Origin of the sequence: Salinivibrio sp. IB868 (genome assembly GCF_001995655.1) — a bacterium.
In the GTDB taxonomy this organism is placed as follows: domain Bacteria; phylum Pseudomonadota; class Gammaproteobacteria; order Enterobacterales; family Vibrionaceae; genus Salinivibrio; species Salinivibrio siamensis.
In genome coordinates, this window is sequence record NZ_MUEW01000001.1 from 1 (window position 1) to 57,671 (window position 57,671).

At 51.0% G+C, this 57,671-nt stretch carries 52 protein-coding genes (1 of these 52 running past the window's edge); 36 read left to right on the forward strand and 16 right to left on the reverse strand.

Annotated elements, in window-relative coordinates:
- Positions 1-128: 128 nt before the first annotated feature.
- From BZG20_RS00005 to BZG20_RS00050, 10 genes are all read left to right on the forward strand, one after another.
- Complete coding sequence (locus tag BZG20_RS00005; protein ID WP_077577714.1) at positions 129-1,184, forward strand: lipase family protein; 1,056 nt, start codon at positions 129-131, stop codon at positions 1,182-1,184.
- Positions 1,185-1,642: 458 nt separating this feature from the next.
- Positions 1,643-2,221 carry a hypothetical protein gene (locus tag BZG20_RS00010; protein ID WP_077577715.1) on the forward strand — a complete coding sequence of 193 codons (579 nt, stop codon included), beginning with the start codon at positions 1,643-1,645 and terminating at the stop codon, positions 2,219-2,221.
- A gap of 38 nt (positions 2,222-2,259) precedes the next feature.
- Complete coding sequence (locus BZG20_RS00015) at positions 2,260-2,493, forward strand: hypothetical protein (protein ID WP_077577716.1); 234 nt, start codon at positions 2,260-2,262, stop codon at positions 2,491-2,493.
- Between the two features lie 75 nt (positions 2,494-2,568).
- The gene (locus tag BZG20_RS00020) at positions 2,569-3,207 is read left to right on the forward strand and encodes an FMN-binding negative transcriptional regulator (RefSeq protein WP_198531438.1); all 639 of its coding nucleotides are present in this window, start codon (positions 2,569-2,571) and stop codon (positions 3,205-3,207) included.
- Between the two features lie 126 nt (positions 3,208-3,333).
- Positions 3,334-3,975: a LysE family translocator gene (locus BZG20_RS00025; RefSeq protein ID WP_077577718.1), complete on the forward strand. Its 642-nt coding sequence runs from the start codon at positions 3,334-3,336 to the stop codon at positions 3,973-3,975.
- Between the two features lie 120 nt (positions 3,976-4,095).
- Positions 4,096-4,584 carry a GNAT family N-acetyltransferase gene (locus BZG20_RS00030; RefSeq protein ID WP_077577719.1) on the forward strand — a complete coding sequence of 163 codons (489 nt, stop codon included), beginning with the start codon at positions 4,096-4,098 and terminating at the stop codon, positions 4,582-4,584.
- Positions 4,585-4,644: 60 nt separating this feature from the next.
- Positions 4,645-5,460: an arylamine N-acetyltransferase gene (locus BZG20_RS00035; protein WP_077577720.1), complete on the forward strand. Its 816-nt coding sequence runs from the start codon at positions 4,645-4,647 to the stop codon at positions 5,458-5,460.
- Positions 5,461-5,547: 87 nt separating this feature from the next.
- Entirely contained in the window at positions 5,548-5,790 is a 243-nt protein-coding gene (locus tag BZG20_RS00040; protein WP_077577721.1) for a type II toxin-antitoxin system Phd/YefM family antitoxin, read from the forward strand.
- On the forward strand, positions 5,787-6,050 hold the full coding sequence (locus BZG20_RS00045) for a Txe/YoeB family addiction module toxin (RefSeq protein WP_069587257.1): 264 nt from the start codon (positions 5,787-5,789) through the stop codon (positions 6,048-6,050). Before BZG20_RS00040 ends, BZG20_RS00045 begins: the two co-directional genes overlap by 4 nt.
- A 224-nt stretch (positions 6,051-6,274) precedes the next feature.
- On the forward strand, positions 6,275-6,802 hold the full coding sequence (locus BZG20_RS00050; RefSeq protein WP_077577722.1) for a hypothetical protein: 528 nt from the start codon (positions 6,275-6,277) through the stop codon (positions 6,800-6,802).
- Between the two features lie 141 nt (positions 6,803-6,943).
- Here the strand turns inward: BZG20_RS00050 and BZG20_RS00055 are convergent, their stop codons facing one another.
- The gene (locus BZG20_RS00055) at positions 6,944-7,756 is read right to left on the reverse strand and encodes a sulfite exporter TauE/SafE family protein (RefSeq protein WP_077577723.1); all 813 of its coding nucleotides are present in this window, start codon (positions 7,754-7,756) and stop codon (positions 6,944-6,946) included.
- A 115-nt stretch (positions 7,757-7,871) separates the two neighbouring features.
- On the opposite strand from BZG20_RS00055, the gene BZG20_RS00060 reads away from it, so the two are divergent.
- Positions 7,872-8,672: a helix-turn-helix transcriptional regulator gene (locus BZG20_RS00060; protein WP_077577724.1), complete on the forward strand. Its 801-nt coding sequence runs from the start codon at positions 7,872-7,874 to the stop codon at positions 8,670-8,672.
- Positions 8,669-9,691, forward strand: a complete 1,023-nt coding sequence (locus tag BZG20_RS00065; protein WP_077577725.1) for a hypothetical protein — start codon at positions 8,669-8,671, stop codon at positions 9,689-9,691. Before BZG20_RS00060 ends, BZG20_RS00065 begins: the two co-directional genes overlap by 4 nt.
- A 96-nt stretch (positions 9,692-9,787) precedes the next feature.
- Here the strand turns inward: BZG20_RS00065 and BZG20_RS00070 are convergent, their stop codons facing one another.
- Positions 9,788-10,054: a GrxA family glutaredoxin gene (locus BZG20_RS00070; protein ID WP_077577726.1), complete on the reverse strand. Its 267-nt coding sequence runs from the start codon at positions 10,052-10,054 to the stop codon at positions 9,788-9,790.
- A 247-nt stretch (positions 10,055-10,301) separates the two neighbouring features.
- On the opposite strand from BZG20_RS00070, the gene nfsA reads away from it, so the two are divergent.
- Positions 10,302-11,024 carry an oxygen-insensitive NADPH nitroreductase gene (nfsA, locus tag BZG20_RS00075; protein WP_077577727.1) on the forward strand — a complete coding sequence of 241 codons (723 nt, stop codon included), beginning with the start codon at positions 10,302-10,304 and terminating at the stop codon, positions 11,022-11,024.
- Positions 11,025-11,278: 254 nt separating this feature from the next.
- Positions 11,279-11,866 carry a GPR1/FUN34/YaaH family transporter gene (locus BZG20_RS00080; RefSeq protein ID WP_046073118.1) on the forward strand — a complete coding sequence of 196 codons (588 nt, stop codon included), beginning with the start codon at positions 11,279-11,281 and terminating at the stop codon, positions 11,864-11,866.
- 101 nt (positions 11,867-11,967) lie between these two features.
- Here BZG20_RS00080 and BZG20_RS00085 read toward each other — a convergent pair whose 3' ends face one another.
- From BZG20_RS00085 to pabB, 4 genes are all read right to left on the reverse strand, one after another.
- Positions 11,968-13,329, reverse strand: a complete 1,362-nt coding sequence (locus BZG20_RS00085) for an L-serine ammonia-lyase (protein ID WP_077577728.1) — start codon at positions 13,327-13,329, stop codon at positions 11,968-11,970.
- A 244-nt stretch (positions 13,330-13,573) separates the two neighbouring features.
- On the reverse strand, positions 13,574-14,842 hold the full coding sequence (locus BZG20_RS00090) for a serine/threonine transporter (protein WP_077577729.1): 1,269 nt from the start codon (positions 14,840-14,842) through the stop codon (positions 13,574-13,576).
- A 237-nt stretch (positions 14,843-15,079) separates the two neighbouring features.
- On the reverse strand, positions 15,080-15,844 hold the full coding sequence (locus BZG20_RS00095) for a CoA pyrophosphatase (protein ID WP_077577730.1): 765 nt from the start codon (positions 15,842-15,844) through the stop codon (positions 15,080-15,082).
- Positions 15,841-17,238 (reverse strand): aminodeoxychorismate synthase component 1, encoded by a 1,398-nt coding sequence (gene pabB / locus BZG20_RS00100; protein WP_077577966.1) that lies wholly within the window; start codon positions 17,236-17,238, stop codon positions 15,841-15,843. Before pabB ends, BZG20_RS00095 begins: the two co-directional genes overlap by 4 nt.
- 256 nt (positions 17,239-17,494) lie before the next feature.
- On the opposite strand from pabB, the gene BZG20_RS00105 reads away from it, so the two are divergent.
- Complete coding sequence (locus tag BZG20_RS00105) at positions 17,495-19,012, forward strand: fumarate hydratase (protein WP_077577967.1); 1,518 nt, start codon at positions 17,495-17,497, stop codon at positions 19,010-19,012.
- A gap of 156 nt (positions 19,013-19,168) precedes the next feature.
- Here the strand turns inward: BZG20_RS00105 and BZG20_RS00110 are convergent, their stop codons facing one another.
- The gene (locus tag BZG20_RS00110; RefSeq protein WP_046073121.1) at positions 19,169-20,800 is read right to left on the reverse strand and encodes an ABC transporter ATP-binding protein; all 1,632 of its coding nucleotides are present in this window, start codon (positions 20,798-20,800) and stop codon (positions 19,169-19,171) included.
- Between the two features lie 540 nt (positions 20,801-21,340).
- The gene (locus tag BZG20_RS00115; protein ID WP_077577731.1) at positions 21,341-22,696 is read right to left on the reverse strand and encodes a dihydroorotase; all 1,356 of its coding nucleotides are present in this window, start codon (positions 22,694-22,696) and stop codon (positions 21,341-21,343) included.
- Between the two features lie 203 nt (positions 22,697-22,899).
- Here BZG20_RS00115 and hinT point away from each other — a divergent pair, with 203 nt between their 5' ends.
- From hinT to BZG20_RS00160, 9 genes are all read left to right on the forward strand, one after another.
- Positions 22,900-23,250 (forward strand): purine nucleoside phosphoramidase, encoded by a 351-nt coding sequence (gene hinT, locus BZG20_RS00120; RefSeq protein WP_046073123.1) that lies wholly within the window; start codon positions 22,900-22,902, stop codon positions 23,248-23,250.
- A gap of 28 nt (positions 23,251-23,278) precedes the next feature.
- On the forward strand, positions 23,279-23,656 hold the full coding sequence (locus BZG20_RS00125; protein WP_077577732.1) for a YcfL family protein: 378 nt from the start codon (positions 23,279-23,281) through the stop codon (positions 23,654-23,656).
- 59 nt (positions 23,657-23,715) lie between these two features.
- The gene (locus BZG20_RS00130) at positions 23,716-24,336 is read left to right on the forward strand and encodes a hypothetical protein (RefSeq protein WP_046073125.1); all 621 of its coding nucleotides are present in this window, start codon (positions 23,716-23,718) and stop codon (positions 24,334-24,336) included.
- Positions 24,329-25,192: a phosphotransferase gene (locus tag BZG20_RS00135; protein ID WP_158010004.1), complete on the forward strand. Its 864-nt coding sequence runs from the start codon at positions 24,329-24,331 to the stop codon at positions 25,190-25,192. Before BZG20_RS00130 ends, BZG20_RS00135 begins: the two co-directional genes overlap by 8 nt.
- Positions 25,193-25,210: 18 nt before the next feature.
- The gene (locus BZG20_RS00140) at positions 25,211-26,056 is read left to right on the forward strand and encodes a DUF6279 family lipoprotein (protein WP_077577734.1); all 846 of its coding nucleotides are present in this window, start codon (positions 25,211-25,213) and stop codon (positions 26,054-26,056) included.
- Positions 26,057-26,237: 181 nt separating this feature from the next.
- Positions 26,238-26,780 carry an alpha/beta hydrolase YcfP gene (ycfP, locus tag BZG20_RS00145; RefSeq protein WP_046073128.1) on the forward strand — a complete coding sequence of 181 codons (543 nt, stop codon included), beginning with the start codon at positions 26,238-26,240 and terminating at the stop codon, positions 26,778-26,780.
- A 263-nt stretch (positions 26,781-27,043) separates the two neighbouring features.
- A complete protein-coding gene (locus BZG20_RS00150; RefSeq protein WP_046073129.1) occupies positions 27,044-28,333 on the forward strand; it encodes an NAD(P)/FAD-dependent oxidoreductase in 1,290 nt (429 codons plus the stop codon).
- A gap of 167 nt (positions 28,334-28,500) precedes the next feature.
- Positions 28,501-29,502, forward strand: a complete 1,002-nt coding sequence (locus BZG20_RS00155) for a cytochrome-c peroxidase (RefSeq protein WP_046073130.1) — start codon at positions 28,501-28,503, stop codon at positions 29,500-29,502.
- A gap of 236 nt (positions 29,503-29,738) precedes the next feature.
- On the forward strand, positions 29,739-31,127 hold the full coding sequence (locus BZG20_RS00160; protein ID WP_077577735.1) for a DEAD/DEAH box helicase: 1,389 nt from the start codon (positions 29,739-29,741) through the stop codon (positions 31,125-31,127).
- A 58-nt stretch (positions 31,128-31,185) separates the two neighbouring features.
- Here BZG20_RS00160 and BZG20_RS00165 read toward each other — a convergent pair whose 3' ends face one another.
- From BZG20_RS00165 to BZG20_RS00185, 5 genes are all read right to left on the reverse strand, one after another.
- Entirely contained in the window at positions 31,186-31,515 is a 330-nt protein-coding gene (locus BZG20_RS00165; RefSeq protein WP_077577736.1) for a hypothetical protein, read from the reverse strand.
- Between the two features lie 2 nt (positions 31,516-31,517).
- Entirely contained in the window at positions 31,518-32,459 is a 942-nt protein-coding gene (locus tag BZG20_RS00170; RefSeq protein WP_077577737.1) for a hypothetical protein, read from the reverse strand.
- A 211-nt stretch (positions 32,460-32,670) separates the two neighbouring features.
- Positions 32,671-33,537 (reverse strand): peptidoglycan binding protein CsiV, encoded by an 867-nt coding sequence (locus tag BZG20_RS00175; RefSeq protein ID WP_077577738.1) that lies wholly within the window; start codon positions 33,535-33,537, stop codon positions 32,671-32,673.
- Between the two features lie 28 nt (positions 33,538-33,565).
- Entirely contained in the window at positions 33,566-37,030 is a 3,465-nt protein-coding gene (mfd, locus tag BZG20_RS00180; RefSeq protein WP_077577739.1) for a transcription-repair coupling factor, read from the reverse strand.
- Positions 37,031-37,034: 4 nt separating this feature from the next.
- Entirely contained in the window at positions 37,035-37,628 is a 594-nt protein-coding gene (locus BZG20_RS00185) for a hypothetical protein (RefSeq protein WP_077577740.1), read from the reverse strand.
- 194 nt (positions 37,629-37,822) lie between these two features.
- Here BZG20_RS00185 and BZG20_RS00190 point away from each other — a divergent pair, with 194 nt between their 5' ends.
- From BZG20_RS00190 to lolE, 3 genes are read left to right on the forward strand one after another with little or no spacing between them, the layout of a single operon-like run.
- Positions 37,823-39,010 (forward strand): lipoprotein-releasing ABC transporter permease subunit, encoded by a 1,188-nt coding sequence (locus BZG20_RS00190; protein WP_077577741.1) that lies wholly within the window; start codon positions 37,823-37,825, stop codon positions 39,008-39,010.
- Entirely contained in the window at positions 39,003-39,692 is a 690-nt protein-coding gene (gene lolD, locus BZG20_RS00195; protein WP_046073138.1) for a lipoprotein-releasing ABC transporter ATP-binding protein LolD, read from the forward strand. The genes BZG20_RS00190 and lolD overlap by 8 nt, the downstream gene beginning before the upstream one ends.
- Complete coding sequence (gene lolE / locus BZG20_RS00200) at positions 39,689-40,927, forward strand: lipoprotein-releasing ABC transporter permease subunit LolE (protein ID WP_077577742.1); 1,239 nt, start codon at positions 39,689-39,691, stop codon at positions 40,925-40,927. The genes lolD and lolE overlap by 4 nt, the downstream gene beginning before the upstream one ends.
- Positions 40,928-41,131: 204 nt before the next feature.
- Here the strand turns inward: lolE and BZG20_RS00205 are convergent, their stop codons facing one another.
- Positions 41,132-41,689, reverse strand: coding sequence for a DUF2062 domain-containing protein (locus BZG20_RS00205; protein ID WP_046073140.1), 558 nt, complete (start codon positions 41,687-41,689; stop codon positions 41,132-41,134).
- Positions 41,690-41,805: 116 nt separating this feature from the next.
- On the opposite strand from BZG20_RS00205, the gene BZG20_RS00210 reads away from it, so the two are divergent.
- Genes BZG20_RS00210 through kdsB form a run of 5 tightly spaced genes read left to right on the forward strand, consistent with a single transcriptional unit; the run spans position 41,806 to position 47,768 of the window.
- The gene (locus tag BZG20_RS00210; protein ID WP_158010005.1) at positions 41,806-44,016 is read left to right on the forward strand and encodes a DNA internalization-related competence protein ComEC/Rec2; all 2,211 of its coding nucleotides are present in this window, start codon (positions 41,806-41,808) and stop codon (positions 44,014-44,016) included.
- Between the two features lie 43 nt (positions 44,017-44,059).
- Positions 44,060-45,814: a lipid A ABC transporter ATP-binding protein/permease MsbA gene (msbA, locus tag BZG20_RS00215; protein WP_046073142.1), complete on the forward strand. Its 1,755-nt coding sequence runs from the start codon at positions 44,060-44,062 to the stop codon at positions 45,812-45,814.
- Between the two features lie 2 nt (positions 45,815-45,816).
- The gene (gene lpxK, locus BZG20_RS00220) at positions 45,817-46,812 is read left to right on the forward strand and encodes a tetraacyldisaccharide 4'-kinase (protein ID WP_077577744.1); all 996 of its coding nucleotides are present in this window, start codon (positions 45,817-45,819) and stop codon (positions 46,810-46,812) included.
- 9 nt (positions 46,813-46,821) lie between these two features.
- Positions 46,822-47,004 (forward strand): Trm112 family protein, encoded by a 183-nt coding sequence (locus tag BZG20_RS00225; RefSeq protein ID WP_046073143.1) that lies wholly within the window; start codon positions 46,822-46,824, stop codon positions 47,002-47,004.
- Positions 47,001-47,768 (forward strand): 3-deoxy-manno-octulosonate cytidylyltransferase, encoded by a 768-nt coding sequence (gene kdsB / locus BZG20_RS00230; RefSeq protein ID WP_077577745.1) that lies wholly within the window; start codon positions 47,001-47,003, stop codon positions 47,766-47,768. Before BZG20_RS00225 ends, kdsB begins: the two co-directional genes overlap by 4 nt.
- Before the next feature lie 86 nt (positions 47,769-47,854).
- On the opposite strand, the gene elyC is transcribed toward kdsB, so the two are convergent.
- Positions 47,855-48,628, reverse strand: coding sequence for an envelope biogenesis factor ElyC (elyC, locus tag BZG20_RS00235; RefSeq protein WP_046073145.1), 774 nt, complete (start codon positions 48,626-48,628; stop codon positions 47,855-47,857).
- A gap of 115 nt (positions 48,629-48,743) precedes the next feature.
- On the opposite strand from elyC, the gene cmoM reads away from it, so the two are divergent.
- Genes cmoM through mukB form a run of 4 tightly spaced genes read left to right on the forward strand, consistent with a single transcriptional unit; the run spans position 48,744 to position 56,074 of the window.
- Positions 48,744-49,553: a tRNA uridine 5-oxyacetic acid(34) methyltransferase CmoM gene (gene cmoM, locus BZG20_RS00240; protein ID WP_046073796.1), complete on the forward strand. Its 810-nt coding sequence runs from the start codon at positions 48,744-48,746 to the stop codon at positions 49,551-49,553.
- Positions 49,550-50,914 carry a chromosome partition protein MukF gene (gene mukF / locus BZG20_RS00245; protein WP_046073146.1) on the forward strand — a complete coding sequence of 455 codons (1,365 nt, stop codon included), beginning with the start codon at positions 49,550-49,552 and terminating at the stop codon, positions 50,912-50,914. Before cmoM ends, mukF begins: the two co-directional genes overlap by 4 nt.
- The gene (gene mukE / locus BZG20_RS00250) at positions 50,895-51,626 is read left to right on the forward strand and encodes a chromosome partition protein MukE (RefSeq protein WP_046073147.1); all 732 of its coding nucleotides are present in this window, start codon (positions 50,895-50,897) and stop codon (positions 51,624-51,626) included. Before mukF ends, mukE begins: the two co-directional genes overlap by 20 nt.
- Positions 51,623-56,074, forward strand: a complete 4,452-nt coding sequence (mukB, locus tag BZG20_RS00255) for a chromosome partition protein MukB (RefSeq protein WP_077577747.1) — start codon at positions 51,623-51,625, stop codon at positions 56,072-56,074. The genes mukE and mukB overlap by 4 nt, the downstream gene beginning before the upstream one ends.
- A gap of 55 nt (positions 56,075-56,129) precedes the next feature.
- Here the strand turns inward: mukB and BZG20_RS00260 are convergent, their stop codons facing one another.
- Positions 56,130-57,671 carry the 3' portion of a methyl-accepting chemotaxis protein gene (locus BZG20_RS00260; RefSeq protein WP_077577748.1) on the reverse strand. It continues 774 nt past the right edge of the window, so the window shows 1,542 of its 2,316 coding nt (coding positions 775-2,316); its start codon lies beyond the right edge, outside the window; the stop codon is at positions 56,130-56,132.

A 57,671-nucleotide genomic window follows, 5' to 3' on the forward strand; every position in this document is an offset into this window, starting at 1 on the left:
GCCTTATATACTTGCATGATATTAATAATTCTTCCTATAAATAATTGCTTGGTGGGTGATAGTTTTAAAATAGTGCGTGGTTATTTATAGGGATATTTTTTAATTTTCAGTACTGACAAGGATTGGTTATGTCGAAATTAGTTATAGAAACAAGTGATGATATTAAACAAGCCAAAGAACTGTTGGGAAAAAGCATCCCAATGTATCGAGAGGCATATAGTGATAGAACGGCTTGGTTAATGGCATGCTTTGCTGAGCTTGCTTACTTTAAATTCAATCGGCCTGTTATTACAGAAGATGTTGGTAAAAGAATTGAGAATATGCTCTTGGTGGGGAAAGAAAACAGCCATATACTAAAGGAGGCAATTCTATTAGCTATAGAAAAATTTTCTTATGATCATGAAGAGGAAAAGCGGCTTCTTGAAAAGCAAATTGAAATTCTCAATGCTGAGTTAGTCGCTACTTTCAACGCAAATGGCAGCCAGGCAATACTGATTAAAACTAATGGTTTTCTCGTCTTATCATTTCGTGGTACTGAGCCACTCGAGTTAAAAGATATAAAGTCAGACGCTCGTGCCACTCTAACTAAATGTGTGACTGAGGGGAGAGTTCACTCTGGATTTCATGATGCATACAACTCAATAGAGATAGAAGTCAATCAGGCACTAGAACAGTATCGAGAACTACCATTATTTATCACAGGGCACTCTCTTGGAGGAGCACTGGCAACAATAGCTGCGAAGAGGATAACTCATAGCGGCGGTAATGCAGCATGTTATACATTTGGCGCACCTAGAGTGTCAGACGATCATTGGCTTATGACAATGAAAACACCAATTTACCGAGTAGTGAATTCGTCTGATGGCGTAACTATGGTACCACCACCCAATATGTTCATAGAGCCTCTTTCTTGGATTTTAGGTTTTATACCTGCAGTAGGAGATAAATTAAAATCTTTTCTTCGAGACAAGCTCGGAGGTTATATTCACGGTGGTGATATGCGTTTTCTCACAAATGTTAAAACTGGTGAGTACGATAAGGCTAGATTACTCACTCATGTTGATATTTGGTATCGGCTTAAAGGATGGATGAGGAAGCAGTTTACCTGGAAAAAGTTTGGAACAGACCATAGCATGTCAGTCTACCGTTCGAAGCTAGCATTTATCGCTTTGCGCAAGAATTGAAACAGTAACAGCTTTGATTTCTCGTTCCCACGCTCCTGCGTGGGAATGCATATCTAGCTCTTGCTATTATTCAAACACAAACCGCACCATGAACAGTGTAACATTATGCTGCCTAGGGCATTGAACTGGCTTGTTCCCCAAAAGTGACGCTGTCCGCTAGTGTTAGAAAAGGGGGCAGTGCAGTTCGGTGATCTTGTGGCGAACTCTGCCTATGATTCAAATCCATATACATTCCCACGCAAGAGCGTGGGAACGATTTATCCGGTTGGTGTATTGGTCCTTACGCCATCGTCCAGTCAGACAGCGTAGTCTTAATAGTCCGTTTGACGGTGCAACAATGTCGATCAACACTACAAAAAAATTTAGTCGACATGGTTTCCTCCAATATTAAAGGTCGCACCTAACTGTGTTAATATTTATAGGAAATAATATGGAGTTTTAGTAATGCAGGATAGGTTGTGAATTACGAGTGTGAAAATAATAAAATTGATCTAACATCAAAGATTATAAGGCTTATTTTTCAGTTCTTTGTTAGTGCTGGAGTGTTAGTTGTTCTATTCTATTGCGGGAGAATCGGGTATTATCCTACAGGACTTACCGTAGGTGATGGATTGATTTTTGTTGCTGTAGCATTGAGCTTTGGTTTTACTTACTCAATGGTAGTGTTTATGCTTTACTGTACGAGTATAGCACTTACTCCACTATGGCGCTTCTTATCAAAAATATTTATCGCATTAGAAAAGGCCAGAAGGAGATTCGCTAATAATCCAGATGAAGTAACTATTAATAAATTTAGGGAGTTGAAAGGTGACCGTATAAGCATGGCGGTGCTTGGAACTCTAGGCTTGTTAATAATGACTAGGACTGCATTCATTGATTTAGATCTATTTTATGGTTTGTTTTTTTCTGTTTTTTTTATCGCGCACATAAGTTTGATGTATGAAAATCTAGACTCGCTAGAAAATCGCTCAAGGATCTCTGGAAATATAAAAGTGATAAAAGTGTTATTGCTTTTAACTTTATACTTTCTCCGTTAATTGTTGGTGAGTTTAAAGGTGGTATTCTAGAGCAAACTATGCGGCTTATTGGAATAAGAAATGATCATGCTATAGTTAAGTTTGTTGATGGTTATGCTCATTTTGTCGAGTCTAATGTTGAAAAAAGAGAGAGTGGGTTATACCCAAGTAAGGTAATATTTAGTGGTTTAGGGACGACTTCAGTTATAGAAATTGATGGTGTGAGGTTTGTGGTTCCAAATGAAAAATACAACATGATTATTGATAGAAATATATTAAAGTTATCAGATTAGCGATTTTTGATTTTTATTGAGGGTGTTCAATATTTGGTGAGTTGGACGTCTCACAACTTACGTTAGGCTTTAATTATGCTCAACCAGAGAGGATGCATGCACATACCCAAGAATATGGAAATGACTGGCGAGGGCGCAATTAAGGCGTTCATTTCCGATTATGGCTTTGGCGTTCTCGTTTCTAATGATTTGAATGCAACACACTTACCCTTAGTCTATGAAGCAGAGGAAGGGGCGTTAGGCTGTCTTTATGGGCATTTTGGAAAAGCGAATGCACATTGGAAAGTAGCAGAGAATCAGCGTGTTATGGTTATCTTCAATGGGCCGCATTCGTATATATCACCATCGTGGTATAAGACAAAGCCCGCTGTGCCGACATGGAATTATGCGGCTGTGCATTGTTACGGTCTCTTGAAGTCTTTGAGTGACAAAGAAAACGAATGGGCAATGAAGCAGCTTGTGGCGAAGTATGAACCTGGTCTGCTTGATGCACCGGAAACGATGCCAAGCGATTATCAAGCGAAACTGCGCCAGTCAGTCGTGGGCTTTAAAATTGTTGTTGACGACATTCATGCAAAGGAAAAGCTGGGCCAACACCGAAAATCGGACGATCAAACAGGCGTGTTCGCCGCACTCAGTGACAGCACGCATCCAAACGATATCGCCTTGGCGGCGTATATGAAAAAACGTAACCTTGGTACAGGTAATAAGTAACACCTGCCACTCGTGGTGTATTAGCAGCTAGCCGTCGAAGACTCAGGAAGATGAGTACGGCAGCTTCTCTAAAATCTAAAACAAGAAAAACTACTTCAAACACAACATCGATAATAAGGAGCAAGGATGACTGATGTTTTATCACTCGTTTCAATAGGGTTCGCATTTTTTGTTGTTGCGGTCTCCCCGGGGCCGGCGAATATCTCCAATGCAACCATCGCCATGAGTAAGGGCCGAAAAGTCAGCCTTGTTTACGGCGCAGGGTTATCCATTGGGCTGCTGTTTTGGGGCATTGTCGCCGCCAGTGGCTTGGGGGTGGTGCTGCAAGGGTCGGTGTATTTACTCATGCTGCTAAAAATCGTGGGTGGCGTTTATCTTCTGTGGCTGGCTTACCTTTCTTTTAAATCATCCTTTAACGCCGCCGCGACGGTCTCCACAAACGATAACCAAGAAGTGGGATACCGAAAATGGTTTGTTCGTGGCGTGGTTTTAAATTCCTCCAATCCTAAAACCGTGGTGGCATGGATGGCGGCTTTGTCGGTTGGAATGGGCTCAAGCAGCGATGGGCTATTTCTTGTCGCTGCGGTGCTGACTTGTATGCTGGTCGGCTTTTTGGTGAATGGGATGTACTCTCTGTTGTTTTCAATCAACGGCGTGATGAACGTCTACCAAAAGGTGGCGCATTGGGTTGAGCGCGTCGTGTCTGGGATCTTCGCGCTGGCAGGATTAGGGTTGCTACGTTCCGCCTTTAGCCGCAATCCTGCGTGAGTCGTGACACACAAGGCGCTAGAGTAACGTGTTATTGCTAGGTGCGCGGGACTCAGCCCTTTGATAAAGAAAATTGTCGCACTATTACTGACGTAATCATGAGTATCGGAACCTCAATAAATGACACTCAGAGCCTTCACTCAATCGGACTATGAGCGATTGATAAACTGGATCGACTCAGACGAATTAAACTACCAATGGGGCGGCCCAACCTTCGATTTTCCGTTAAACGCGCACCAGCTTAGCCAGCATTGTGCACAACCCGACGTGTGGCCTTTTATGTTTTCTGTCTCGGGGGAGAGCGCGGGATACGCAGAGTTGGTCAAAACCAGTGAGGGTCACTTTCGCATTTGTCGTGTTTTTATCGCTAAGCCGTTTCGTGGCCAAGGCATCGCCAATCAAATGCTCTGCCAGCTTATCCAATTGGTCACGTCAGAATATCGTGCTTGGGTGCTATCGCTCGCGGTGTTTGAGCACAACACCGCGGCTAAACGGTGCTATGAATCATTGGGGTTTGTGGTCACTTCTCGAGAAAACGGTATGCGTTCATTTCGCGGTGAGTCATGGGTATTGCTGCGTATGGAAAAGTGGCTCTTATCATCCGATTAACGCTTTACCTCAACCCAACTTGAGGGATTAATCTGGTGCCATTCACATAAGGAGTCGACGATGACATCAGCACCCATGATTGAAGAGTATTTACATCACCTCGCGTTGAGTGAGGCGAAGGGCGTGGTACTGGTCACTGAACTTATTGAAAAGCACTTGGCGCAGTATGCGTTTTCTAGCCTTAATGCCTTGGCAGGGCAGTCGCTTTCTTTACAGGCCGATGCTTTGTTTGAACGGTTGGTGGTGAACCAACAAGGCGGCTATTGCTTTGAGCACAATAAAATTGCCTACCTTGCCCTTAAACATTTGGGGTTTGAAGTGCGCAGTGTGCTGGCGCGGGTGATGCTCAATGGTAAGCCCACCAATCCCCGCACTCACCGTATGAATGTGCTTGAGCTCGATGGTGAGACCTATCTGGTGGACGTTGGTTTTGGCAATAAAACCCCGCGTGGGTTACTCAATATCAATCACCGCACTTGCACCATCGGGCACGATACTTATCAAATCACGCGCAATGGCGATGTAGTGACGGTGGTATTACACGAGCCCGAGCAACCGCCACTAACACTGTACGAGGTTGAACTTTATGATGTGGTAGAAGCCGACTTTGAAGTGGCGCATTTCTATTCTCATCAACACTCCGATGCGGTTTTCGTCAATAACCTTGTGGTGTCGTTGATCACCGCTTCACACCGCTATTTGATCCGTAATCAGCAGTTTTTGGTCTGGGATGCGGCAGGGCACCTTATTACCGATAAAAGCATCGATAGCGTCGAGGCATTAACCCAGTTGGTTCACGAGGTGTTTTTATTGCAACCGCCCAAAGCAGTGTTGGAAACCGCGTTTGCAAAGGTAGCGGCCAACGCGGCGGCTTGAGTGAGCGGATATTAACGAGTACGTTCGTCTTGACGTACGTACTCGATGTCGTACAATTGTTTAAAAGTTAATCACCGGAGAGGCGCTATGACGGGGATCACTGCCACTGAAGCGCGTAGCAAATTGTATCGGCTCATTGATGAAACCGCCGAATCACATCAGCCCATTGTTATTGCGGGCAAACGTAACAAAGCGGTGCTGATTTCAGAAGAAGATTGGTCAGCGATTCAGGAAACACTCTATTTGCTTTCTGTACCAGGGATGCGTGAGTCAATTCGCGAAGGCATCGCCACGCCAACGGATGAATGCGATGAGGCGTTGGACTGGTGACATGGAAGTTGGTTTACACCAAACAAGCCCAGAAAGACGCAAAAAAGCTGGCTTCCAGTGGCCTCAAACCAAAAGCGCAAGAACTGTTAGCACTGATTGAAGACGATCCCTACCGTAAACCTCCTCCGTTTGAAAAGCTTGTCGGTGATCTCACTGGTGCCTATTCACGCCGTATTAATATTCAACATCGCTTGGTCTATCAAGTCCTCGAGGATGAACAAGTGGTGAAAGTGCTCAGGCTCTGGAGCCATTATGAATAGTGGCACTGTTTGCGATTGCTAATGCCTTGCCCCCGAGGCTAGAAGAATAAAGCCAGCACACAGCTGGCTTTTTTGTTGGGTTAGCTATTCGCACATCCAAGTCGATAAGATAACAATATAGCCACTAACTCACTTTCCGTGTATGGGTTTGTATACATTCATCCTCGTGATGCGTATTATCTAAGCTTTCGCTTTTTAGTCAAAAATCTTGTTGGAATTTTTAAATGGATAATAAAAGTGAGTTTTATCTGTCGTGCGCGAATTGTGGTGATGCCATCCACTTGACTCATGAGCACGTATCGACATTGAAAAATGGCAGTGCTGTTGAGTGTGAGTGCAGGGTGCTTTTACATGTTGATGATGAAAAGTTTGGTCGAGCCAAAGCGATAATAAAAGAGCGACAAAAAGCAACATACCTCATTTGGTCTGGGGCAGCTGTAGCGACGTTTTTAGCATTTGCACATCGAGAACCTGGGACGACGGTATTGATAACGGTGGTAACAAGTTTTTTAGTTCGAAATCTGGGACATGGTGAGGTCTTTGAGATAAAAACTAAGCTTGCGCCAATGAATGCAGCACCCAAGGGAACGTTCTCGACCTTTGAGGAATTTAAAGCAAGTCACCCAAAATTAAAATATGGTTTTAATAAAGCGTTTAATCAATGTTGTATCTGTGAAAGCTTTACCAAGCAAACAATCAACGAGTTTCCTGTTTGTGGCGTTTGCAGTAGTACCGTCTATGCTCGCTCGTAGCGATTAAAAGTTTCCGTTTTTCAAAACACCTCCGGCGTTTTGCCAGAGGTGTCGAATTAATCACTAGCGTTTGTTGGATAGCCGATATTCGGGCTACGTCTCTACCAGTAATATTATTGGTGAGGGTGTCTATATCTTAAACTAGCCGCCCTGCAAAACATGCATGAGCATTTTGATGCTGAGCAAGAGGGATAGCACGCCTAGTGTCTTTTTCAGTTTATCGGCGGGCAAGCGTGCGGCACAGGCTACACCCAGTGGTGCCGAGAAGTAACTGGCGAGCGAGAACAGCACCACCGCGGGCAGATAGATATAGCCAAATGTCAGTTGCTCCGGTGTGGTGTTTTCCCAGCCGTTGAGTAAGTATCCCAAGGTGCCTGTGATGGCGAGTGGAAACCCAATCGCTGCCGAGGTGCCAACCGCGTTTTTTACTGCTAAGTTTTGGCCGATTAAATAGGGGACGATCATGCCGGCGCCGCTGACTGAGACGAGGGCAGAAATGGTACCAATCAGTGTACCGACCGCGACATTGCCTGCCGGTTTGTGTGGCGTTAAGTTGGCTTGTGGGCGTTTGGGTTGGAACATTTTGTAAGCCACATAAAGCATAAACAGACTAAAAAAGAGAGCGAGCGCCACACCGTTGACGGCCGCGGCTATGGTGGTGGCGATAAAGGTGCCGGCCATCACACCTATCGCCATATTAAAGGCAAGCGATGTCTGGACGTGGCCTTTGGCATAATGGGCACGCATACTACTGAAGGTAGTGAACACCATCGCGGCCATTGAGCTCCCGAGCGCCATATGGACGACGTGTTGGTCGCCAATCCCTTGCGCGGCAAACAATAAGGTAAAGGCTGGCACCGTTAACCCACCTCCTCCCACACCCACTAAACCGGCAATAAAGCCAACTCCCATCCCTAATAACGCGTAATAAATGGCGAATGTTACGTCGATCATCGACTGTTCCTTTCTTTTGCTAACCACAAGGCTTCACTGTAGGGTGTTATTGCATTGGCATGTTAATGCGCTTTGGCCTAATAATAATGAAATATGGCCAAGTAGGGAGAGCGGTATGGGCGTTTGGGAGACAAGTGAAAGAGCGTCAGGCGCGGCGCTGATCACCTGTTCGTGGTCACGTGAGGCTGATAATGGTAAAAGAGACACTAAGCGGTATCACTGGCACAGGCACCATAGAGGGCAGCTTTTATGTGTGCAATCGGGACTGGTGCAGATAAAAACGGCTGAGGGCACATGGGTGTTACCACCGTCTCGCGCTGGCTGGATCCCTCCCAACGCGAAACACAGCGTGCTTTTTTGTAATGCGGTGAGCGGCTATTCGGTGTTACTTTTACCTGCCGTATGCCAGTCGTTGCCGAATCGCCCCCAAGTGGTCGGGTTGAATCAAATGCTGGAGTCGATGGTGGTGCGAAGCGCGGGATGGGATCAAGCGCAGCTCACTGCGGAGAACCGACGCATTGCTGATGTGATCATTGATGAAATCCGCACTGCAGAGGCTGAAGCGCTTTATCTACCGATGCCAACTGATCCGCGATTAGTGCGCGTTGCCGAGGCGATGTTACGTCACCCAGATAGCAAAAATACTGCGGAGCAGTGGGCTGAAGTGGGGGCATTGTCAGCCCGAACACTGCGACGTTTAATGCCGGCCGAAACCGGCCTGACTTTTGTGCAATGGCGAAACCAAGCGCAGTTGAATCACGCATTAGCACTATTGGCGCAAGGTGAACGGGTGGGCGATGTGGCCTTTGCGTTAGGCTACGCGACCCCAAGTAATTTTATCGCCATGTTTAAAAAGGCAATGGGGCATCCCCCGGCCTATTATTTTTCTGGCTCACAGCGTAAGGACGTGCGATGAACATAAAACGATGTTTTACGGCAATGGTTGGGTTGGCATTGTCCTTCAATGTGAGTGCCAAGGAGTTTGCAACCAGTGGTTTGGCTTCACAGACGGTATTTAACCCCGAGCGTGAATCGACGATCGAGGTAGATATTTGGTATCCCACCACATTGGATTCAGCCAGTTTTGAGTTCGGCAAAAACAAAGTATTTGTGGGGACGAAAACCAACCGGAATGCGCCGGTTGCGTCGGGCAAACACCCTGTTGTGCTGTTGGCACATGGCGGCATGCGTGCAGCGCCCTTCCACGCGGGGTGGGTGGCGTCCGGTTTGGCCAAAGCGGGATTTATCGTGGTGGTGCCGCAGCAACTTGGGTTTTCGGCCGCGAATGTTACGTCGGCACCAAGTGAATTGTGGTTGCGGCCGAGCGATCTATCAATCAGTTTGACGCATCTCATAGATACCGCGCCGTTTAAGCAGGCTATCGACACTGACCATGTGTATGGGATTGGGTTTTTCTTGGGCGGCACGTCCATGCTGTCACTGGCGGGGGCGAAGTTTGAGCCGGCGCTTTACAAGCAATCTTGCACACAGGAAGGAGTGAATATTGATTGTCGCTGGCTCCAGAAAAACAAGGTGGATTTGAGCAAGGTGTCTGAGTCCATGCTTGGCCGCACCAATCACGATGATCGTGTCAAAGCCATTGTGGCGATTAATCCTGAATTAACCAAAACATTGGATGCGCAGAGTCTTGGTGACATCAAGGTGCCTGTGAAAGTGATGGATATTCGCGGCCGTCATGCTGCGCTGCCGGAACTGGAGGTCGCTGAGTCTATTGCCGCGATTCCGCAAATGACGCTAATGAAAACGCCGCATACCACTATTTTTAGTGCGTTTAGTCGCTGTACGGAAAAAGGTGTGCAGATATTAGCATTGGAAGGGGAAGGCCATCTTTGCCAAACGTCAGCACAACAATCCCGAGAAGAGGCGCATAGGCTGATTATGAATGCGATTATCCGCTTTATTGATCACCAATGACGGGCTGATTGGTGCATATGTGCAAGGTCGTCACGAACACAGAACACAAAAAAACCAGCCAAGGAGCTGGTTTTTTTAAATCGGTCACTCGGCAGATTAGTCTTGGAAAAGGCCGAGGTTTTCTTTGGCGTAGGCTTCAAATTCGGTAAAGCCGCCAACGTGCTCTTGGTCAACAAAGATTTGTGGCACGGTTTCAACTGGCTTGCCGACGGTTTTTTCTAGGTCGGCTTTGCTGATACCTTCTGCGTGGATATCAACATAACGGTAGTTGAAATCGTCACGGTTTGTTTTTAGCTCTTCCGCGAGGTCTTTAGCGCGAACACAGAATGGGCAGCCGGGGCGACCAAAAATCACGACGAACATATTCATCTCCTTTAGCGTTAATGGTCTTACTATGCCTGATGGACGCGCGTTAGAAAAGATGAATTTCCCTCTCGCACCAATAGGAAAAACCGATGATAAGCGTCAAGGCGTGCCAGTGCGTGGGGTCACGTGCTTGTGGGGTGAGTGGGACATAAAGCGACAGAGCAGGGTGATTGCTTCGCTGAGTATAAAGGTGTAAAACCATCAAGTCCCGCTTTTACGGCTCAACGTCAAATAAGGAAGCACAATGAATCCAACGATTGAGACACTTCTTTCTCACCGCTCTATTCGCAAATTTACTCAAGATGCCATTTCTCCCGAGCAATTAACCCAGATTATTGATGCGGCGCGCGCGGTATCCAGCTCAAGCTTCTTACAGTGCACCAGCATTATCCGTGTGACGGACAAAGAAAAACGACGCTTATTGGCAGAATATGCAGGCAACCAAGCGTATGTGGCCGATTGTGCCGAGTTCTTAGTGTGGTGTGCGGACTTCCATCGTCACGAGCAACTCAACCCTAATGCCAAATTGGGCTTTACCGAGCAGACGCTTATCGGTGCGATTGATGGCGCGATTATGGCGCAAAATGCGATGGTGGCAGCAGAATCGATGGGCCTTGGTGGCGTGTATATCGGCGGTTTACGCAATCAGCCGGAAAAGGTGGCCGAGTTGTTGGCGATGCCGAATCACGTGATGCCTTTGTTTGGTATGTGCTTGGGTGTGCCGGCGCAAGACCCAGAAACCAAGCCTAAATTACCTGCACAGCTTTTGGTGCACGAGAACAGCTATCAAGCCATCGATGAGGCGGCGCTAAGCGACTATGACAACCAAGTGCGCGAGTATTATCAAACGCGCACGGGCGGCAATAAAGACATGAGTTGGAGCGAGCAGATCTCCGCCACGCTAGAAAAAGAAGCGCGTCCGTTTATGAAAGACTTTCTGCACAGCAAAGGGTTTAGCACCCGTTAAGAGAGCGCCTAAACGTGATGGATAAAAAAGCAGCGTTTTGCTGCTTTTTTATTATTTATCGCCTCAGTTTGTCCAGTTTGCTATCTGATTTGATGGATTTATTGTCTAATCCTGCCTCTAAGCGCTAAAACCTATTTACATCTGTCCTGTAAACCGTAATATTGCCGCGTTTTTGCGCGTGATAATCACTTTTATCTGACACTATCCGCGCTCATTTTCAACATTAAATTGTTTTTATACGAAGTAGGGCTCTGATGGAAAACAAACTGGCAAATCCTGCCCCTTTGGGGTTGATGGGTTTCGGAATGACCACGGTATTATTGAACATTCATAATGCGGGTTTTTTCCCTATCGATAGCATGATCTTGGCGATGGGCATTTTTTATGGTGGCTTGGCGCAAGTGATTGTCGGCATCATGGAATTCAAAAAGGGCAATACCTTTGGTACCACGGCATTCACCTCTTATGGCCTGTTTTGGCTGACGCTAGTAGGGCTAATCGTCATGCCAGAAATGGGGATTGCTCAACCGAGCCCAGCGGGCTTTATGGGTTGGTACTTGGTGATGTGGGGTGTGTTTACCGGCTTTATGTACATCGGGTCACGCCGTTACTGCCTGGCTAAGCAGTTTGTCTTTGCTAGCTTGACCGTACTTTTCTTCTTGCTAGCAGCGCGCGATTTTACCGGCAGTGCACTGATTGGCACCATTGCAGGCTTTGAGGGCATTGTGTGTGGTTTGAGTGCGATTTACTTCGCGATGGCGCAGGTGCTTAACGAAGAGTACGGCCGTACTGTGTTGCCCGTTGGTGAGCAAAAAGCAACGCTAGCGCCGCAAACGGCGTAAACGCCTGACACTAAACGCCTAGTACATTGTTGAGATCTAAAAAAGCTCGGCCATCAGAGGCCGAGCTTTTTTTATCCGCGATTAAGCCTGACAGTGAAGGATTAACACATCACTTTAACGGCTAACCCACCTTGTGAGGTTTCGCGGTATTTGGCGTTCATGTCTTTGCCGGTTTCCATCATGGTTTCAATCACTTTATCCAGTGATACACGCGGCTCGGACGAACGCTGAAGTGCCATGCGTGAGGCATTAATGGATTTCACCGCGGCAATGCCGTTGCGCTCAATGCAAGGCACCTGTACTTGCCCGGCAACCGGGTCACAAGTGAGGCCTAAGTTGTGCTCCATAGCGATTTCGGCCGCCATACAAACTTGGTGCGGGCTACCGCCCATCAGCTCAGCGAGGCCAGCGGCGGCCATAGAGCAGGCGACGCCCACTTCGCCTTGGCAACCGACTTCGGCACCTGAGATAGAGGCGTTTTGCTTGTACAAACCACCAATCGCGCCGGAGGCGGCAAAAAACCGGGTGTAGATTGACTTATCAACCGGCTCGATAAATTTGTCGTAGTAGGCCAGCACCGCAGGAATAATGCCACATGCGCCATTGGTGGGCGCGGTCACCACGCGGCCACCGGCAGCGTTTTCTTCGTTAACGGCAAAGGCAAACATGTTCACCCAATCGACCACGGCCATGGGATCAATGTTATATTTTTCGCTGGTCTTTAGTTGATGACGTAAGGCGGCAGCACGGCGCGGCACACGCAGCGGGCCCGGTAACACGCCTTCGTTTTCCATCCCGCGCGCCATACACGCCTGCATGGTTTTCCAAATGTCAGCGAAGTAGGTATCAATCTCGTCCTGGCTGTGCATGCTGCGCATGTTAGCCATCACCAAGCCGCTGATCGAAAAACCGGTTTCTTGGGTGAGTGCCAGTAGGCCGTCAGCGCTATTGAAGTCGTAAGGGACTTGCACCGCTTGCATGGCAGGCTGACCAAATTCGGCTTCTTCAACAATAAAGCCACCGCCAATCGAGTAATAGGTTTTACTCAGTACACACTCATCGCCTTGCCAGGCATGGATTTGCATGCCGTTCTCGTGCAGTGAGAGGTTAGAGGTATGAAAGTTCATCCCTCCATCACGCGGGAAGGCGACGGCGTGCTGTTGCTCACCCAGTGGCAATTGCTCTGTCTCTTCTACCCGCTTAATAAAGCGGGGAATCGAATCGATATCAACGGTTTCAGGGCTGTTGCCTGCTAAGCCCATAATCGTGGCGATGTCGGTGTGATGGCCTTTACCGGTGAGTGACAATGAGCCGTATACGTCAACCGTGACGCGATCGACGTCGGTTAAACGCTGACTGGCGGTGAGCTCATCAACAAAGCACTTGCCCGCTTTCATTGGGCCAACCGTATGAGAACTGGATGGGCCAACGCCAATCTTAAAAATGTCAAAAACACTGATCATGTGTCTACCTCAGTCAATGCCCTAAGGGCAATGGATTTAGTGTTTACGCCATCCGTCCATGGTATTGACTGTGATGGCAAGCGCATGCTCGCCATAATGAAAAGGAGCAGCCTTCACTGCTCCTTGTTATCCGCAAACATCGATGGATGCGGCTGGGCATAGAGCCCAACGCAGCAGTCCTATAGCGCCTGCTGCGCGCGCTGTGTTCGATTAAGCAAAACGGCTGATTCAGAATCGTTGGTGATTAAGAGATCATGCTGTACGTAATCGCGGAAATTGCCACCAGCCCCATAATCAGAACAAAGGCGTTGCTGATTGTACCTGAATATTTCTGCATTGCTGGCACGTTTTTCACGGCATACATTGGCATAATAAACAGGATGGTGGCAATGATTGGGCCGCCAAGTGATTCAATCATCCCCAAAATGCTTGGATTGAGGGTGGCGACTAACCAAATGGTCAGGATCATGAATACCACGGTGAACACGTCGATTTTTTTGCGATCAACGGGTTTCCCCATGCTGCGCAGCGCTTTGGTGGCAATTCCGTTCAGGCCTTCACGTGCGCCTAGGTAGTGACCAAAGAACGAGGACACAATCGCGACAAAGGCCACCAATGGACCCAAGAAGGAAATGAACGGGCTTTCATGCTTGTTGGCCAAATAAGAAAGGATTGCGATGTTTTCCGCTTTTGCCGCTGCCAAATCCGCTGGCGTGAGGGACAGCACGCAAGAGAAGACAAACAGCATCACGAAACCGACCAACATGGCGGCCGAGCGCATCAGGATCTGACCAGACTTGTATTCCGCTTCGTCGCCATGGTCACGACGCTGTGCCAATGAGAAAGACGAAATGGCCGGGCTGTGGTTAAACGCAAAAACCAGTACCGGAATTGAAATCCAAAGGGTAATGGCAAAGTCACCGGCAGACGGCACTTGCGATAGCGCCGCGGTGTTCCACTCTGGGATCAGGTAGATGGACATAAAGACCAAAATACCAACCAGCGGATAGACCAAAAACTGAGTGACACGCAGCATCATTTTTTCGCCCAGTAGCATCACCGACATCATGCCGAGAATAAGCGCTAGCGAGAGGATCGCACGTGGTGGCGACGCCATGCCAAGCTGGTTGACCAAGAAGGAGTCGACGGTGTTGGTGATTCCGACGCCGTAGATCAATACAATCGGATAGATTGCAAAGAAGTACAGCAAGGTGATCAGTTTGCCCGCGCCAACACCAAAGTGCTCTTCAACCACTTCGGTAATGTCGCTGCCCGCATTTTTAGAAGATAAAACAAAACGAGAGAGGCCGCGGTGGGCAAAGAAGGTCATTGGGCCAACAAGCAAGGTCATGACCACGAGAGGCCAAAAGCCGCTCATGCCTGCGTTGATCGGAAGGAAAAGAATACCCGCGCCAACCGCGGTGCCAAAAAGGGAAAGCGCCCAGGTTGTATCTTGTTTGGTCCAGCGCGGGCGCGACATTGCACTGGTACCAGTCGTCGAGGTTGTTTGCATAACAATACTACTCACATTGTAGGGAACAGGAATCAGGGAAGGCGAATTCTGGCGATTTCCACAGAGAAAACCAAGAGCTAGATCGCTATATGAAAAGCAGTGCGCAGACTATTGCACCAAAATGTGATGACTATCAATAACGGAGAGCGGATTGCGCTTCTATATAGGCATGAATGTATAGATATTTGTTGGATAAATATGCATCAAAGTGCGTCTAAATCCCTATTGACTACATGGTTATGAGTGGGTTGATGGGTGGTTACCCGAGGGTGAAAACAATGTTAGCTGGCTGATTAATGCGCGAAGTAATTGCGCAGTGGCACCCCAAACCAGTCGGTCTTGGTGATAAAACGCACACACAGGGTGCCACTGGCCATACAGTAGGAAAGACTGTTCGCGAATATGCCCGGGACGGCAAAGGGTATCTAACGGTACTTCAAAGCAGGCAGCGACTTCATTGTCATCAAGATAAGGTTGGTAATCCGGTGCTACCCACGCGAGGACGGGATGAATGTAGTAGCCGGTGACGGTGGGAAGCGGGCACAGGTGGCCAATAATCGCGTCAGGGGCAACGCGAATCCCGGTTTCTTCCCACATTTCCCGCGTGGCGGTGTCGGTATTATCTTTATCGGATGGCTCTCGCTTGCCGCCAGGGAAACTGACTTGGCCAGGATGATGTTTTAGGTGACTCGCGCGCTGGGTTAGCACCAGTTGAATCCCGTTTTCGCGTGGCACTAAGCCAATCAATACCGCGGCAGGTTGAAAATCGGCGCCTCCCAATATCCTGGGTGAGAGGCGAACGCGGTTTAAAATGCGACTGTCGTGGCGCGCCAGCGGGGTTAACGAAAAAGCCCGAGTGACATCCGCAGGCGATAAGGGGTGGCCTGGCGCGTCACTGATGGGTTGAGGATGAGTCGAGGACGCAGACCAAGAGGCGGCTTTCGCGCGTAACGTACAGCGGATAGGCGTGAAATAAGCATGCTCTTCGGCGATTAGCGTCATCGTGACTCCGTTAAATCAGTTATAGGGGCAGCCAAGCTGTCATCGTCTGCCAGCACGGGGAGAATGTGGCTGACTTTGTCGAGCGTCTCTTGGTACTCGGCATCTGCCTTGCTATCAGCGACCAAGCCACCGCCCGCCCACACGTGCAGTTGACCTTGATGACCGACTAGGGTGCGAATGGTAATACTCGAATCCATGCGACCACAGCGGCTGAGGTAGGCAAAACTGCCGCAATAAATATGGCGACGATGTGGCTCAAGCTCTTCAATAATTTCCATTGCGCGTACTTTGGGTGCCCCGGTAATCGAGCCACCGGGAAACGCCGCGCGAAGCAGATCGAGGCCAGTTTTGTCTTCGGGGAGCCTACCTGTGACCGTACTCACCATATGGTGCACGGCAGGAAAACTCTCTATATCAAAGAGTTTAGGCACAGAAACCGAACCTGGCGAGGCAACTCGGCCAATATCGTTCCTGAGCAAATCGACAATCATCAAGTTTTCAGCACGATCTTTTTCTGCCGATTTCAGTGCCTGAGCGCTGTCTGCATCTTGTTGCGGATCGGTATAGCGAGGGCGCGTGCCCTTGATAGGTTTGGTTTCAATCTGTTGGTTGTGTAGCGAGAGAAAGCGCTCGGGCGAGACCGATAAGATGGCGCTGTCTGCTAAGCGGATAAAGCCAGAGAAGGGGGCACCATTGCGGGTGGCCAGTTTACGATAAGCGTGCCATTCATCCCCTTGATAGTGGGCGGAAAAGCGTTGAGCTAAGTTGATTTGGTAGCAATCACCGGCATGTAAATAGGCTTGCACTTGGGTAAATTTTTGCTGGTATTGCGCCTCGGTCATGTTCGCGCGCCAGCGTTCGGTGAGTGCAAACGATGGACGGGACGGTGCAACCTGGTGAGTGAGCCATTGCCAACGCTGATCGCTGTCAGGGGCAATCACCACTGCTTGATGCTGGTGATGATCAATCACCACTGCCCAGTCGTAGAGGCCAACCGCCATGTCAGGGACATTGAGCTCGTCTTTAGCCCGCGTGGGTAGGGTTTCAACACAGCGCCCTAAGTCATAACCAAAATATCCAAGGGCACCGCCGGCAAACGGCCAGGGGGCGATTTCAGAAACCGCCGGTAACAGCTGTGCTTGTAATTGTGCGACCCAGTGAAAGGGATCGTGATCGTCAGTGGTGGTGTGCCCATCGGGATAACGCGTGGTCACTTGGTTGTGGCGCGCGGTCACCGTGGCGATGGGATCGGCGACCAGGATATCGAAGCGACTATCTGGATGTGTCCGTGTGGCCGAGTGGAGCAACATCGCCCAGGGCTGATGAGCTATCTTATCAAACAGGGTCAACGCAAGATCCGGGGCGTAGTCGATTGGCGTGGTAGTGAGCTTCATGGCGTTTTGTGGTTGCATTCTTCTTTTTGTGATCACGGTTAAGACGCCGTGTGGCGCGCAGATAGCGCTAAGCGTATCATAGCTAGGCCTTTTCCGGCACGAGCAACAATAAAAGACGAAGCGAGGTTGCTGTCAACCATCGACTTCTCTCATCACAGAGCAGTAAAACTGCCTAGCCAAACGATAATAACGAGGGGAAGGCTTCCCCAACACTGGATACCCGCTTTGGGTCCTGCAAATGACACCAGAGGCAATGATGACCACTATTAAACAGCAAGACGTGATCGAAAGCGTTGCAGATGCCCTGCAATATATCTCTTACTACCACCCTCTTGATTTTGTTCAAGCCCTTGAAAAAGCCTACAACAAGGAGCAAAGCCAAGCGGCGAAAGATGCCATCGCGCAAATTTTGATTAACTCGCGAATGTCGGCCGAGGGCAAGCGCCCGATTTGCCAAGACACGGGTATTGTCACCTGTTTTGTCAAAGTAGGGATGGCCGTACAGTGGGACCGCCACGATATGACGGTGCAGCAAATGGTGGATGAAGGGGTGCGACGTGCGTACACCAATCCTGACAACCCGTTGCGTGCCTCTGTGGTGGCTGATCCGGTAGGTAAACGCCAAAACACCCGTGATAACAGCCCTGCGGTGGTGCACATTGATATGGTGCCAGGCGACACCGTGGATATTCAAATCGCCGCGAAGGGCGGAGGCTCTGAAAACAAAACCAAAATGGTGATGCTCAACCCATCGGATGATGTTGCCGAGTGGGTAGAAAAAACGTTGCCTGCAATGGGCGCGGGTTGGTGTCCACCGGGCATGCTGGGTATCGGCATTGGCGGCACGGCAGAAAAAGCCGCGGTGTTAGCCAAAGAGTCACTGATGGAGCACATTGACATTCAAGCGCTTATCGAACGTGGTCCAAGCAATGCCGATGAAGCGCTGCGCCTCGATATTTTCAATCGTGTGAACAAGCTGGGCATCGGAGCCCAAGGGCTGGGCGGTTTAACCACGGTGGTGGATGTCAAAGTGAAAACGGCTCCGACCCATGCGGCGTCTAAACCTGTGTGCTTAATCCCGAACTGTGCCGCCACACGTCATGTTCACTTTACACTTGATGGTACCGGGCCTGCCGAGTTGGCACCACCAAAACTGGAAGAGTGGCCGCAAGTCACTTGGGAAGTTGGCGAGAATGTACGTCGTGTCAACCTGGATACGGTCACCAAAGAAGACGTGCAAAGCTGGCAAACCGGTGAAACCGTGCTTTTATCAGGCAAGATTCTGACTGGACGCGACGCCGCACACAAACGCTTGCAAGAAATGCTGCGCAATGGCGAAGGCCTTCCCGAAGGCGTCGACTTTAACGGTCGCTTTATCTATTACGTGGGTCCTGTTGATGCGGTAGGCGATGAAGTGGTTGGCCCTGCAGGCCCTACCACGTCGACCCGTATGGATAAGTTTACCGATATGATGCTCGCCGAAACCGGCTTGATGGGCATGATTGGTAAAGCCGAGCGTGGCCCGGCGGCGGTCGAGTCAATCAAAAACCACAAAGCCGTGTACTTGATGGCGGTTGGCGGCGCGGCCTATTTGGTTTCAAAAGCGATTAAGCACGCACGTGTGGTGGCGTTTGAAGATTTGGGAATGGAAGCCATCTACGAATTTGATGTCGAAGACATGCCGGTCACGGTGGCCGTCGACGCGCAAGGGCAAAATGCGCATCAGATTGGCCCAGACACCTGGAAGGTGAAGATAGCTGAAATGGATGACTAATCCGTTAATGGTGCCTGTTTGGCTTAACGCCTGCTTGCGTTAACAAGAAGGCGTTGAGTCGGGCAGCGTATAAGTGGATAGAAACCATAAAAAAATGCGCCAAATTGGCGCATTTTTTGTTTAACGATGTTGCCCGTTTGGGCATCACTGCGTGGGCTAGGCCACTTCCTCTTCTGCAAGGTCGAACGAGGCAGCAATCAGGTTACGCGTGTATTCGTTTTGTGGGTGATGGAAGATTTCCTCTGGGGTACCGGCTTCCATGACTTTCCCTTTTTGCATCACCATCACGCGATCGGAGAGGGCACGAACCACACTCAAATCGTGGCTGATAAACAGGTAACCGATGTTATGGCGTTTTTGGATATCTTTCAGCAAGTCGATGACCGTCAGCTGCACGGAGCGGTCCAGTGCCGAAGTTGGCTCATCCAGCAAGATAAACGCAGGGTTCAAAATCAACGCACGTGCTATCGCGATACGCTGACGCTGACCGCCGGAGAACTCGTGCGGATAACGGTTGATCGCTGAGGTATCTAGACGTACCTCATACAGTGCATCTTTCACCCGCTCGAGACGCTCTTTTTTGCTCAACTCGGGGAAATGCGTGCGCAAGCCTTCGGCAACAATTTCACCGACTGTCATGCGTGGCGACAAAGAGCCAAATGGGTCTTGGAACACCATCTGCATATCGCGGCAAAGCGCTTTGTTCTCGCTGTTTTTGATCCCGTGAATATCTTGGCCTTTAAAGCAAACGCGACCTTCAGCGACGGGTAACAGGCGCATAATGGCGCGGCCTAGGGTCGATTTCCCTGAGCCAGACTCACCGACAATGCCCAATGTCTCACCACGGCGCAGTGATAAGCTGATATCGCTGACCGCCTCGAAATAGCGTTTGTTGCCACCAAAGAAGTCTGCCCCCAAGAAGTACTTGATGGTGACGTTATCCACCGTCAGCAAGTTTTCTGCATCGTCCTGCGGGGCTTCTTTGCGGCCACGCGGCACGGCGTCGATCAGCATCTTGGTGTAATCTTTTTGTGGATTTTCGAACAGGGCTTGGGTGTCATTGGTCTCGACCACTTCACCCTTGCACATGACCACCACACGATCGGCCAGGTGTTTCACCACGCCGAGGTCGTGCGAGATAAACATGATGGCCATGCCCATTTTTTGCTGGAGCTCGCCAATCAGATTAAGCACTTCCGCTTGCACCGTGACGTCAAGGGCGGTGGTTGGCTCGTCGGCAATCAACAAATCCGGTTCGTTAACCAGTGCCATGGCAATCATGATGCGCTGAAGCTGACCGCCAGAAAACTCGTGCGGATACTTCTCTAGCGCGCTGGTAGGGTTAGGCAAGTGAACCAGGTTTAACAAGTCGATGATGCGCTGTTTTGCCTTCTCAGCTGTGGTGCGATGGTGACACTGAATCGCTTCGGTTAACTGCTCGCCAACACGCATGTAAGGGTTAAGCGAAGTCATCGGCTCTTGGAAGATCATGGCGACACGATCGCCGCGCATCTTCTGAATTTGCTTGGTGGACAGCGTCAAGACATTGGTGTCATTAAAGGTCACTTTAGAGGCCGGCTTAACTAATGCGTTATTGGGGAGCAGCCCCATCACGGCGCTACTAGAAACCGATTTTCCTGACCCTGATTCACCAACGATTGCCACGGTTTCACCGGGCATGATGTCAAAACTAACATTTTTAACGGCATCGACCATGCCGTCGTTGGTCGTAAATGACACACTCAGGTTTTCGACACTGAGAAGTGGCTTAGAAGCAGATGAAGACATCATCACCTCACTGGTTGATTATTCGACGTCACGAGTTCACCGATAGCCATAGACGCTGAATGCGCTCAGTATCGTTGGCACGGCAGATACTCGATGATTTGGATGGTCGCCTGCGATTTATGCGCAAACGCCCGTCATTCGTGTTGGGTTGGTCATTGTTGGCCGGAGCCACAATGCACGCCCTGATGCGGATATCAGCCAGCTGGAGCGTTTCATCAAAGGCCAAAACAGGCATGATGAACAGCTTGCGCCAGTGGAAGAGGTAGGATACGAGTGTCGCGATAACCGAAAGACGCTTAAGGTTACCTCTCCTTGCGAACACAGCTTTTCAACATCATCCGGTGTTGAAACCAAGCAGCGTGAATATCCATATATCACCCACACAATATACGATTCGGATATAAAAGCAAATCGTTATTGCGCGCAAGGTTTGTGATGCCAGAGTTTGACCTGTCAGACAAAAACACCCTTGTTGACGCGTTATACAGTGAAATATCTGTCTTGTGCGCGCGACACATAGTCGCGCGCCTATGCAATGACTTACTGACGGTCGAACTCAAGGCGCGTTGAATAGCGTTCGTCGCTGTGTTGACCGTGCTCAAAGGCAATTTGGCCATTGACGATAGTCATATCAATGCTAGAGCCGAAAGTGTGGCCGTCAAACGGTGACCATTGGCATTGGTAGAAGAGGTTATCTTGACCAACCGTCTGGGTTTGGTTGAGATCCACCAGCACTAAATCGGCCCAATATCCTTCACGGATAAAGCCACGATCTTTCACCTGATAGCGAACTGCAGGGGCGTGTGCCACTTTTTGCACCACCAAAGGCAAATCGAAGATACCACGATGATAAAACTCTAAGGCCACTTGTAACGCATGTTGCACAAGAGGCAGGCCAGCCGGCGCGTTGAAGTAGCTGTTTTGCTTTTCTTCAAACGTATGGGGGGCATGATCGGTGGCAATCACATCAATCACGCCGTCTTTGACCGCTTGAATCAGTGCCTGCTGATGGTGAGCTTCTTTGATCGCTGGGTTACATTTGATCAACGTGCCTTTGGTCGCGTAATCATCTCGGTTGAAAAACAGGTGATGGACACAGGCTTCAGCAGTGATCTGCTTTTGCTGCAGGGCTTCGAGCGTTTTGGCTGGCTCAAACTGATACAGCTCATCTTCGGTGGTCAAGTGCAGCACATGCAAACGGGTGCCGTGCTTTTTAGCGAGGTTAACCGCCAGCTGGGATGATTTAAGGCACGCTTCTTTAGAGCGAATGTGCGCGTGGGCATCAATCGGCACGTCTTCACCATATTTCTCGCGATAGATGCTCTCGAGTTCGCTGATCATGGGAGTGTCTTCGCAGTGAGTGGCGATGAGCGTGGGACAATCAGCGAAAATGGCGTTGAGTGTCTCTGGATCATTCACCAGCATATTGCCGGTGGAGGCGCCCATAAACACTTTTACCCCGCAGGCGCTATTGGGGTCTAAACGACGAATTTCGTCAATATTGTCGTTGGTCGCGCCGAGGTAAAATGCGTAGTTAGCATGGCTGGATTGCGCGGCGCGTTGGTATTTTTCTTCCAGCGCCTCTAGCGTCGTGGTGGGTGGGTTGACGTTAGGCATTTCCATGTAGGTGGTAATGCCTCCCGCGACCGCCGCTTTGGATTCGGTGGCGATGGTGCCTTTCTTCGGAAAACCGGGTTCGCGAAAGTGCACTTGGTCGTCAATCATCCCTGGCAGAAGGTGCTTGCCAGTGGCATCAATCACGCGGCAATCGGCCGCGGCGGGCGCGCTGATATCTTGGGCGATTTGGCTGATTCGGCCATTTTCAACCAGGACATCCGTTTCAACAATCTGTCCTTCGTTGACAACGGAGACATTCTTAAATAATAGGGTGGTCATGCTGTGATCCTTACATGTCAAGGCATTGTCGCTATGGTAACGCAATCGATTACTTGATTCAGCCCCTGATTGTTTGGGGAGATTAACCAAGTTTTAACCGGATGTTGACGCAATTGTTGTACATTAGCACCGTCAGCGTATTGCCCTTCAAGTAGGGCTGCCGCATACTTGGCGCGGTAAACAACAATAAAAGGGAGTGAACCATGGCGGAAGAAACAATTTTTAGCAAAATCATTCGTAAAGAAATCCCCGCGGATGTTTTGTATCAGGATGAACTCGTGACCGCCTTTCGCGATATCAACCCGCGTGCCCCTGTGCATATCTTAGTCGTGCCCAATAAGTTGATTCCGACCACTAACGATGTGGATACCGATGATGAGCTTGCGCTGGGACGTATGATTACGGTGGCGAAAAAATTAGCCGCTGACGAAGGGATTGCCGAAGACGGTTACCGCTTGATCATGAATTGTAATCAGCATGGTGGGCAAGAGGTTTACCACATTCACATGCATCTAGTGGGTGGCCGGGCGTTGGGGCCAATGGTGGTTGGCTAGTCGAGACAAGCGTTAAGAGGGTAAGAGTATGGGTAAATGGTTGTGTTTACTGGCAACCCTGAGCCTGTTGGCTGGATGTGCCACCGGCAAGCCATCTCTTTCGATCACGCCAGGACAATCTGTGGTTTATTCGGATAATACACTGGCGCAGGTACTCGACGTTAAACGGCGGGCGTGTGCCGGTGCGAAGACCACGCGACAAACCTGTTTAACGCTTATTAATCGTAGCCAGCACTCCCAGTGGATGCGTTACCGCTTTTATTGGTACGACAAACAAGGGCTGCAAGTGGAGGCCTCGCCGTCTGAGTGGCAGCGTATTTCGTTGCCTGCGAAGGCCTCTAAACGTATTAATACTCGGGTGCCGACCGCGAGCGCGACCCAGTACCGCATGGTGATTGTCCACTAGCGTGCCTCCTTACGTCGAGATCAACAGCCAGGCTCATACTTATCCTTGAGGAAATAACAATGGCACTTGTCCGCTTTGCTTCTTTACCCATGCCGTCGGCGGGGCGACAGTATTCACTGCGACAGCGTTCGCTGCGACAGCCTTCACTACTTACCACTCTGCTCATGGCGTTTTTCTTACTGACCATGATTGGCTGTGCGCCACGCACACAACCGGTTTATCAACCGGGTGCGCAGAGCCCATCGACAACGACTCCCTCTCGTCGGCCTCATCCGAGCTTGGATCAGGCAATGCACGCGGCAGTAAGTGGACTACTTGACAGCCAGCCGTTGCAATCGTCACCCGTCACCCTGGTGCAGCCCATTCAAAACCTGAGTAACCACTACTTTCCGACACAAACTTATTCCGAGCAGCTTAAAGCGGGGTTAGTCACTGCTGGCCGCATTACGCCAGTGCCTGAGGCGAGAGTGCAAGCGGTGCGTCAGTCACTTGGGCTGGCGCAAAATCAAGCATTGGTCGACCCGTCTACCATTGTTCAATATGGTCGAATGCTGGGGGCTGAGTACCAGCTGAGTGGCAAAATAACAGCGGGGAGCCCCTATCATCTGCGCTTGCAACTGATGGACTTACACTCTGGTGTGATTGCGTGGCAAGGGGTTGAGACGTTTGTCAGTGAATGATTGGTCTCCGGCACTCGACGCGCCAATTAACACGGCACTGAGCCGCTTTTACGCCAAGCCGACAGAGATAATCCACACTGAGCCACTGGCCGCCGGTTTGACCAATCGTTGTTGGCGCGTTACCGATTCACAAGGTGGACAGAGTGTATGGCGTCCTAATAGCCAAGCCGTCAGGGCGTTTGACATCGATCGGGCGCGCGAAGCAAACGCACAATCCTTGGCCGCCAATCATGGGTTGGCACCTCAGCCGATTGCGCTGTTGGCCGAAGGCTTACTGGTGCCCTGGGTGCCAGGTCAGCCGCTTGATCAATGTAACGATGATCACGCAGCGATCTTAATCGACCTGTTGGTTCGTATACACCAATTACCGGTTGAAATTGAAACCGCCTCGGTTGATGCACAATGCCAGCATTACGAGCGGCAGCTATCAGCCGCCAACGTGCATCGTCTAGCGGATATTAAAGCCTGGGCAATCGCGCAGCGACCTGCCGAAGAGGGCGATATTCCGGTGCTGTGTCACATGGATCTGGGCGCTTACAACGTTGTGATGACGCCCGATCGTGGCGCTGTCGTGCTCGATTGGGAATATGCACGTACGGCCGATGCGCACCTTGATATTGCGCTGTTTTGTCGTGCCAATGCCCTACAGCCTGATGCGGTGATTGGAACCTATTGTGCGCAGCAACAGATAAAAGCGACGGAGGCGGTGCGCAGGCGCGTGTTGGCGTGGTTGCCGTTTGCCGACTATTTGGCGCTATGCTGGTATGAGGTAGGTGCGAACTTGTATCGGCTACCGGCCTACAAAGAGGCGGCTAACCAGCTTTTTGAACAGTTGGCGGCACAAAGGCGAGGCTAATTGAACACGGAGGAAGGGATGGTCAAACAAGGTTGTCGAACAGGGTGGTTAGTTGGCTGTTTGCTTTTGCTGGTAGGCTGTACCACAGAGCTGGCCTATAACACCTTGCCGTTTTGGATTCATTACTACATTGACGATATTGTCAATTTGCGCCCCGAACAGTCCCGCCAAGTCAAAGCCGACCTCGACAAGATTCAACAATGGCACCGCACACACGAATTACCGGCGATTGCTGAGCGCTTAGGACTGATCGCCACACAAAGTACCGAACGGCAAACCATGGCGCAATTACGCGCGCATCAAGACGCGGTGAAAGAGAGAATTCGCGCGACATTACAGGCTTTTGTGCCCGCCACCGCACGTTTACTTGATAGTTTTGACGATGAGCAAGCGCAAGCACTGACGCAGTGGATGGAAGAGGAAATTGAACAAGCCACCCAGCGCCGCGCTAAGCGTTCTGAGGACGAGCAATTTGCCTATCAGCGGGATGACTTGGAAGAAGATACCGAAGAGTGGGTGGGTGATACCGACCGCCATCAGCAGCCGCTCTTCACCGAAATGGCGCAATACCAACAAGCGGCGATGCCGACATTCCGTCAAGTACGTGAGCGGTTAGTCAGCCGCCTGTTCAACATTATCAATAACAGACAATCGATTGATACCGAAGCGGCGTTGTCGCAATGGGTGAATGATGTGGTGGCGTGGCGAGCCGGGCCAGAGACGGAAACCGAAATGGCAATCTATCGTTCGCGGCGGCTGGATTGGCTGCTGCGCCTGGATCGCAGCCTGGATGACGAACAACGCAACCGCTTAGTGGAAAGTCTTAATGAGTGGCAAACGCGCCTTAGTGACATGAGCCGTTGAGCCTTGCCTAGCGCAATGTCTGCTGGAGCGGGTCGCGTTATCTTATTATCGGGACGAGGTGTGACATCGTGGCGGGTCAAATACCCTGATTATTTCTAGGGTGATCTTGCTCATTTTTCTGTCCGGAGGGCTATGCTATTGATAAGGGTCTCTGCTCCGCGACAACCAAGGATGGCTTTACATGATCATATATCTTCACGGTTTCGATGCCACGAGCCCAGGCAACCATGAAAAGGTGCTGCAGCTCCAATTTGTTGATGACGATGTGCGCACCATCAACTACAGCACCATGCACCCCAAGCACGATATGCAACACCTGCTGAAACAAGTTCAGACGCAAATTGAAGCAAGCAGTGATCCAGCCCCTTTGATTTGCGGGGTGGGGCTTGGTGCTTATTGGTCTGAGCGCATTGGCTTTCTGTGTGGCATTAAGCAGGTGATCATTAACCCCAACCTTCATCCTTATGAAAACATGCAGGGCAAAATCGACCGTCCGGAAGAGTATGAAGACATCGCCACTAAATGCGTGACTGACTTTCGCCAACGTAATCAGCAGCGCGCGTTGGTCATTTTGTCGCGAGAAGATGATGTGTTAGACAGTCAACGTAGCTACCATCTGCTGTCTCCGTTTTATCCCGTACGTTGGGATGAAAAACAAAGCCACAAATTTAAAAATCTCTCCGCCCACCTACAAGCCATTGCCGAGTTTAAACAATCGGCCTAATGCCATGCTCGTAACCACAGTGTTGCGAGCATTTGGTGTAATTTTCCTACATGTAATCCATTAATTAAGCGCAGACAAGGCTCGAAGTAATTGTCGTTTTACGGCAAAATAGAGCCTTGCGTTGACGAACAATCCAATAAAAAAGAACGCAGAATACGCAACAGATGTTGTTAGTTACTGACAAAATGCCAATGAGTGCCAGTTTTAGCCAGTCGCCGATGGGCGGCTAGCGTGTATTTTTTTAGTTAGGTAAGGATGTAGAAGTGACCAAAATTATCGTTGTCGGTGGCGGTGCAGGCGGGCTTGAGCTTGCAACCAAGCTGGGCCGCACGTTAGGCCGCAAGCGCCGAGCAGAGATTACCTTGGTGGACAAAAATAGCAGCCACCTTTGGAAGCCGTTGTTACACGAAGTCGCGACAGGGTCGATGGACGAAGGCGTCGATGCGCTTAGTTACCGTGCGCATGCTAAAAACCATGGTTTTGACTTTCAAATGGGCACGCTGTGGGACATTGATCGTGACCAGAAAGTGATCACGCTAGCGCCCATGTATGATGAAAACAACGAACTGTTGATGCCTGAGCGTGAGTTGGATTACGACATCTTGGTGATGGCGATTGGCTCAACGTCGAATGATTTCAATACGCCAGGGGTACGGGACAATTGCATTTTCCTCGATAACCCTAAGCAGGCGCATCGTTTCCGTCGTGAGATGAACAACGAATTCATGCGATTGCACGCCAAACACGGCCAAGGCAGTGTCGATATCGCCATTGTCGGGGCCGGTGCCACCGGGGTGGAGCTGTCTGCCGAACTACACAACGCGATTAAAGAACTGCGGAATTATGGCTTCCGTGATTTAGATAACTCGAAACTGAACGTGACCTTGGTTGAAGCTGGTGAGCGGATATTACCCGCATTGCCGCCACGCATTTCTAGTGCCGCACATCAAGAATTATTAAAGTTAGGTGTGAAGGTGAAAACCAATACCTTTGTCACCAAGGCCGATGAAGAAGGGCTAGAAACCAAAGAAGGCGAGCGCATCCATGCTGATATTATGGTGTGGGCCGCTGGCATTAAAGCGCCTGACTTTTTGAAAGAGATCGCCGGTTTAGAAACAAACCGTATCAATCAGTTAGAAGTGAAAAATACCCTGCAGACTACCCGTGATGACGATATCTTTGTGATCGGTGACTGTGCGGCGTGCACGCAAGAAGACGGCAGCAAAGTACCGCCGCGTGCACAATCTGCGCATCAGATGGCCAGTCGCTGTTTTAGTAACATTGTGGCGAAGTTGAATGGGCGTGAACTGAAGCCGTATGTGTTTAAAGATCACGGTTCGTTAGTCTCACTCAGCCGCTTTTCTACCGTGGGTAGCTTGATGGGTAACCTGACCAAAGGCTCGATGATGATTGAGGGCCGGATTGCTCGCATGGTTTATATTTCCCTATACCGGATGCACCAAATTGCGTTGCACGGTTATGTCAAAACCGGTTTGATGATGCTGGTTGGGCGGATTAACCGCGTGTTGCGTCCGAGTCTAAAGTTGCACTAAACGTTGCGCCTGAATCAGGCACCGCGAAATCAAACGATAAGACCGGGGCATGCCTCGGTCTTTTTGATCGTAGTCAATAAAGGTAGACATTATACTCGCACAAGTCTTGATGGGTGACTATTTTACATTAGTGGTGACTAAATAAAAAAATATCATCAGGAGGAGCAATGCGTTCAATCATTAAGACGGTTATTGTCGCTACCGGACTTATAGCGAGTCAGGTTGCATCAGCATTACCCCGCAACGAACCCGTCTCGCCGATTACCCCGCCAGAAGAGATCCATATCGGAAAAGCCGAGCTTGGTAAGAAACTGTTTTTTGATCCACGGCTATCTAAGTCTGGCTTCATTTCGTGTAATTCCTGCCATAACCTCAGCATGGGTGGCAGTGATAACCTAAAAACGTCGATTGGTCATAATTGGCAACAAGGCCCGATTAATTCGCCTACCGTTTTGAACTCTAGCTTGTCTATTGCTCAATTTTGGGACGGTCGCGCGTCTGATTTGCAAGAGCAGGCCGGCGGGCCGATCGCGAATCCAGGAGAGATGGCGTCGAACCATGTGCTCGCCATCGATGTTCTGCAGTCCATTCCGCAATATGTGCGTGAATTCAATCAAGTGTTTGGTGTCACGGAGATCACGATTGAGCACGTGACGGATGCTATTGCCGAGTTTGAGCGTACCTTGGTCACGCCCAACTCTCCTTTCGATCAGTGGTTAATGGGGGATGATTCTGCGATTAGTGATTATGAGTTGGCGGGTTATCGTCTGTTTGTCGAGTCAGGGTGCGTGGCATGCCATAACGGCAGTGCGTTAGGTGGTACCTCGTTCCAGAAAATGGGCTTGCTTGAACCTTATCAAACTGAGAATCCCGTCGAAGGGCGTATTGCGGTGACGGGTAAAGACGCGGATCGCTTTATGTTCAAGGTGCCGACGCTACGTAATGTGGAATTAACCTATCCGTATTTCCATGACGGTGAAGCGCAAACGTTAACAGAGGCGGTCGACATTATGGGACGTCTGCAATTAGGTCGTAAGTTTACCGATGATGAAAATGCGAAGATTGTGGCGTTCTTACTCACATTGACTGGCGATCAGCCGAGCTTTGACTTGCCGACACTTCCACCTTCCAACGCTGATACCCCAGTGCCTCAGCCGTTTGACGATTAAGTGATGTTGCCAGCTCGTGCCGGTTAGCACTGGAATGAGCTGGCATTTTGCATGATAGTGGTTGCCGCCTGACATGAAAGGCGTCACAATAGCCCCGCAATCAAGATTATTGATATCACTTCTAGAGCAACCCTCCTGACGCCGAGTTTTTCTCATACCACGATATTGATATTCATGACCCTAAGTGATGGGCCATGCGGCCTGTGACGACATTTTTAATTTATTGAGATCAATTGATGAGTTTCTCCTCTTTAGGACTATCTGCACCACTATTAAAAGCCGTAGAAGAGCAAGGCTATACCACACCCTCACCGATTCAGGAAAAAGCGATTCCAGCGGTGATTGAAGGGCAAGACGTGATGGCGGCCGCGCAAACCGGGACGGGCAAAACCGCAGGCTTTACTTTGCCTATTTTAGAGCGTTTACAAGCAGGTAAACGCGCGCGCCCTAACCACGTTCGCACCCTGATTCTGACCCCAACCCGTGAGCTTGCCGCCCAAGTGCATAAAAATGTTGAGCAGTACAGCCAGCATACATCGCTGAGCTCTATGGTGGTATTTGGCGGGGTGAAGATAAACCCGCAGATGATGAAGCTTCGCAAAGGCGCTGATGTGCTGGTGGCGACGCCAGGGCGTTTATTGGATCTGTATCAGCAAAATGCGGTGCGTTTTTCTCAGCTGGAAGTGCTGGTGCTGGATGAAGCTGATCGCATGCTAGACATGGGGTTTATTCGTGATATTCGTAAGATCTTGGGACTGTTGCCAGCCAAGCGTCAAAACTTGCTGTTCTCTGCCACTTTCTCGGCTGACATCCGCCAGCTAGCGAAAGAGCTGGTGAATAATCCGGTTGAGATCTCGGTGAGCCCTGCGAACCAAACCGCGACAGGGGTGGAGCAGTGCATTTATCCGGTTGATAAAAAGAAAAAGCCCGCGATGCTGCTTTCTTTGATTGCTGACAATAACTGGCAACAGGTGCTGGTGTTTAGCAAAACCAAACACGGCGCCAACCGCTTGTCGCGTTATCTGGATGAGTACGGCGTAAGTGCCGCCGCCATTCATGGTAACAAGAGCCAAGGCGCGCGCACCAAAGCCCTTGAACAATTCAAAACCGGTGACGTGCGAGTGTTGGTGGCAACGGATATCGCAGCGCGTGGTATTGATATTGCCCAATTGCCACAAGTGGTGAACTTCGATTTACCTCATGTGGCGGAAGATTATGTTCACCGTATTGGTCGCACCGGTCGCGCGGGGGCGGTAGGCAATGCCGTGTCTCTGGTGTGCGCTGATGAAGCCAAAGATTTGTTTGCCATTGAACGCTTGATTAAACAGGTTCTCCCGCGCCATAGCTTGGCGGACTTTCCGGTGGCGAATCCAGTGCCAGAGTCTAAACTCGACACGCGTCCGATCAAGCCCAAGAAGCCGAAAAAGAATAAACCGCGTCAGGATGGTCAACGCTCTGGTGACAATGCACGTGGCCACAAGCCGGTAGGGAAAAATCGTCGCCATACCGACAAACCAAGCGGCGGTAAGCCAGGGGCGGGTAATACGTCGCGAGCGCGCGGTGAGGCCAATTCGGCTAACAAACCCCGTCGTGCGCGACCAACGGGGACGAAAAACAGCGCATAATGCGGTACCTGTTTGCGGAAGATTAATGAGAAAACCGGCTGTTGGCCGGTTTTTTGTTTTAGATTACCTTAGCCAACTGCGCCAATACCTTATCAATGGCGTTACCGATTTTTGCCACGTGCTCTATGGTCTCTTCTGCCTCATCAATCACCTTTTGTGCTTGGCGTGCATGGGTGATAAGGCGATCCAACTCGTGCGCATCCTGCTCAAACTGGTCGCTATGCAAGGCAATCATGCTGGTATGATAGTGATAAAGTTGCTCGCCTAGCTGTTCTCTTTTTCGTTGCAATGGTTCCAGTTGTGGCCCAATCAATGTTTGACTCAAAAAACGGTCGAGGCTGTCGTAATTCGATTTCAGTAGGTGATAGCTTGTTTCGTTGGGGCTCATGGTCACTCCTCTAGCTGCTGTTGAAAGTCGTTAAGCGCATCAAGGTGGTGCTTGGTGGTCTCAATCGCACGGCGGGCGCCTTGCACAGAGGCGGTATTATCTAGACGGAGTGAATCAATGATTGCGTTATGCATGGCCACATAGTCCGATAAGGTACGATCTAAGCGTGCAAAGTAGGCATTCAGTCCCAGTAGCTTTTGTTTGGTGTGATAAGCATGGCGGTAGGCTTTAAGCCGCTGATCATAAGACGTATGGAAGGTGATGCAGCGCGTCTCGCGACGTTGCTGGCAGCGATTCGGGTTGTTTAGCAGTTGCATACGAATCGATAGGGCTTGATTTAAAGCGACCCGGGTTGCCATTTGCCAATGGGGGAGGTCTTGACGAAGACGCGCGATAGTTTGCTGTATCACGGGTTGTCCTGCGTCCATTACGGCCAGCAATTGTCGATGACGCGTTGTATCGCTCATTGCGCGGCCGAGTGCATTGATACCGGTCGAGACAATCGCGATATCATCGTCTTCCACCGACTTAATGTCGTGAACAAAAGGGTTGTCGCGAAGAGAGCTCAGGGTGTCATGTAGTTGCTCAGATGCCTGGTCGATTCGCGCATTGTGATCCTCGGTGGCGAGTGCGGAGAGAAGCTGGCTGTAGCGGACGAGATCGGCGAGGGCTTGTTGTTGTCCGGTATCGGCAATTGGTGTGATCTTGAGTTTGGAAGCCGGAAGCCCATCGCGCACTGCACGCGATAGAATCGCGTCAACACGCGCCTGTTTCGCGCTAACGTAGGCAGATTCAACGGTGTGATGCACCTTGATGGACTGTTGCGCATAGTCTTTGACCAGTTGCTGAGAGGGTTGGGACGTGCAGCCAGCTAAGATAAGAAGCGCAACCAAAGTGACTGTATTGCGGTATTGAACGAGAGCAGGCGGGAAACACATATTCATAGGCCAATTCACCGATAAATGAGACTTAATCAATGAGTGTGGCTGCCGGGCGGCGATTATAAATAGCAATAAAGGCTTTTAATTGAATGTGGCATCAATAGCCACAATTGATGAAATTGATATCTTTATCTTTTACATGAAAGTGACGGATAGAAAAGCGCCTTGTCATCGTGAGTGATGACAAGGCGTGAGCGGATATCTGGTGAGCAGGCTAGTTCGCTTTGCGTACTTGAATAATCATTCCCATCATGGGGTTATCCAAATAGTGAATTTCGCCACTGCGCATCCGTCGTTTGTGCGTGAACGCGTAAGGCTGCAAAAAGCGCTCGATGTGGTACTGCTTCTTCACCTTTTCTAGGCCCGCGACTTGCACGTTATTCGTGTTTGATGAGGCCCCTTGCTGCGCATCTGTGGTTTGCAGTGGCATATTGACCACGTCTTCCACCAGTGCGCGCCGCTCGCTTGGCTCTCGTAGCACCATGTCGGCCTCGACGAACAAGTAATGCTGGACGTAGACGCGCAGTGTGCCATCTAGCTCATAGAGGGGCTGGCGAGGGGGCGCGGTTTCAAGCGCCTGCTCATCCCACGCTTGTTCGCTATCTGACGCTGTATTGCTTGACGGGGTGGCTTGCGCTGTCACCGGCGTACCGTCTGGATTAAAACGGTCGCGATAGTCTTTTCCGGCACTGACACGCAGCAAAGGCAGGGCAGCGCGGCCACTGTCATCTTGACGCCATGCAACATGCACCATGGGCGTAAAGCCCGCATGGTTAGACAGTTTGTTGTAGGCATTTGTCAGCTGCCATTGGCTACGAGGTAGTGGGGTCAGTCCTGCATTTTGTAGTGCGCTGTTGTTCGTCACTGGCGTTGCACGACGTACCGATCCCATATCGGTTTGTGCTGGCCAGCTTTCCTCCACGCTAGCAGGGTCTTGGTTGCGCTTAAACACAATCAATTCGACATCATAAAGTCGCTTAGCTAAAACCGGTTGGCTAAGTGAGATCAGTAGCAACGCCCAAAGGCTCTGCTTGGTATAGCGTGCTAGCCAGCCTGGTGGGTGACATGAATGATTTTTCACAGGTTACTCCGTTTTCTTTGGCAAGCCATTATGCGACCAGTTGGTGACTTGCAAATTGAGTCAACAGCTCATCAATAAAGTTCATCCGCTCCCGTCGATCGGTGAGACTTTCGATAAACTTAATTTTGGTTGGCCCGTCAAATTTATACTTGTCTGGCCGCGATTGTAACAGCCCGACCAAGAATCCGGGATCAATTTGCGCGTCCTCATGAAACTCGACCATGCCGCCACGATCACTGGCTTCGATCTTTTTCACTCCTAATGCCGCGGCGCGTATCTTGAGCTGCTGGATATGAAGGAGGTTTTTGGTGGCGTCAGGCAGTAGGCCAAAACGGTCTATCAGCTCAACTTGCAGCTCATTAATATCATCGTTGGACTTAGCGCTGGCAATGCGTTTATACATCGATAAACGCATATTGATATCGGGAATATAATCATCCGGTAACAGCGCAGGCAAACGCAGCTCAATGTCTGTTTGTTCATTCAGCAATACATCTAAGCTCGGCTCTTTGCCTTCTTTTAGTGCCTCGACGGCCTGCTCAAGCATATCCATGTACAGGGTGAAACCGACCGATTGGATTTGACCACTTTGCTCGTCACCGAGTAGCTCACCGGCGCCGCGTATTTCTAGATCTTGGGTCGCGAGGGTAAAGCCAGCGCCAAGGTCTTCGAGCGAGGCAATGGCGTCCAGTCGTTTCACCGCATCTTTGGTCATCCGTTTTGGATGGGGGGTCAGCAGATACGCATAGGCTTGGTGGTGCGAGCGACCGACACGGCCACGCAGTTGGTGGAGTTGTGCGAGGCCAAAGTGATCGGCGCGATCAATAATAATGGTGTTGGCTGAGGGAATATCGATACCGGTTTCGATAATGGTGGTACATACCAGCACGTTGTATCGTTGATGGTAGAAATCGCTCATGATCTTTTCTAGCTCACGTTCGCGCATTTGGCCATGGGCCACAGTCACGCGCGCTTCTGGGATCATTTCACTGATTTCATTCGCCGTTTTTTCTATGGTCTCGATATCATTGTGTAAAAAGTATACCTGGCCACCGCGCATAATCTCACGCAGCAATGACTCTTTAATTAGGGTATCTTCGCGTTCACGGACAAAGGTTTTCACCGCGAGGCGGCGTGACGGTGGGGTGGCGATAATCGAGAGATCGCGCATGCCACTCATCGCCATATTCAGTGTTCTGGGGATCGGCGTGGCGGTTAATGTGAGAATATCTACGTTGGCTCGCATCGCCTTAATTTTCTCTTTCTGGCGAACCCCAAACCGGTGCTCCTCATCAACAATCAATAAACCGAGGTCGCGTAGCTTCACATCCGATTGCAGTAACTTATGGGTGCCAATCAGAATATCGACCTTACCCGCTTCACAATCGGCCAAAATTGCTTTTTGCTCTTTTGCAGACTTAAAGCGTGACAACACCTCCACCCGGACGGGAAGGTTAGCAAAGCGGTCGCGGAAATTCTCGAAATGCTGTTGCGCCAGCAAGGTGGTGGGGACTAACACGGCAACTTGCTTGCTGTTATTGACCGCTAAGAAGGCGGCACGCATAGCCACTTCGGTTTTACCAAAGCCGACATCGCCACATACCAAGCGATCCATGGCAATGGGACGACACATATCGGAAAGCACCGCGTTGATCGCTTGTGATTGATCACTGGTTTCTTCAAACGGGAAAGTCGCCCGGAAGGCGCGATAGGCGTCTTTGTCATGGCTAAACGCAAAGCCAGGCTTGGTCTCTCGTTTGGCATACACATCGAGTAGTTCAGCGGCGACATCACGCACTTTCTCTGCGGCGCGGCGGCGTGCTTTCTCCCAGGCTTCTCCGCCAAGCTTATGTATGGGAGCGGCATCTTCTGCGCCGCCAGAATAGCGACTAATCAGGTGTAAGGCGCCAACCGGAACATATAACTTGGCGCCTTGCTGGTATTCGAGCGTCATGTACTCTGTTTTGAGCCCGCCCGCTTCCAGAGTTTGTAAGCCTTGGTAGCGACCAATACCATGCTCGAGATGGACAACAGGCTGGCCGGGTTTTAGCTCCGCCAAGCTTCTGATCACCGCATCGCTGCTGACACTTTGCTTGCGTTTATCGCGCCGGCGCTGCTGCACCGCGCGCTCACCAAACATGTCGCTTTCACAAATCAGGGCAAATTGTCGGGTGTTATCAATAAAGCCTTGGTCTACCGGGCCGATGATTAAGCCAAATCGACCGGGTTGCGACAAAGCTTCTTGCAAGCCGTCGGCCACCATGGGACGAATTTTGGCTTGGGCGAGAAGATCCAGCAGAGCCTCGCGTCGTCCTTCCGATTCGACCGAGAAAACCAAGGTGCCGCTAAATTGCTCACTAAATTGGCGTAGCGCCGCGAGGGGCTCCTTGGCTTGGTGATTGACCGTCAACGTTGGCAGCGGCGCAATGTCGAGGTTTTCTCGCCCCACTTTTTCTGTGACGCTGTCACTTTCTAGCTTTAAGCGAGGGTACTGCTTTAAGGTGGTGTGTAAGCGCTCTTTACTGAGCCACAACGCCTCGGGGGGTAACAGTGGGCGAAGCGGGTCGACACGTCGTTGATCATAGCGGGTTGCCACGTCGGCTTGGAAATGGTCAATCGCACTGTCAATATCCCCGACCGATAAAACCAAGGTGTTGTTCGGTAAGTAATCGAACAAGGTTTCGGTGTGTTCAAAAAACAGTGGCAGCCAGTATTCAATCCCAGCCGGCCAGGTTTTCTTACTCACTTGTTGGTAAATAGATTCTGGCTCTCGGCGCGCCTCAAAATGCTCGCGAAAACGGCCTCGGAAATATTCCACCGCTGCGTCATCGGTGGGGAACTCATGCGCGGGTAATAGCTGGATCTGTTCTAGCTCACCCGTGGAGCGTTGGTTTTCTGGATCAAATTGGCGAATGGTATCGACTTCATCATCGAAAAAATCGATCCGGTAAGGTTCGTCACTGCCCATTGGGAACAAGTCGAGAATCGAGCCTCTGCTCGCAAACTCGCCATGCTCCATCACTTGGTCAACGTGGCGGTAGCCGGCGTCTGTCAGCTGATCACGCAACTTCTCAAGCGATAAGATATCGCCTTTTTTCACCATTAAGGCATGTTGATGGAGAAAATGTCGTGGCGTCACGCGCTGTAATGCGGTGCTCGCGGGCGCAATGAGTACCCCGTCTTGTTGATGAGGAAGCTGATACAGGCAAGACAAACGCGCGGAAATAATATCCTGATGGGGAGAAAAACTGTCGTAAGGCAGGGTTTCCCAATCAGGCAGGAGGTCGCAGTTACCCTGGGTAAATTGACGAATGGCGGGCTGCAAACGCACCGCAGTCTGGTTGTCGGGCACCAAAAGGAACACCGGACCGGCGTGTTGCTGGGTGAGCGTCGCAATGGCTAGCGGTAACGCAGCCCCTGATAAATTGCCAAGATGTTTGACGTCGCCTGGCCCTGAGGGCAGGGTAAAAGCATAGAGCGGTTGTTGGGTCATGAGTTTAACTGCTTGATTGTTTTCGGTTTCGTGCACGCTTTTTTAGTAGTTTTTGCTGATGATGCAGCGCCGCACGAATGAGCGTGTCGCGGTCTTCTTCCAATAAACGCGTGTACTGAATTTGGATCACATAGTCAGGGTTTTCTTGATCGCTGTCGGTGTGAGGCTCGCATCTCGTCACGACGCCGTAGCAATAGATGGCCGTTGGCGGATAATCGAGAAACAACTTCACGCGCGCGTGCACGCCTTTTTTTAGCGGCGAATGACTATGATAAGAAAAACTGCTCGCCCCAAAGGCGTGTGTCACAAAGCGATGGTCGGGCTGATCTTCGTGGCTGAGCATATAGCCCATCATCAGTGTCATTTTTTCGTTTTGCGCCTGCAGCACCCGGAATAACGCAGAGGCATCCTCCGGATCGATCGCTTTAAGATCTTTTTCTACGTCGCTATCGAGCTGGCCGCATTGACTCGCCAGGCGAAAAGGTGCCGGGATTTCGGCGGCAAAAGCCTGCGCATCTGGCTGGGCTTGATTGTCAGCAAGAGGCTCAACATTAATGCGAATCGCCGCTCGCACAGAAAAATATTCGTCTTGGCTCATCACTGTGCCTTAGATTGCAGTTGTATTAATGATTATCACGCACCCTTGGCAAGAGGTAAAGATCAGTCGCAGTTTCTGGGGGCGGTGAGGTGTTAATTGGGGTGACAATGGTGCCTTTCGTACAAGGTCGGCTTGGCGTCCCCCCATTGGACAGGTATGCTTGCAGCGAATCAAAACAATAAGCTAGGTGCGCTATGTTTCAACCCTTGTCGGTGTTTATTGGCTTGCGATACTTACGCGGCCGCTCAGCCGACCGTTTTGGACGCTTCGTCTCCTCGATGTCGACGGCAGGCATTGCCATTGGCGTGATGGCGTTGATCACCGTCTCGTCGGTGATGAATGGCTTTGAAGCTCAGCTGAAAGGCCGAATTCTCGGCGTGTTGCCTCACGCGATTATTGCCAACGGGCAAGCAAACCCAGATCAAACCGCGATTGAGCGTTGGCCTCACGTGATTGATACGGCACCGATACAAACCACGGATGCCGTGATTCAAAGCCGCAAAGGCTTAAGCGCCGGCTTGTTAGAGGGCATCGACCCCAGTGCGCATGAGCCCTTGGCTTCCCACCTATTGCAAGGTGAACTGTCGGCACTGGCAGCCGGGCGCTATCAAGTGATCATTGGGCGTAGCATGGCCGCTGAGTTACAACTGCGCGTCGGGGATGCTGTCCGCGTGATGGTAACCAGTGCCAGTCGTTTTACACCGATAGGTCGGATCCCCGCACAGCGCTTATTTACGGTGGCGGGTATCTTTCACACAGGGACGGATGTCGACGGGCAATTAATGCTGGCTAACATCGACGATGTGGCGAGACTCAGTGGGGTGTCACCGTCTCAAGCCAACGATTTACGCCTGTTTTTAGATGATCCATTTGCCATTACCCAATTAAAGGCAAACGCTGATCCCGATACATGGACGGATTGGCGTGTTTGGCGCGGCGAGCTGTTTCAAGCGGTAAAAATGGAAAAGAACATGATGAGCTTGATGCTGAGCCTGATTGTGATTGTCGCCGCGTTTAACATTATTTCCGCGCTGATCATGGTGGTCATGGAGAAACAATCTGAGGTCGCGATTTTAAAAACTCTTGGGATGCAAGATAAAGACATTGTTGCTGTCTTTATTGCCCAAGGCAGTTTGAGTGGTGTGCTGGGCGCCGCGGTAGGTGGCGTGCTCGGTGTGATCCTATCGGCATACATCAATGAAATCATGTCTATTTTTGGTGTGAGTCTGCTGGGTAACGGCCTAGCGTTACCTGTGGTTATTAATCCTTTTCATGTGGCGATGGTATTAGGCTTAGCGGTCGTGCTAAGTGTGCTAGCCACGCTATTTCCTGCGTTTAAAGCGGCATCTGTTCACCCTGCTGAGGCACTGCGTTATGAGTAAATCTTTGTTGTCCTGTCACCGCGTCAGTAAAACGTATCAAGAGGGCGGACAGCCGACCTGCGTGTTAAACGATGTTTCCTTGACCATTGCCCCGGGAGAGCTGGTGGCGATAGTGGGCTCCTCTGGCTCGGGGAAAAGTACATTATTACACACCTTAGGGACGCTTGATTTGCCCTCGGAAGGTGACGTGTGGATTGAGGGTGAGGCGGTCAATGCGATGACGGCCAAGCAGCAAGCAAAGCTGCGCAATCAAACGCTTGGGTTTGTGTATCAATTCCACCATTTGCTCGCCGATTTCACCGCGCTGGAAAATGTGATGATGCCGCTTTTGATCAACAAAATGAGCCACAGCGCCGCGTCTGAACGTGCGACGGCCATGCTCAACGCGGTAGGGGTCGGACACCGGCTCAGCCATCGCCCGGCAGAGCTATCAGGTGGCGAACGGCAGCGTGTGGCCATTGCACGTGCATTAGTCAATGAACCCAAGTTGGTACTGGCCGATGAGCCGACCGGCAACTTGGATCATACCACTGCGCTCGAAATCTACGATTTGATGCGCCAGTTAAATGCCCAACATGGCACGGCCTTTTTAGTGGTAACCCATGACGGTGAGCTGGCAGCAAAATTGGATCGTCAACTGACCATGCAAGACGGTCAGTTGCTGGGGCAGGAGGGAGCATGAAGCCTTTATCGTTGGCCATCGGTCGTCGTTTTAGTCGCGCCAGACAACGCAATCGCTTGGTCTCTTTTATTTCCTTATCGTCAGTGATCGGGATTGCGGTGGGGGTGATGGTGATCATTGTGGGTCTGTCTGCGATGAACGGCTTTGAGCGCGAACTGAATCAACGTGTGCTGTCTGTGGTGCCGCATGCACAAGTGTTTGGTGTCAATGGCCCTATCGATAACTGGCAACAGGTCAAACGTCAGACTGAGCAGCATCCCGATGTCGAGGCTGCGGCTCCCTATGTTGAGATGACGGTGTTGATGGAGCATGGCTCTGCGCTGCAACCTGCGCAAATTCGCGCTGTCGATCCGGATGATGAGCAAACCGTGAGTCGTATTGGTGATTATATTGAAGGTGGCTGGGAGAGCTTGCCAGCTGGGCAGTCGCAGATTGTGTTGGGACAAGGCGTGGCGGCGAAGTTGGGCGTCAGTCAAGGAGATTGGTTAACGGTCATGGTTCCCGCGGCGGATAGCCAGCTTGCATTGCGCGCCCCGAAGCGAGTGAGAATGCAAGTGGCTGGACTGTTGCGTCTCGGTGGACAAATCGACCATTCATTGGCCCTGATGCGACTTCAGGACGCGCAAACTATTATGCAAATAGGACAGTCAGTGACCGGTGTGTCTCTAAAGGTGTCTCCAGTGTTGCAGGCCCGTCAGATTGTGCATGAAGTCGGCCAAACGCTAACCACCTATGTGTATCTGAAAGACTGGACGAGTGAGTTCGGTTATCTATATCGGGATATTCAGTTGGTGCGAACCATCATGTATTTGGTGATGGTGTTAGTGATCGGCGTGGCCTGTTTTAATGTGGTTTCAACCTTGATGATGTCGGTAAAAGACCGAGCTGCTGACATTGCTATTTTGCGCACCATGGGGGCGGACGATCGACTGATCCGCCGCATCTTTATTTGGTATGGGCTCTTTTCTGGTGCCTTAGGCAGTGTGTTGGGCAGTCTATTGGGGGTCACCCTCGCCACTCACCTCACGGCGATATTGTCTCAGGTCGAACAGTGGCTCGGGCATCGCTTTTTATCAGGGGATGTGTACTTTATTAATTTCTTACCCAGTGAGCTGCATGCCGCCGATGTCATACTGGTGAGTACCACGGCCATACTGCTTAGTTTGCTTGCCGCATGGTATCCAGCCCGAAGAGCCTGTCAGCTCGAGCCAGCCGCGGTGTTGAGTGCCAAATAGTGGCCATATCGCTTGGTATGCTTTGGTCACTGATACGCTTTATTTTATAAAAACCAAGAGCCCGACAATGGGCTCTTTTTGATCTGCCTCGTTGAACCCTGCAGGGAATATCATGTGTATACGCGGCGCTGACGCCTGCATCGCACTTCTGCCTGACGGCGTTTGGACGCGTTTGGTGCCTCGCGTAGATTAAATCAGGACGATTTAAGAGGGCTTGTTTGGGTTAGGCAACACTTCTTTAATTTTCTTAGGCAAGCGTAACTTACGTTTTTCCCAGCTTCTGACCACAGAATAGCGCCAGATACCGCGTACGGTGAAATAGCCGATGACAGCCATCACCAGTCCGCTGGTGGCGCAGCCTAATAAAAACGGTGGGCCGATGTGGCTCATTTGCTCCGCCAAGTAATGCCACGATAGTTCAAAGTGGAACGGGTATGGGGGACTGTTCATCATCCAGGTGCCGAGCTTATAAGCAAGATAAAAAAGCACCGGCATGGTGATGGGGTTGCTTACCCATACTAACGCGACGGCAAGCGGCAGGTTGACCCCAAACAGAATCGCTAGGCCGGCAGCCATGATCATTTGGCTTGGTAGGGGGACAAATGCCATAAACAGGCCGACGGCAAAGGCACCGGAAGCCGACCGGCGGTTAAGGCACCATAAGTTGGGATCATGCAACAGGCTACCAAACACCCTGAGTGCCTTATTGTCGCGCAATGTTTCACGCTTGGGCATATAGCGTTGGAAAAACTTCTTAGGCATACCTGTTTACATTACCTGGAAATTACGCAATGACGCTGACCTTTACATTGACTGCCGCACTGGCCGTGCTGTCGCTACCTTGGTGGCCAATATTACCGCCAATTTGGGTCTGCATCATGACAGTGATCGTCTTCTTTGTTGGGTGGAAAAGACGTTGGTGGTGGCTTGCTGGAAGCGCGTTAGGACTCACTTGGACTGTATTGTCCGCAAACTTGTATCAAGCCGACGTGATCCACGTCATTTCACACCAAGAGGATACTACAATCAGTGGGACAGTGGGCACCCTTTTCAGCGCAAAAAAGGGGGCGCAAGCGATTATTTTTGACGCCGATAAAATTAATCACACAAGATTGCCGCCTTTTCGCTCAGCCCGAGTGCGTGTTTATTGGCAATCTCCCCCGTATCCTAAGCAAGGCGAGCGCTGGCAATTGGTGGTAACGTTTAAGCCGCCTTATGGGCGATTAAACGAGGCAGGTTTTGATGCTGAAAAATATTATGTTGCACGGCGAGTACATGCCAAAGCTCGGCTAAAAGAAGCAACGCAATTGACTGAGCAAGTGACTTGGCGTCAACAACTACTCGATACGCTTAGTCCCGCTTTATCAACACTGTCCTATGGGCCGCATTTATTGGCATTGAGCCTTGGCGAGCGAGGGTGGTTAACCCCAGCGCACTGGGACACGCTGACGCACAGTGGTTTGGCGCATTTGATGGCTATTTCAGGGTTGCATATTGGTTTGGCCTACGGAATAGGGTGGCAAATCGGCCGTTGGGCGCGCGTCTTTCTCCCGGAACGACGCCTGTTTTTATGGTTGCCTTTGTACGTTGCAGTTGGGGTGGCGTCGCTCTATGCGGCATTAGCCGGGTTTGCACTGCCCACTCAACGCGCGCTCATTGCCTTGATGCTGGTCTCGATCAGTAAACGCTTGGGAGCGCGGATTTCGCCGCTGAATCTGTTGCAGTTAACCTTATTATTGGTATTGCTCCGCGACCCTTTCGCCGGTTTCTCAATGAGTTTTTGGCTCTCATTTGCCGCCGTGGGGGCCTTATGCATGGCGCATTACACACTTGCTCACACCACCGAGGGTCGAAAACAAACACGGTCTTGGCTTCGCCCTATCAAGCAGCTTATCGGTATACAGTTGATTCTATTGGTAGGAATGCTTCCTTTGCAGCTAGGGTTATTTGCAGGGATCAGCGCCGCTGCCACGCCCATTAACCTCGTGGCGGTGCCTTGGGTGGGTATGGTGACCGTACCGCTGGTCTTTGTCGGCCTGCTGAGTGAGAGTTTATCGCTTTCCCGTGTCGCAGATTGGGTGTGGGACGGGGCAAATGCCAGCCTTCAACCGGTGATGGCACTGGCCGATCAGGCGGCGGACACCTGGTTACCCGCCCCAGTCGCTTCGGCAGGCTGGGCAATATCGGCGATGGTGCTCGCTTGGGGACTCTACGGGTGGCATTGGCATCGTTTAAAGGCGGTGATGCTGGTCCTTGTCGCAGCCGTGGTAGCTTGGCGAGACCCTAAACCAGTCAACTGGCAAATTGATGTGTTGGACGTCGGGCATGGGTTGGCGGTATTGATCAGTAAGAATAACCGCGCGGTGCTCTATGACACTGGCAACCGCTGGCAGGTGGGTGGCATTGCTCAGGCGGTTATCGCGCCGATTCTGACACATCGGCAAATTAGACAGTTAGATGGCCTCATTCTCAGTCATGGCGACAGTGATCATGATGGTGGCGCGACGTTTATGTCTGATACCTATTCACCACAGTGGCGCCGCGCCAGTGAGCGGCGCGTTGGGTATCAAGCCTGTGTGGCCGGCGAGCGTTGGCGCTGGCAAGGACTCACCTTTTCGGTACTCTGGCCTCCGGCACAAAAGCCGCGTGCTGATAATGATGATTCCTGTGTGATCCGAGTGTCTGGCGATGGGCGTAGCGTGTTGCTCACTGGCGATATAGAAGCCAGTGGGGAGGCTGATTTGTTGGCGTCTCTGACCGACAAAAAGGCACTTGATAGTGACATCATTTTGGTGCCCCACCATGGTAGTGCGTCTTCATCTTCCTCCGCGTTTATTCGCGCCGTTGATCCGGTTTGGGGCGTGGCGTCAACTGGGCTTCTCAACCCATGGCAGCTTCCGTCACCAGAGGTGAAATTGGCCTATCAAAACGCCGGTATCACCTGGCTTGATACGGCGGCGAATGGCCAAGTGCGTTGGCAGAGTGTCGGCTCTGGTTGGCAGTTAACACGTTGGCGGCAGGATCGCAGCGATTATTGGTATCGTCAGATGTTTAAACGTCGGCCAGTATATTTGGACGCGGACTTGTAAAAGAGTAGAATGCCCGTCTGTTTAACACATCTAAACGATTTTAATGAGCGAATATCAAGATAAAACGACCTGGCAGACGTTTAAGCAGCTGTGGCCCTACATTGCCAACTATAAAGTAGGGCTCATTGTTGCCATTATCGCCTTGGTGATTAATGCCGCCAGTGACACCCTGATGCTCTCAATGCTGAAGCCGTTGCTTGATCAAGGCTTTACCTATGATGATGTCAAAGGCGATTTCCTCAAATGGATGCCTGTCTATTTGGTCGCACTCATGGTGATACGTGGCTTGTCGAGCTTTGTGTCCGCTTATTGCTTATCTTGGGTGTCGGGTCATGTGGTGATGACCATGCGCCGCCGGATGTTCAATCACTTTATGAAAATGCCCGTCAGCTTTTTTGACCAAGAGTCGTCCGGGGCACTGCTTTCTCGGATTACGTATGACTCAGAACAAGTGGCGTCAGCGACCAGTAGCGCGTTGGTCAGTTTGGTGCGCGAAGGGGCATCCATCATCGGTTTGATGGCGTTGATGTTTTGGTCAAGCTGGCAGCTCTCCGCCATTCTTCTGGTGATTGCGCCGGTGGTCGCGATTTCTATCCGCATCGTCTCTAAGCGCTTCCGTCGCATTTCTTCCAATATGCAAGATGCAATGGGGTCGGTGACTAGCTCCGCCGAGCAAATGCTCAAAGGGCACAAAGTGGTGCTTAGTTACGGTGGACAAGACGTTGAAAAGACACGTTTTGAGAAAGTCAGTAACCGTATGCGTCAGCAGACCATGAAGCTGGTGTCCGCACAAGCGATTGCCAACCCAGTGATCCAGTTGATTGCGTCAATGGCATTGGTGGTGGTGTTGATTTTGGCCAACACAGAGGCGATTCGCTCTGAGCTAACTGCAGGTACCTTTGCGGTGGTGTTTGGTGCCATGTTTGGTCTGATGCGCCCACTTAAATCCTTGACCAACGTGACCTCTCAGTTCCAACGCGGGATGGCGGCTTGCCACAGTTTATTTAATCTGATGGAGCTGGAGACCGAAAAAGACACCGGGACACACGCGGTGGAGCAAGTGAGTGGCGACATTAAGGTTGAGGATGTGGTCTTCACCTATCCCACTCGAGATGCGCCGGCCCTCAACCATGTGAGCTTTGAATTGCCAGCAGGGCAGACGCTAGCCTTGGTTGGGCGTTCAGGGTCAGGAAAAAGCACCATTGCTAACCTGTTAACCCGTTTTTATGAACTAGACAGTGGTGTGATTACGCTCGATGGCGTACCGATTGAGGACTATACCCTAGGTAATTTGCGTCAGCATGTCGCGGTGGTGTCGCAAAACGTTCATCTGTTTAATGACACGGTCGCGAATAATATCGCGTATGCCGCAGAAGACAAATATAGCCGTGAGCAAGTCGAGCACGCCGCGAAACTTGCTTATGCCGATGATTTTATCCGCGGGCTCGATCATGGCTATGACACCATGATTGGTGAAAACGGCGTCAGCCTGTCTGGCGGACAACGCCAACGTTTAGCCATCGCACGTGCCTTGTTACGTAATGCGCCCGTCTTGATCCTGGATGAGGCAACGTCGGCACTGGATACAGAGTCGGAGCGCGCTATTCAGGCGGCGCTGGATGAATTGCAAAAAAACCGTACCGTGTTGGTGATCGCCCATCGTCTGTCGACCATTGAAGATGCCGATCAAATTTTGGTTGTGGATGAAGGTGAGATTGTCGAACGAGGCAGTCATCAAGCGCTTCTTGAACGTGAGGGGGCCTATGCGCAGCTTCACCGTATTCAGTTTGGTGACTGAGCATGCTAGAGCAACTGTGGTTTGGTCATCAACGCCCGCTATGGTCGGTATTATTAAGACCGTTTAGTGCGTTGTTTGGCATGATAGCGCGCCATCGTCGGCGTCAATATCTGCGCGGCAAAACGCAGCGCTATTCGGCGCCAGTGCCGGTTATCGTGGTGGGGAACATCATGATTGGCGGCAATGGCAAAACCCCGTTTGTGATTTGGTTGGTGGAACAACTAAAAGCGAATGGTTACCGTCCAGGGGTGGTGTCACGCGGGTATGGCGGTAAATCTGAGCACTATCCACTCTTACTCAGCCAAACCACGCCACCGCGCACGGCGGGGGATGAGCCGGTTTTGATAGCACGTCGCACCCAAGTTCCTGTCTGTGTCGACCCCAACCGCAGCGAGGCGGTTAAACGTATCCTGCAAGAAGGTGTCGATATCGTGATCACAGATGATGGTCTCCAGCACTACCAGCTTGAAAGAGACATAGAGATCGTGATCATTGATGGCCAGCGCCGGTTTGGTAACGGTCATTATCTACCTTTGGGGCCGTTGCGCGAATCACTCGATAGGCTTGAGAGCGTCGATATGTTGGTCACTAACGGTGGGACACCACAAGGGCAAGAGTGGGGGATGCATCTGGTGCCTGGCTTGGCCGTTAACCTACGTACGGGACAACGCTGTCAAGCCTCAATGCTACCGCAAGTGGTGGCAGTCGCCGGGATTGGCCATCCACCACGCTTTTTTAATACCTTGCAGCAAATGGGCGTAACACCCGTTCACAGCCAAGGAATTAATGATCATCAAACCCTCAACGCCGACGAGCTGGACAGGTTGAGCAAGAAGGGGCAACATTTGCTGATGACAGAAAAAGATGCGGTAAAATACCAAGGGATCGCACAAGATAACTGGTGGTATTTACCGGTAGAGGCACGGCTGCCTGACGAGGTAGCTCAGGCCGTATTCACCAAGATAGAACGTTTGCAAACAAACGCGAATAAAAAATAAAGGAACGCTATGGATCACCGCCTGCTTGAAATTGTGGCCTGCCCATCATGCCAGGGCAAACTCTATTATCAACGCGATAACAATGAGTTAGTTTGTAAGTTTGATCGTGTTGCCTATCCGATCATTGATGGTATTCCCGTGCTGCTTGAATCAGAAGCTCGCGATATGTCATTGGAAGAGGTCCAGGGATGAGCCCGTTTTATGTGGTGATCCCGGCGCGGTTTGGCTCGAGCCGCTTGCCGGGTAAACCGTTGGCTGATATTGCTGGCAAGCCGATGATCCAACACGTTTATGAGCGCGCCCAAGCGGCCGGTGCCAGTCAGGTGATTGTCGCAACGGACGATCAACGTATTGAAGCGGCGGTACGGGCGTTTGGCGGTGAGGTGTGTTTAACACGTGCCGACCATGAGTCTGGCACTGAGCGCTTAGCCGAAGTGGTTGAACGCTATGGCTTTGCTGAAGATGACATTATCGTTAATGTACAAGGCGATGAGCCGTTGATCCCCTCTGCGGTGATTGGTCAAGTGGCGGAGAACCTCAGTCAGAATGACCAGGCACCGATGGCTACCTTGGCAGTTGCAATTGATGACAAAGAGCAAGTGTTTAACCCCAACGTGGTCAAGGTAGTGACGGATCATAAAGGGTTTGCCTTGTACTTCAGCCGCGCCACCATCCCTTGGGATCGCACCCATTTCGAGGCTGACTCTCCCGACATCCCACAAGCATTGTTGCGGCACATTGGTATTTATGGCTATCGTGCGGGATTTATTAGCCGTTACATTCACTGGACACCGAGCCCGTTGGAGAAGATTGAATCGTTAGAGCAGCTGCGCGTATTGTGGCATGGTGAGAAAATCCATGTGGCGGTTGCCATACAGACGCCCCCACATGGCGTCGATACCCAAGCAGACTTAGAGGCAGTGCGCGCTTATTTAGCCGCAGATAGCAACGCATAGGCGCGGTTTTACGTCTACTGCGAATGGTAATAACAAAGCCGCGAATCAATCGCGGCTTTTTTGGTGGGTGATGTGCTGTGGGGACCTTAATTGGCCGGCTGAGCGATAAAATCACGGAGACGTTGCCATGCTTGTCCCAATCGCTCGTGCCAATAGCGTTCGAACTGCTCGAGGTATTGCGCACGTGGACCGTATTTTATCCATGGCTGCTTAATTTGCTTTTGCGCCATGAAGTTAGTGGGAGCCGGGATGGGATCGAGTCCAGCGCTTTGAAACTCGTACACGGCACGATCCATATGTGCCGCGGATGTCACGAGCACTAGGTTACTACTGCCAACCACCGATGCGGCTTGGTAGGCTTCCTCCCACGTATCCTTGGCGGTTTCAAGCAACAGGATACTGTTTTTATTGACACCCAACGCCATTGCGACGCGTGCCAACATACGCGCATGGCTGACTTCATAACCATGGTCATAGCCCGACAAAATTAGCTTGGAGGTGGGGTACATTCGGTGAATACGGATGCCTTCTGCGAGGCGCATTAACGCCGCACGAGAAAGCTCTGAGGTTGGGGGTATGGCGTCATCTACGACATGACTGTTGCCCAGTACCATTACAAAGTCTACCGGCTTTTCCGTGGGGAGAAACGCGGTGTATTGACGCTCAAGTGGACGAAGGAGCCCAGAGGCGACCGGTTGAAACGAAGTGAGAAAAATCCCAGCAAACGCAACGAAGATAACAAAAGATGCCAGCCTTTTACGCTGAGAGAACCAAAGCAGGCATAGCCCGAAAAGACCCAACAATAACAGCGCGGGCAAGGGCATTATCAAGGTTGAGATAAGTTTTTTTAATTCAAACATGCAATGTCGCCCGAAATATAGTCAAACGAGGCACAAATAATGCCATAAACCTTTATTAACGTAAGGCTTGTGACAGAATATGCCTTTCTACCACTCAATGATAACGAATGCCATTGTGACTGAGGATAAAAATTTCGACGACATTGCCCACAAATTTGTTAAAAACATTTATGGATCGGGCAAAGGCGAAATCCGCCAAGCGGTCGTTTGGCAGGACATCGAGCAGATCCTGCACTGTTTTCCGCCTGAGCAGACCCTGCATATTTTAGATGCCGGCGGTGGGGTTGCCCCTATGTCTCGGCACTTGGCGGCGCGCGGTCACAGGGTCACTTTATGTGATCTTTCTTCGCAAATGCTCGACTTAGCCCGTCAGGAGATTGAACAACAGGGCTTACTTGCGCAGTATCAGCTGGTTCATTCGTCGGTGCAGACGATTGGCGACCATTTGAGCGATCCGCCGGATGTGATTTTATTTCATGCGGTACTGGAGTGGACCGCGGAGCCGGAGCAGGTATTGAAAGACTTGCTTAAGCAACTGCGCCCGGGGGGGATCGCATCGGTGATGTTCTATAACCAAACCGGGTTGCTCTTTAAGAACCTCGTGTGCGGTAACCTCACGCATGTTGAGGAAGGTATGCCGCATCGTAAGCGGTTTAAGCTTCAGCCACCTAAAGGCTTGCAACCAGAGAGCGTGTATCGATGGATGCAAGACAGTGACATTATCCTCAAAGGTAAAACAGGCGTACGCACCTTTCACGATTACATGCGTGATACCAATATTGGTGATTTTACCTTTGAGCAGGTCATGGCGTTGGAGCAACAGCTTTGCCGCCAAGAGCCATTTGTGTCTCTGGGGCGATATATCCATGTATGGGGACAGCACAGTGCCCCAAGCAATCAAGATAAAAACAAGGACAACGGATGAGTGATCAGGCTCAGTCTTCCCAGTCGTGGACAGACGACGCTCAGACAGTACCTGAGTTGGTCAGTTGGGTAAAACAAAGTGACTTAGGGTTAAACCTGCCGCCAGAGCGCTTGGCATTCTTGCTGGCAATGGCGGTGATGAGTCAAGAGCGGTTGGAGGACGAACTGAGCGAGCATGAGCTCGTGGATGTCTTTCGACTGGTCAGTGAGCAGTTTGTTAGCGGTGAAGGTGCCACGCTTGGCAATGTTGCTTTTCGCGCCAACAATGCGATCAACGAAATGGTGCAAGCACGGTTGCTAAGCCGGTTTACCAGTGAAATGACCGATGGTGATAGCATTTACCGCCTCACGCCATTGGCGCTAGGTATTGCGGACTATTACGCCCGTCATCGTGAATACTCAACGCTAAAGCTGTCGGTACAACTGTCTATGGTGGCTGACGAAATCGCTAAGGCGCGCCGTGCGGCGGAAGAAGATGGGGATGCGACCTTTTGGCGTCATAACGTCTATGGTGTGTTGAAGTACTCGGTCGCCGAGATTTTTGACCGCATCGATCTTAATCAGCGCGTGATGGATGAGCAGCAACAACAGGTAAAAGAAGATATTGCTGCGCTCCTCACCCAGGACTGGCAAGCCGCAATCGCTAACTGTGAATACTTGCTCAACGAAACCTCGAGTACCTTGCAAGAGTTACAAGAAACGCTGCAGGCCGCGGGGGATGAGCTTCAGAGTCAGCTGCTTGAGATTCAAGAAGTGGTGCGGGGGCGTGATGATCTTGAGTTCGTCGATCGCATGGTATACAGCTTGCAAATGAAGCTGGATCGTATCGTGAACTGGGGACAGCAAGCGATCGACCTATGGATAGGTTACGACCGCCATGTGCATAAATTTATTCGCACCGCGATTGATATGGATAAAAACCGTGCATTCAGCCAGCGTTTACGTCAGTCGGTATCGGACTACTTTGACGCGCCATGGTTTTTAACGTATGCCGATGCTGAGCGACTGCGTGATACGCGAGATGAAGCCTTGGTGTTACGTGACGATGAAGTCACCGGAGAGATGCCAGAAGAGGTGGCGTTCGAACAATTAAGTGTGGTTGACGATGGCCTTTCACAGAAAGTGTCACAGATGCTCAACCGCCATCGAGAAACCGGACAAGCGATCGACTTAGGTCGTGTCCTGAAAGATTACTTAGCCGAGCACCCACAAGCTCGCCATTTTGATCTCGCGCGCTTAGTGATTAACCAAGCGGTCCGCATGGGCTACTCCCAATCTGATCTTAACGCGATTCAGCCTGATTGGCAGGCGATTAACGACTTCGGAGCTAAGGTACAAGCGAATGTCATCGATAAATACTGAACAGCCAATGCCAGAAGGGCTGGCCAAAGCCATTGCTAACCCTTTGTTCCCGGCGTTGGACAGTGCACTGCGTGCTGGCCGCCATATTGCCAGCGACGATCTGGATAACCACGCCTTGCTGATGGAATTTGAGCAAGAGCTGAATATTTTTTACCAGCGTTATAACGCTGAATTGGTCCGCGCGCCAGAGGGCTTTTTCTATCTTCGTCCTCGCTCAACCAGTTTAATTAGGCGTAGCGTGCTATCTGAACTGGATATGCTGGTTGGCAAAGTCCTTTGTTTTCTGTACTTAAGCCCAGAGCGCTTGGCCCAAGAGGGGATCTTTACCACCCAAGAGCTTTTTGATGAGCTATTAGCGTTGGCTGACGAGAAGAAACTGATGAAGTTGGTCACGCATCGCGCAACAGGCTCAGATCTTGACCGTGAGAAGCTTTTCGACAAAGTGAAAACCTCGCTGCGACGTTTGCGTCGTCTCGGGATGATCTTACCCATCGGTGAGGGAAGTAAATTCCGTGTCAGTGAAGCAACGTTCCGCTTTGGTGCTGATGTACGAAGCGGTGACGATCCACAAGAAGCCCAATTGCGTCTGATTCGTGACGGGGAAGCCGTGGTGCATAGCCAAGCGCACATTCAATCAAGCTTGCTCGATGAGCACTCGGATGAAGACGCAGACAATGCCGATACAGAGACAACAGAGGAGCCGACAGTATGAGCCAGCGCGGTAAGTATCACTCACTCACCATGGTGAACTGGAACGGCTTTTTTGCACGAACCTTTGATATTGATTCCCTCGTCACCACCTTATCAGGCGGGAACGGCGCGGGTAAGTCGACCACCATGGCGGCGTTTATCACCTCGTTGATCCCTGACCAAACCCTGTTGCATTTCCGTAACACCACAGAGGCAGGCAGCTCAAGTGCTTCTCGTGATAAGGGGTTGCACGGTAAATTGCAGCCAGGTGCCTGCTATGCCGCCTTGGATGTCGTGAATTCACGCCAACAGCGGGTGCTGTTTGGTGTGCGTCTTCAACAAGTGGCAGGGCGTGATAAGAAGGTGGATATCAAGCCGTTCGTTTTACAAGGCTTGCCTTCTTCTGTGGCCCCAACCGATGTGTTGGTCGAGACCTTAAATAACGGTCAAGCGCGTGTACGCCAGCTGAACGAAGTAAAAGAGGCGGCGAGCGCCTATGAAACCGCGCACTTTAAAGCCTTTAACTCGGTCACCGACTATCACGCGCAAATGTTTGAATTTGGCGTGCTACCGAAAAAGCTGCGCACCCAGCAAGATAGAGGCAAGTTTTATCGATTAATTGAAGCGTCACTCTACGGCGGCATTTCTAGCGCAATCACCAAGTCGTTGCGCGAGTATTTGTTGCCACAAAATGGTGGTGTGAAAAAAGCCTTCCAAGATATGGAAGTGGCGCTGAAAGAAAACCGTATGACGCTTGAGGCAATTAAGCTGACGCAGCGCGATCGTGACTTGTTTAAGCATTTGATCACGGAAGCGACCCATTATGTGGCCTCGGACTACATGCGTCATGCCAATGAGCGCCGAAGCAAGCTGGAACAAGCGCTGTCGTTGCGGGCGGAGCTGAACGCCGCACAACAGACATTGCAGCAAAAGCAGCAGCATGCGGAAACCATGCGCGCAGAATTAGCCGAGCTGGAAGCCGGGCAAGATCATCTCGAGCAAGATCACCAAGCGGCGGCCGATCATCTGCAGTTGGTGCAATCGGCGATGCGTCAACAAGAAAAAATTGAGCGTTATGAGGAAGATTTGCTCGAGTTGTCGGAGCGACTCGAAGAGCAAATCATGGTGGTGGAAGAGGCCACAGAGCAGCTTGCTGACGCCGAATTGCGCGCGGCGCAGAGTGAAGAGGAAGTGGATAGTCTGAAGACTCAGCTTGCCGACTACCAACAAGCGCTCAATACGCAACAAACGCGCTCCCTGCAGTACCAACAAGCCCTTAATGCCTTGGAGACGGCCCGTCGCCTCACTGACGATGAGACCCTCAGTGCAGACGAGGCCACGACACGCTTACACGCGTTGAAAGCGCAAGAGTCAGAACAAACGGATCGGGTTTTGTCCCTCAAACACAAACGCGATCTTGCTTCGGCCACGGCCAATCAGTTTGAACAGGGCTTGCGTCTTTTGCACCGTCTTGATCCATCCGTGCACCGTGCTGAGGCTGGCAAGGCCGCCAAGCGTTGGGTTGAACAGGGTAGAGAGCGTCGTTATCTGGCCGATAGCCTGACGCAGCGCCAGTATGAACAGCGCGAATTGAGCCAACGGGCTGAGCAGTATCAGCACGCGAGCCAGTTAGTGTCGGAGTATCAGACGTTAACGGGCGAAACGCTGGCTAACAGTGAAGCGGTCGAGCAAGCCGTGGCGCTGCAGCAAGCGCGACGTGAGGCGCTGCAAGAGGAAAAAGACACCCAAGCCGAGCAACTGCGTGAGCTCGCGCGGACACAGGACGCGGTGGACGCACAAATCCAAGATCTTGAGCTCAAAGCACCGACTTGGTTTGCGGCCAATGACGCCTTGACCAAACTGGAAAGCCAAACTGAAAAAAGCTTGGTGGACAGTCAAGCGGTCATGGAGGCGATGCATGCGACGCATGAGGCGGTACGCACGCGCACGCAGCACCAAGATCAGCTGGGCAAACAAAAAGCAGACATTGAACAAGCGATTGAGCAATTGGCGCAGCCTGGTGGCAGCGACGATGCACAATTGCAAGGTCTCGCCGATACCCTTGGTGGCACCTTACTCTCTGAAATTTATGATGATATTACCCTAGATGACGCCCCTTACTTCAGCGCACTCTATGGCCCGGCACGGCATGCCATCGTGGTGCCCGATCTCAAAGGCGTGAAGGATAAGCTCACGGATTTGGACGCTTGCCCTGATGACTTATACATCATTGAGGGGGATGCCGACGCGTTTGATGATAGCGTGTTTGATGCACAAGAGCTGTCGGGTGCCGTGTGTGTACATCTAAACGATCGGCAAATGCGTTATTCGCGCTTCCCGGCCACGCCACTGTTTGGTCGCGCTGCCCGTGAGCACCGCCTTGAGCAGCTACGTGAGCAACGGGAGGCCTTGGTTGAAGAGCACGCCAAAGCGTCCTTTGATGTACAAAAGTGGCAACGCCTATCACACGCATTTAGCCAATTTATTGCCGAGCATCTCACGGTGGCGTTTGAGCCCGACCCTGAGCAGGCGATCGCCGCTTGCCGCGAAAAACGCGCACAGACTCAGCGGGCGATAACCGATGCCAAGCAAGTGTTGGCACAACACGAGGCGGAGGTGGCGCGCTGTCAGCAAGCGCTACAAATCCTCGATAAGCTTCGCTACTGTGCTGAGGCGCTCACAGAGGATAATCTTGAGGCACGCTTGCAAGCGGCTATCGAGCGCGTAGAGACGGCGAAAGAGGCACAAGGCTTTATCCAGCAACATGGTGAAACCTTAGCGGCATTGGAAACCAGCCTGGCAACACTCGACAGTGACCCTGAGCAATTTGATAAGCTGGAGCAAGCCTACCAAGAGGCGGATAACACCTTGCAGGCGATTAAGCAGCAAGTGTTTGCTGTTGCCGATTTAGCGGAGCGTCGTCCGCATTTTGCCTATCAAGATGCGTCAGATATGCTGACGCAAAGCAGTGAGCTTAACGAACAGCTTAAAGCCAAACTGAAAGATGCCGAGCAGGTGCGCCAACGTGAACGCGAATCGCTCAAGCAAATTCAGTCGCAGACGAGTCAATATCACCAGGTGCTTGCCTCACTCAAAAGTGCCCATCAGTCTAAGCAAGAGACGCTGAACGAGTTTAAGCGAGAGCTCGGTGAGTTAGGTGTGCAAGCGGATGAAGACGCCTTAATGCGCGCACAAAGCCGCCGTGATGCCTTGTACGAGCAAATGCATCAGGCCCGGCAGCGTCACAGTGAACTCTCGCGTGGCATTACGTCACTGGACATGGAAACCAAGTCGCTCACCAAGGAGTTGCGTAAACTGCTCAAGCAGTACCAAGCGCTTCGTCAGTTTGTGGTCAACGCCAAAGCGGGTTGGTGCAGTGTCCTGCGTATTGCGCGCGACAACGGGGTGGAAAAACAACTGCATCGTCGAGAAATGGCATACATGTCAGCTGACGAGCTCCGCTCTTTGTCGGATAAATCCTTGGGGGCATTGCGCCTTGCGGTCGCTGACAATGAAACCTTGCGTGATGCCTTGCGCGCGTCGGAGGATGTCGGACGGCCTGAGCGTAAAGTCTTATTCTATGTGGCTGTGTATCAGCATTTGCGCGAGCGTATCCGTCACGACATTATTCGCACCGATGATCCGGTCGAAGCGATTGAGGAAATGGAAGTCGAGCTGGCAAGGCTCACTGAAGAGCTCACGCAGCGTGAACAACGTCTGGCGATCAGCTCCGAGTCGGTAGCCAACATTATTCGCAAGACCATTCAGCGCGAGCAAAACCGGATCCGTATGCTCAACCAAGGGCTACAGAGCGTGGGCTTTGGTCAAGTGCAAGGTGTGCGCCTCAATGTGTCTATCCGTGAAACCCATGCACAGTTGCTGATGGGCTTGGCTGAACATGCTGACCAGCACCAAGATTTATTCGGCAATCCAAACCTCACGTTTTCAGAAGCGATGGCCAAGTTATTCCAACGTTTGAACCCGCATATTGAAATGGGACAACGTGCCCCGCAGACACTGGGCGAAGAGCTATTGGACTACCGTAACTATCTGGACTTGGGCATTGAAGTCAACCGTGGAACAGATGGTTGGCTGAAAGCGGAATCCGGCGCGTTGTCGACCGGTGAAGCGATTGGTACCGGCCAAGCAATCTTGTTGATGGTGATCCAAAGCTGGGAAGAGGAGTCACGCCGACTGCGTGGCAAAGATGTGATCCCATGTCGCTTACTTTTCCTTGATGAGGCGGCCCGTCTGGATGCCAAATCGATCTCGACCTTGTTTGAGTTGTGTCATCGTTTAGATATGCAGCTGTTGATTGCGGCACCAGAAAACATCAGCCCAGAGCAAGGCACAACGTATAAACTGGTCCGTAAAATCTTCAATGATCGCGAGCACGTTCATGTTGTGGGCTTGCGCGGGTTTGGTGAAGAGAAGCGTCGGGAGCTAGAGCGTGAGCCGGTGATGGAATAATCGTCAGACAAGGCGAAAACGAAGGGGTCGACCTTGAGGCCGACCCCTTTGGGTTTTAGTCGGTTTTAAAGTGACTGATCCGCGCTTCCAGGGTACGGGCATGTTCACGTAAGTGATTGACGGTTTGTTCAGTGTTGCGCGTCCGCTCTGAAACATGGTCGGCCGATTGTGCCATCGTGTTGACATTTTGGCTGATTTCATCGGTCACCTGCGTTTGCTGGTTGGCTGCGGTGGCAATTTGCATGTTCATCTCGTTGATTTGCTCAATCATGGTTTTGATTTGCCCCAGCTTGTCGTTGTTTTCGTGACAATGCTCAACGCTTTGGGTCACCGCGTCATTGGCTTGGGTCATCCCATCGGCGGCACCGCGCGTCTCCTGTTGCAAGGCGTCGACCTTGGCACGAATTTCCTCCGTAGAGGATTGGGTTCGTGTCGCCAAAGAACGCACTTCGTCAGCGACCACAGCAAATCCGCGTCCTTGCTCACCAGCACGGGCCGCCTCAATCGCCGCATTGAGGGCTAACAAATTGGTTTGCTCGGCAATTTCTTGAATTACATCCAACACCGACCCAATGGACTCACTCTCGTGTGATAGCTTCTCCATCGAGCGGGTGGCTTTGTCCATATGATCTTTGAGTGTTTGCATTTGGCTGACCAAGGCTTCGCCTTTTTGGCTGCCTTCATTGGCGGTTTGGGTAATCGTGTCAGACGCTTCAGAGGCATTGCTCGCATGCTCTGATACTTCGCTGATGGAGGCGGCCATCTGTGTGGCAGCGGTAGCGACCTGGTTCGAGCTTTTGGCTTGCTCGTCCACTTGCCCACGTACAGCCACTACGTCATCACTGATATCGTTGGCTGATGACAACAAGGTTTTTGACGCGTCGTGTGTTTTTTGAATCACGTCTCGGAAGCTTTGGAACATTTCGTTGAGGCTGTCAGCCAACGTCGAGAGCTCATCTTTACTGGTATGGTGCAACGTGATCGTCAAATCTTTACTGTCTGCCACCTGTTTGATACTGGTGGCGAGTTTTAAGATAGGCGCGCCAATGCTTTTACCCAACCAATACGCTGCTAGTGCGGCGAGACTGCCTAGCAGCACTGCCGTAAACGCGGTCACAACGCCGATGTCTGTGCGTAATTTGGTAATGGCTGTAAAGACTTCATCGGTGTCTTGTTGACTGATCACCGCCCATGTCACCCCGTAAACGTCAATGGGTGAATAAGAAGCCAGTACCTCAGTATTACGATAGCTCGTTTGCGTGACAAACCCTTGCTCTCCCCGTAGCGCTCTTTTTACCGCAGGGTTATCGAGGGGTTGGTTACCAGCGGCGGAGTTTTGATAATCAATACGGTGAATGGTATCGGCATTGAGCCCTTGGCTTTCTAGTGCACTGAGGTAGGCGTCTTTATCGTCACTCAACAGACGTGGCTGCGTGCGTAATAGGTTATCGGGACCAACTAATAATATTTCACCACTGGTGCCCATCCCTGACTCTGCCCATTGACCATTATTACTAATGAGCTCACTGATACGATCGATCGGCATTTGAAATATCAACGCCCCGATCTGCTGACCATTTTTATAAACTGGACTCGA

Coding starts and splice junctions, on each gene's coding strand:
- BZG20_RS00070 (WP_077577726.1), bottom strand. CDS start 10,054: ATGTTCGTCGTGATTTTTGGTCGCCCCGGCTGCCCATTCTGTGTTCGC.
- BZG20_RS00050 (WP_077577722.1), top strand. CDS start 6,275: ATGGATAATAAAAGTGAGTTTTATCTGTCGTGCGCGAATTGTGGTGAT.
- BZG20_RS00115 (WP_077577731.1), bottom strand. CDS start 22,696: ATGACCACCCTATTATTTAAGAATGTCTCCGTTGTCAACGAAGGACAG.
- BZG20_RS00085 (WP_077577728.1), bottom strand. CDS start 13,329: ATGATCAGTGTTTTTGACATTTTTAAGATTGGCGTTGGCCCATCCAGT.
- lolD (WP_046073138.1), top strand. CDS start 39,003: ATGAGTAAATCTTTGTTGTCCTGTCACCGCGTCAGTAAAACGTATCAA.
- BZG20_RS00165 (WP_077577736.1), bottom strand. CDS start 31,515: ATGAGCCCCAACGAAACAAGCTATCACCTACTGAAATCGAATTACGAC.
- BZG20_RS00210 (WP_158010005.1), top strand. CDS start 41,806: ATGACAGTGATCGTCTTCTTTGTTGGGTGGAAAAGACGTTGGTGGTGG.
- BZG20_RS00130 (WP_046073125.1), top strand. CDS start 23,716: ATGGCACTTGTCCGCTTTGCTTCTTTACCCATGCCGTCGGCGGGGCGA.
- BZG20_RS00185 (WP_077577740.1), bottom strand. CDS start 37,628: ATGAGCCAAGACGAATATTTTTCTGTGCGAGCGGCGATTCGCATTAAT.
- nfsA (WP_077577727.1), top strand. CDS start 10,302: ATGAATCCAACGATTGAGACACTTCTTTCTCACCGCTCTATTCGCAAA.
- BZG20_RS00090 (WP_077577729.1), bottom strand. CDS start 14,842: ATGCAAACAACCTCGACGACTGGTACCAGTGCAATGTCGCGCCCGCGC.
- BZG20_RS00205 (WP_046073140.1), bottom strand. CDS start 41,689: ATGCCTAAGAAGTTTTTCCAACGCTATATGCCCAAGCGTGAAACATTG.
- mukE (WP_046073147.1), top strand. CDS start 50,895: ATGTCATCGATAAATACTGAACAGCCAATGCCAGAAGGGCTGGCCAAA.
- msbA (WP_046073142.1), top strand. CDS start 44,060: ATGAGCGAATATCAAGATAAAACGACCTGGCAGACGTTTAAGCAGCTG.
- hinT (WP_046073123.1), top strand. CDS start 22,900: ATGGCGGAAGAAACAATTTTTAGCAAAATCATTCGTAAAGAAATCCCC.
- kdsB (WP_077577745.1), top strand. CDS start 47,001: ATGAGCCCGTTTTATGTGGTGATCCCGGCGCGGTTTGGCTCGAGCCGC.
- BZG20_RS00005 (WP_077577714.1), top strand. CDS start 129: ATGTCGAAATTAGTTATAGAAACAAGTGATGATATTAAACAAGCCAAA.
- BZG20_RS00060 (WP_077577724.1), top strand. CDS start 7,872: ATGGGCGTTTGGGAGACAAGTGAAAGAGCGTCAGGCGCGGCGCTGATC.
- BZG20_RS00190 (WP_077577741.1), top strand. CDS start 37,823: ATGTTTCAACCCTTGTCGGTGTTTATTGGCTTGCGATACTTACGCGGC.
- BZG20_RS00105 (WP_077577967.1), top strand. CDS start 17,495: ATGACCACTATTAAACAGCAAGACGTGATCGAAAGCGTTGCAGATGCC.
- BZG20_RS00160 (WP_077577735.1), top strand. CDS start 29,739: ATGAGTTTCTCCTCTTTAGGACTATCTGCACCACTATTAAAAGCCGTA.
- BZG20_RS00030 (WP_077577719.1), top strand. CDS start 4,096: ATGACACTCAGAGCCTTCACTCAATCGGACTATGAGCGATTGATAAAC.
- BZG20_RS00080 (WP_046073118.1), top strand. CDS start 11,279: ATGGAAAACAAACTGGCAAATCCTGCCCCTTTGGGGTTGATGGGTTTC.
- BZG20_RS00055 (WP_077577723.1), bottom strand. CDS start 7,756: ATGATCGACGTAACATTCGCCATTTATTACGCGTTATTAGGGATGGGA.
- BZG20_RS00025 (WP_077577718.1), top strand. CDS start 3,334: ATGACTGATGTTTTATCACTCGTTTCAATAGGGTTCGCATTTTTTGTT.
- elyC (WP_046073145.1), bottom strand. CDS start 48,628: ATGTTTGAATTAAAAAAACTTATCTCAACCTTGATAATGCCCTTGCCC.
- BZG20_RS00020 (WP_198531438.1), top strand. CDS start 2,569: ATGCTCAACCAGAGAGGATGCATGCACATACCCAAGAATATGGAAATG.
- BZG20_RS00110 (WP_046073121.1), bottom strand. CDS start 20,800: ATGTCTTCATCTGCTTCTAAGCCACTTCTCAGTGTCGAAAACCTGAGT.
- BZG20_RS00170 (WP_077577737.1), bottom strand. CDS start 32,459: ATGAATATGTGTTTCCCGCCTGCTCTCGTTCAATACCGCAATACAGTC.
- BZG20_RS00040 (WP_077577721.1), top strand. CDS start 5,548: ATGACGGGGATCACTGCCACTGAAGCGCGTAGCAAATTGTATCGGCTC.
- BZG20_RS00140 (WP_077577734.1), top strand. CDS start 25,211: ATGGTCAAACAAGGTTGTCGAACAGGGTGGTTAGTTGGCTGTTTGCTT.
- BZG20_RS00155 (WP_046073130.1), top strand. CDS start 28,501: ATGCGTTCAATCATTAAGACGGTTATTGTCGCTACCGGACTTATAGCG.
- mukB (WP_077577747.1), top strand. CDS start 51,623: ATGAGCCAGCGCGGTAAGTATCACTCACTCACCATGGTGAACTGGAAC.
- BZG20_RS00015 (WP_077577716.1), top strand. CDS start 2,260: ATGCGGCTTATTGGAATAAGAAATGATCATGCTATAGTTAAGTTTGTT.
- BZG20_RS00125 (WP_077577732.1), top strand. CDS start 23,279: ATGGGTAAATGGTTGTGTTTACTGGCAACCCTGAGCCTGTTGGCTGGA.
- BZG20_RS00065 (WP_077577725.1), top strand. CDS start 8,669: ATGAACATAAAACGATGTTTTACGGCAATGGTTGGGTTGGCATTGTCC.
- lolE (WP_077577742.1), top strand. CDS start 39,689: ATGAAGCCTTTATCGTTGGCCATCGGTCGTCGTTTTAGTCGCGCCAGA.
- BZG20_RS00095 (WP_077577730.1), bottom strand. CDS start 15,844: ATGACGCTAATCGCCGAAGAGCATGCTTATTTCACGCCTATCCGCTGT.
- BZG20_RS00035 (WP_077577720.1), top strand. CDS start 4,645: ATGACATCAGCACCCATGATTGAAGAGTATTTACATCACCTCGCGTTG.
- mfd (WP_077577739.1), bottom strand. CDS start 37,030: ATGACCCAACAACCGCTCTATGCTTTTACCCTGCCCTCAGGGCCAGGC.
- mukF (WP_046073146.1), top strand. CDS start 49,550: ATGAGTGATCAGGCTCAGTCTTCCCAGTCGTGGACAGACGACGCTCAG.
- pabB (WP_077577966.1), bottom strand. CDS start 17,238: ATGAAGCTCACTACCACGCCAATCGACTACGCCCCGGATCTTGCGTTG.
- ycfP (WP_046073128.1), top strand. CDS start 26,238: ATGATCATATATCTTCACGGTTTCGATGCCACGAGCCCAGGCAACCAT.
- BZG20_RS00225 (WP_046073143.1), top strand. CDS start 46,822: ATGGATCACCGCCTGCTTGAAATTGTGGCCTGCCCATCATGCCAGGGC.
- lpxK (WP_077577744.1), top strand. CDS start 45,817: ATGCTAGAGCAACTGTGGTTTGGTCATCAACGCCCGCTATGGTCGGTA.